Here is a 57,671-nt window from a genome sequence, read left to right on the forward strand (position 1 = left end):
CGTTGCAGTAGCGCTGGGTCATCGCCATGCTTGCCAGCAGTCCGTCGACCCGCCCTTCGATATGCACCGATTTCAGGGCGATGCGCCTTCCGCCTGTGCTGACCATACAGGCTTCCTGGACCATATCCGATCCTCCCGGGCTGTTCATGGGTTGCTATTCATTGTGGGTGGTATTCCCCGTTTCATCCGGCATGTTGTCAACCACTCTCATAATTTCTTTGATGAACAGCCGTAGTCGCTCAGGACTTATCCCCGCTTCCTCGGGGGCAATCTGCAGCTCGATCCCCGGTGCGATGTGGATGTGACTGCGAACCTCCACATCTCCCGGCTGGCGTTGCCGCGGCGGAACGGGCGCCTCCGCGCCCGCCAGCACCTCGCGGATACACTCCAGGGATACCCCGGCCGTGGACAGCTCCCGGATCCTGAGCAACTGGCCCAGATGCTCCCTGCTGTACTTGGCCGCCCTGGCTTCCCCTATGGGCCGGGAAACCAGGCCAAGCTGGATGTAGTAGCGAACCGTGCGTTTGCTGAAACCGGTCAGCCGGCACAGCTCGTCCAAAGAAAGCATCCTTGATGTCATGTGCATACCTTTTTAACACTAAAACTGTCAAGATAAAGTGTCATGTATTTTTCTGGAAACCGGACTTGACCATGTCAGTTACGTCATTCTGACAGCAAGGCCAATCACTCTGCCAATGCAGTGTGCCCCATGAAAACACAAGATACCATCAGCGCCGCGGGTATGCTCCCACAAGTTTTTGCCAGCAGCGCCCGGCATCCTGGCGACATGGGCTCCGCTCCGGTATGGCACAGTAGCGCCTGCGCGATTATTGATCGCGCAGAGCAGCCACCGATGGCGACCGGCAGAGCCGGGTTTGGGGCCTGGGAGACCCGATCCTGCCCGGGCTGTGGGAGGCTGGCTGGCACCGGAAAAGTCTAAGCATTTGGCCCGAAATTGTGCTACAATGCGCCCCGGCCCGAATCTCCTTGGTTTTAATGGATTTTTTTGCGAATCCACCCTGTTTCGTCCCCTCAGCGACGCACAGCATGAGCCGGGTGCTTGACAAATTGTGTGAACCGCTTGCAGCAGCCTGCAGGCAGGTTCATCTCCAGGCAGAGATACAGGTCTGAAGAAGCCAGGACCGCATTGCATGCAGTGATCATAAAGGGGGGCGAGATCTGCCATCCGTGCAGGGTACGGGCCGCACATGCAGCGCCGCTTTTGGAGTTGAACGAATGGAGAAGCCCTTGTCCATATCCCTGGCATGCAGCGCGCTGGGCCGCAGGATCGCGCTGGCCCTTCTACCGCCGCTCGTGGCCAGGCTCATGCGGCTCTGGTTCGGCACCTGCAGGCTGGAGGTCCGCGATGCGCAGGAATTTTACGGGCGCCTGGAACGCGGCGACCAGATGATTGCCAGCTTCTGGCATTACAGCTTTTTCTATCTCTTCTACTATCTGCGGGGCCGGCACGCGGCAACCATGGTGAGCGCCAGCACGGACGGCGAATACATTGCCCGGCTGGCCCTGTGCTTCGGTCATCAGCCGGTGCGCGGCTCCTCACACCGCCGGGGTTTTCGTGCGCTGCGGGAAATGCTGGCAGCGCTGGCCCGGGGCCTGAATGCAGGCATTGTGGCCGACGGCTCGCAGGGGCCGGCGAGGCGGGCGCAGGCCGGCTGCATCCTCATGGCCTCGCACTCCGGCTGTCCCATTTTTCCGGTGGCCTGGGCTGCCAGCAGGGCCATCATTTTCCACAGTTGGGACAGAACGGTCCTGCCCCTGCCCTTTTCCCGCATCGTGCTCTACCACGGCCCGCCCATCCCTGTGCCGCCGGACCTCTCCGCTGCGGAGACAGAGGCCTGGCGACAACACCTGGAAGACGAACTGAACCGTCTCTACCATGCGGCCTGGCAGGCGCTGGGCAAGGGGCCGCATGACGGGAACCGGGCCCGTCGGCGCCATGCGGTGGCAGGCGGCAGGCAGCACAATCAACCGAGCGGGCAACAAACGCTTCATATATGAACACGCAAAGCACTCGTGCACTCGTCATCGCCGGTCTGAGCGGCGGCTCGGGCAAATCCGTGGCCTCGGTAGGGCTGCTGGCCGCCTTGAAGGCACGCGGCCTTCAGGTGCAGCCTTTCAAGAAAGGGCCGGACTACATCGACGCCGGCTGGCTGGCGCAGGCGGCAGGCCGGCCCTGCTACAATCTGGACGCGTATCTGGCCGGGCCGGAGCAGGTGCAGGCCACCTTTTACGGGCACCTGGCCGGCGCCGATCTGGCGCTTGTCGAGGGCAACCGGGGGCTTTTCGACGGCGTGGACGCGGCGGGCAGCTCCTCCACGGCCGAACTGGCCATCCTCCTGCACCTGCCGGTGCTCCTGATGATGAACTGCACCAAGGCGACCCGCACCATGGCGGCGCTGGCCCTGGGCTGCCGGAACTTCGAGTCACGGCTCAAGCTCGCGGGCGTGCTGCTGAATCAGGTGGCGAACGCCCGGCAGGAAAAGGTCATCCGCGAGGCCCTGGCAGGTATCGACATGCCGGTTCTGGGGGTCATTCCCAAGCTGGGCCGGGACATCTTTCCCATGCGGCATCTGGGCGTGACTCCGCATCAGGAGTACGCAGGCGCGGAGCAGGCGGTGAGTCATCTGGGCGGGCTCGCGGCCCGTCATTTCGACCTCGATGCGATTCTGGCGCTCACACAGCCCACGGCCCCGGCGGCCGCAGCCGCGGCCGCTGTACCCGGGGCAGCGGCCGGACTGAAAATCGGCGTGCTCAGGGATGCGGCCTTCCAGTTCTACTACGAGGAGAATCTGGAAGCGCTCAGGGCCGGCGGGGCGGAGCTGGCGGCCATCAATGCGCTCACAGCCCCCGCACTGCCCAGCGGCCTGCATGCGCTGTACATCGGCGGCGGTTTCCCGGAAACCAGCGCCCAGGCGCTCGCGGAAAACACGGCCTTTCTCGCCTCGCTCCGGGCCGCGATAGATGCGGGGCTGCCCGTCTATGCGGAATGCGGCGGGCTGATCTATCTGGGCAGATCGCTCTTGCTGGACGGCAGGGAATATCCGCTGGCGGGCGTGTTTCCGGCCAGCTTTGCCCTCAGCAAAAAACCGCAGGCCCACGGCTATTCAAGGCTCCGGGTCGAGGGCCAAAACGCCTTTTACAGGCCAGGCCAGCTCATCCGCGGCCACGAATTCCGTTACTCCACGGTACAGGACTGGAGCGGCCGGAGTGCCGCACTCGGCATGCGGGTGGAGCGGGGCACCGGCTTTTATGCAGGCCGGGACGGGCTGGTTTACAAAAACGTTCTGGCCCTCTACACCCACGTTCTGGCGAGCGCCACCCCGGAATGGGCCGCAGGCATGCTGGCTGCCGCAGCCCGATATGCGGCAGAAAAGACAGACAGGTGAATCATGGACACAGGGAATCTGCTGGCCTCTGCCGGCGAGATGCAGGCGCTGGACAGAAAGACCATCGAGGAAATCGGCATTCCAGGCGCGGTGCTGATGGAGAACGCGGGCCGGGCCACGGTGGCGGCCATGGAACGGCACTTCGGGCCGGCGGCCGGCAAGCGGGTGATCATCTTTGCCGGGCCGGGCAACAACGGCGGCGACGGACTGGTGATGGCCCGCTGTCTTGCCGACCGGGGCGCCTTGCCCTCTGTACTGCTGGTGGGCGATCCCGCCAGACTGCCGCCGGACGCGGCCCGGAACTGGGCCATCCTGGAGCGGCTGCAGGTGGCGCGCAGGGTGATCGATCCGAACGCTGCATGGCCAACAGACTGGCAGGAGGCATCCAGCCGCCCCCTGCACAGCGTGGTGGACGCGCTCTTCGGCATTGGCCTGACGAGGCCGCTCAGCGGCTGCTATCTCGCAGCGCTGCACGCCATGCGGGACCTGGCCCGGGCCAGCGCCTGCCCCATTGTGGCGGCGGACATGCCCTCCGGCCTGCACAGCGACACCGGCGCCATTCTGGGCGAGGCCGTCCAGGCGGATCTGACCGTCACCTATGGTCTGGCCAAGCCCGGGCATCTGCACAACGGCGGCCCCCGGATCGGCATCCTCGAGGTGGCGGACATCGGCATCCCGTCGCAGGCGGCAGCGGCAGCCAACCTGGCGGGCCGCCTGCTCGACGGCCGGGTGCTGGCCCGCTTGCCGCCTCGGGCCCGGACCAGCCACAAGGGCAGTCATGGCCACGTGCTGGTGCTGGCCGGTTCCACCGGCAAGAGCGGAGCCGCGATTCTGGCCGCCAAAGGCGCGCTGGCAAGCGGAGCCGGGCTGGTGAGCTGCGCCCTGCCGGCCGCTCTGCTCCCCATTTTCGCCACGGCCGTGGCCGAGGCCATGAGCGAGCCACTGGCCGCCTCCGACCATCTGGCCCATGCGGATCTCGCCGCTGTCGCCAGACTCTGTGCCGGCAAGGCGGCGCTGCTCATCGGCCCGGGCCTGGGCCGGCATCCGGAAACCGCAGGGCTGGTCACGGCCCTCTACCGGGAACGACCCGAGCCCATGGTCGTGGACGCGGACGCGCTCAATATCCTGGCTGCCGACAGAGAGGCGCTCGCCGCTCCCGGCGGCCCGCGCATCCTCTGCCCGCATCCCGGAGAAATGGCCCGCCTGCTGGACTTGCCCGTGCCGGAACTGCAGCGAGACCGGCTCGCCTCGGCACAGAGGCTCTGCAGCCTCTGCGGTCCGCATCAGCCCATTGTGGCCCTGCTCAAGGGCGCGGGCACGGTGGTGGCGGCGAACAAGGCGGCGGGCGGGCTTTGGGCCGTCAACAGCAGCGGCAATCCGGGCATGGCCAGCGGCGGCATGGGCGACGTGCTGGCCGGCGTCATTGCCGGGCTCCTGGCCCAGCATCATGAGCCATGGCTGGCCGCCTGCGCGGGCGTGTGGCTGCACGGGGCAGCAGCCGACCTCCTGGCAAAAGAACGGCCCTTCGGCTACACTGCGGGCGAAGTGGCCGCAGCCCTGCCCCGTTTGTTCGCGGACAGGCGCAAAAAAAGGCAAAGCCCTGACTCTGGGGAGGAGCAGATATGCTGACAGCGAAAGACCTGATGAACAGGGAAGTCATCACCGTGCAGGCGGATCAGAATGTACGCGAGCTGGCCGAACTCTTTCTGCGCAAAAACTTCAGTGGTGCGCCGGTTGTGGATGGGGCGGGCAAACTGATCGGGATCGTCACCCGAAACGATCTGATCTTTACCCGCAAGCGGGTGCAACTGCCCAGAAGCATCGCCATCCTGGATGCCTTTTTCTTTCTGGACAGTCCGGACAAGATGCGGCATGAGATGCAGAAGATCGCAGGTTCGCGGGTGGGCGACATCTGCACCGGAAACCCGGTGACCGTCTCTCCCGAGGCAACCATGGAGGAAGTGGCCACCATCATGGCGGAAAGGCGCGTCCACACCCTGCCCGTGGTGGCTGAGGGTCAGATCGTGGGGGTCATCGGCAAGACCGATATCATTCGGGCAATGGTGCAGCAGGTCTGAAGGGCCTGGCGGCGTTCCGCCCGCCGCCCTGGTCGCCGTACAGACGCCAGCAGTTGCGGCCCATTTTCTTGGCCTCGTACATGGCCTGGTCGGCATGACGCAGCAGCTCGTCTGCGGTGGCGGCATTGTCCGGATATGCGGCAATGCCGATGCTCGCACCGATGGAACAGCAGAGCCCGTGCACATCCACCGGCTGGTTCAGCAGCTCGATGGCCCGCTCGGCCACCATGATGGCGCCGTGGAGCGAGGACGCGCTTTCCAGAAGGATCACAAATTCATCCCCGCCCAGACGGCACACCGAGTCTGCGGTGCGGACAGCGCTTTTCAGCCGTTTGCCCACCTGAATCAGCACTTCATCGCCCACGGCATGGCCATGGAGGTCGTTCACGGGCTTGAAGCGGTCCAGATCGATAAAGAGCAGAAAAAGCGGCCGCTCCTGCCGCCGGGCCAGACAAATGGCCTGGGGCAGGCGCGCCAGCAGATGGTTGCGGTTGGGCAGATTGGTCAGGGCGTCGTGATTGGCCATGTGGCGGATGAGCTGCTCCGCCTTCTGGCGTTCGGTGATATCCTGGAACACCGCCACGCCGCCGGTGAGGCGGCCGTCCAGAATGAGCGGTGCGGAGCGCAGCTCGGCCAGAAAGGTGCTGCCGTCCCGGCGCTCCATACGCGCCTCGTTGAAATGGGCCGGCGCATCCTCCTGGTCTGAATCCAGAAAGGGAAAGCAGTTTTCCTCAAAGGACTCGCTGCCTGCCAGGGCAATATGGAAAATCTCCCGGCAGTGCCGGCCCAGCAGCTCGTCCGTTGTGTAGCCGAGCAGATGCCGGCCCGCCTGGTTCATGTAGGCGATCAGGCCATGGCAGTCGACGCCGCAGATGCCGCTGTCCACCGTATCCAGGATCATTTCGTATTTCTGCGTGAGCAGACCCAGGGCACGGCAGGTCTGCTGCGCCCTGAGCAGAGTACGGATCCGCTGGAGCAGCACCGGCAGATGCGGCGGTTTGCGGACATAATCCGCCACCCCGGCCTCGTGGAGCTGGTGCGCCTCCACATCCTGGTACCTTTCGATCATGACCAGAAGCGGCGGCGGCTCGGCCATCTGCCGATTGATGGTCAGGCACAGCTCCCGCCCGCTCATGCCGGACAGATGCAGGTCCAGAAGCACCATGTCCACCGCCTGCCGCTGCAGGAGGGCAAGGGCGGAAGCGCCGTCCTCCGCCGCCATGATCAGGAAGCCCTCACCTTCCAGAAACCCGCGTAACACGGTATGCAGGCTTCGCTCCCCGCTGACCACAAGGATCAGCGGCCGGGGTGGATCGGACTGGGGACAGGACATGCTGCGGCTCATTCAGTGATGGAAAAATATGGCTACTGCCATTGTATGCAAAAGGGACTGTATTTCAAGCTGATGGCAGCCGGAACACGAAAAAGCCGGGAGCAGGAGCCCCCGGCTTTTCTCTCTGGATGACAGAGCTGAACAGGCCCTGGTACACGTTCTGGTTCGCAGAAAATCGCAGGGAGCGCCCACAAGCCGGAATCCTGGCGGCGGGATGGGACCGCTTTTCCCAGCCAGAGGCGGCTATTCCTCCCCCGGCCCAAGCGCGGCCTTGCGGCTCAGGCGGATGCGGCCGTGGTTGTCAATGTCGACCACCTTGACCCTGACCTTGTCCCCTTCACGCACCACGTCGGTCACCTTCTTGACCCGCTCGTGCTTCAGCTCGGAGATGTGCACCATGCCGTCGGTTCCAGGCAGGATCTCCACGAAGGCGCCGAAGTCCTTGATGGTGCGCACCGTTCCCTCATACACGCGCCCGATCTCCGGCATGGCGGTCATCTCCTCGATGCGCTGCACCAGCGCATTGGCGGACTCGGTGTTGTTACTGAAAATCTTGACCGTGCCATCATCCTCCACATCGATCTTGGAGTCGAACTCGGTGGTCATCTCGCGGATCACCTTGCCCCCGGGGCCGATGATGTCGCGAATCTTGTCCGGATGAATGTGCATGGTGAGGAAACGCGGCGCATGCCGGGAAATGCTCTCCCGCGGCGCGGCAATGGCCTCTGCCATCCTGCCCAGAATGTGCAGCCGGCCGTCCCTGGCCTGATTCAGGGCACGTCCCATGACAGCGCGGTCGACGCCGTCGATCTTGATGTCCATCTGCAGGCCGGTGATGCCCACGCTGGTGCCCACGACCTTGAAGTCCATGTCGCCCAGGTGGTCTTCATCGCCCAGGATGTCGGTGAGCACCACCACCTGCTCGCCTTCCTTGATCAAGCCCATGGCCACGCCTGCGACCGGCGCCTTGATGGGCACGCCCGCATCCATGAGCGCCAGACTGGAGCCGCAGACCGTGGCCATGGACGAGGAACCGTTGGACTCCAGGATTTCGGAAACCACGCGGAGGGTATAGGGAAAGCTGTCGCCGTCCGGCAGCACCGGCTCCACACCGCGCCGGGCCAAGGTGCCATGCCCGATGTCGCGGCGGCTGGGCCCCCGCAGGGGGCGAACCTCGCCCACGCAGAAGGGCGGAAAATTGTAGTGGAGCATGAAACGGCGGAAAACATCGCCGCTCAGGCCTTCCACATGCTGCTCGTCCCGCTCGCTGCCAAGCGTGCTGATGACCAAAGCCTGGGTTTCGCCGCGGGTGAACAGCGCCGAGCCATGGGCCCGGGGCAGTACGCCGACCTCACAGGTAATGGGCCGTACTTCGGTAAAGGAGCGATTGTCCAGACGGCGGCCCTGCTCCAGGATCTGGGCACGCATCCGGCCCTTCAGAAAGGCATCCAGCAGTCCGCCGATCTGCGCCTGCGCCTCCTCGCCCTCCGAGGCGAGCTGCGCCTGCACGTCCTGGCAAAGCGCGCTGTAGGCATCGGCCCGCTCGAGTTTGCCCGGCGTGTTCAACACGGTTTCGATGCCCGGCTGGGCCGCGGCCTCCACTTTGGCCTTCAGCGCCTCGTCAAGCACCGGTGCGCTGACCGGCCGTTTGCTTTTGCCAAGCTGCTGCTGCCACTGCATCTGCACGTCGATCAGCGGTTGAATGCCTGCGTGGGCGAAAAAGATGGCCTCCAGCACTTCGGCCTCGCTGGCCTCCAGCGCCTTGCCTTCCACCATGACCACCGCGTTCTTCGTGCCCGCCACCACCAGGTTGATGCTCGCCTTTTCCTGCTGCGCCCGGGTCGGATTCAGCAGATACTGGCCGTCGATCAGGGCCACGCGCGCGGCGCCCACCGGGCCGGCGAAGGGGATGTCGGAGAGGCAGAGCGCCATGGACGCGCCGTTCATGGCCAGGAGGTCCGGCTCGATCTGGGGATCAGCGGAAAAGACCGTGGCAATGACCTGGGTCTCCGAAGCGTAGCCTTTGGGAAAAAGGGGCCGGAGCGGCCGGTCAATCAGGCGGCAGGTCAGAATCTCCCGCTCGCTCGGACGGCCGATTTCCCGGCGAAAATAGCTGCCCGGAATGCGGCCGGCAGCGTACATCTTTTCCTGATACTCGATGGTCAGGGGCAGAAAGCCCAGGTCCTTGCCGGTCTTTTCCGCCACCACGGTCACCAGAACCATGGTTTCACCACAGGAAACCACCACCGAGCCATTGGCCTGCCTGGCCATCTTGCCGGTTTCGAAGGAGATGCTCTGATCGCCGATCTGTGCTGATACTGTCTGTTTCATGCTGTTCTTGTCCTCCTGACGCTGGGCCCTGCCAGCGCCCTGTTGCCCGATGGCCGCCGGGCGCCTGCCGGCCTCATACGCCAAGCCACAAAGAAAGAAGGAAGCAGCAGGCATCCGCCTTTCTTCGTGTCTTTGCAGCAGTGCCGGCTGCGCCTGCGCCATCAAAAAAGAGGCGGAAGAGTTTTACCCCTCCTCCGCCTGTTGCTGCGCCTGCGAAGGCCCTACTTGCGGATGCCGAGTGCCTGAATGAGGTCGCGATACTTGGTGATGTCTTTTTTCTGCAAATACTTCAACAAATTACGACGCTGACCAACCAGCTTCAGCAAACCGCGGCGGGAATGGTGATCCTTGATATGCGTCTGAAAATGCTCGGTCAGGTACTTGATCCGGCTCGTGATCAGGGCAATCTGCACCTCGCAGGAACCGGTATCGGTCGCATGGGTCTTGAACTGCTCGATAATCTCTTTTTTCTGCTCTGTTGTCTGCACCATGGCAGTATCTCCTGTTGTCCTTCTGCTGCCAGCGAAGCTTTTCCGCCCCGGCCGCGCTGGAGTCTGGATACATGGCCCTGTTGGTCCCGCTTCTGGGGAAGGAAACGGCAGGGCCGGAAAATTTATGCAGTCTGTATAACCGGTTTCAGGGAATTCCGGCAAGCTGAAATCGGCTGTCCGCCCTGTGCCGCTCCGCCCGGAGCACGGCTTCCGCCACCGGCATTCTCGCGGCCATGAGCAGCGCCCTGCCCTGTTCGCCGGCATCGCCAAGGAGCAGCCGGCCATCGACCGCCTCTCCGACCCCAAAGGGGCCGCTCTGCGTACGGCGGAGTGCGGAGAGATGGGCGCCGCAGCCCAGGGCCGTGCCGATATCCCCCGCCAACACGCGGATATAGGTGCCCCGGCTGCAGGTGACTGCAATATCCAGCTCGTGGCGCCTGTCATCGTAGGCCAGCATTTCCAGGCGGTAAATCTGCACCGGACGGGCCGCCTTCTCGATGTAAATGCCCTGGCGCGCATAGCTGTAGAGCGGCCGGCCATGGTGTTTCAGGGCCGAAAAGGCGGGCGGAACCTGCATCTGCTCGCCCTGCATGCCGGCCAGACAGGAGCGAATGGCCGCCGTGTCCACCGCCACCGCCTGCCGGCTCAGCACCTGGCCTTCCGGGTCCTGGGTGCTGGTCTCAACCCCCAGTTGCAGTCTGGCCAGATAGCGCTTCGTGCCTGCCATAAAGGTTTCGATATGCCGGGTCGCCGTGCGGCCCGCACAGAGCAGCAGCAGGCCGCTGGCAAAGGGATCCAGGGTGCCCGCATGACCGACTTTTCTGATATTCAGAAGCCAGCGGAGCCGCCGTACCACGGCAAAGGAACTCAGTCCGGCCGGCTTGTCCACCAGATAAACGCCGACCGGCTCCGCCGTACCGGCCTCCACCTCACTCATTCCGCCTCATGGGCCCTGATGCCCTCGATGATGAGGGGCAGAATCCGGCCATGCACCTCATCCAAACTCGCATCGCGAAACGTGCAGCCGCTCGCGTTTTTGTGCCCGCCGCCGCCAAAGTGCGCCGCAATCCTCGACACGTCGCACTGGCCCTTGGCCCGCAGGCTCACGGAGATATGGCCTGGTTCGGTTTCCTTCAGAAACACGGCCACCCGGACCGAACGAATGGCCCGGGGATAGTTGACGAAGTGTTCCACATCCTCCAGCGTGGTGAAGGTGCGGTCGCGCATGGCCCGGGTCACCCGGATCACGGCGATGCGCTCCCGGTGGTACAGCTTCAGGGTGGCCAGAACGTCGTGCAGCAGGCGCAGGCGGCCTGGGGTGAAGTTGTTGTAGAGCTGGTTCGCCATGTTTGCCGGGTCTGCGCCGGCGCGCACCAGCGCCGCAGCCACTTCGAAGGTGTGGCTGCTCGTACTGGCATAATGAAAGGAGCCGGTGTCCGTGCTGATGGCCGCGTACAGGCATTGGGCCGCCTCGGGTGAAATGTCCAGGCCCAGTTCCTGCGCCAGTTCGAAAATCATCTCTCCGGTGGCGGCGCTGTCCGGCGAGATCCAGTTGACGTCGCCAAAACCTGGGTTGCTGTGGTGGTGATCCACCACCAGAACCGGATGCCAGGCCAGCAGTTCGTTCTCATACCTGCCCACCCGGCTCCTGTCACCGCAATCCAGGGTGATGACCGCACCCTCCTCGCCCGCTGCCCGCAGAAAGCCCTGCACCACCCCGATATCGCTCACCACCCGGCCCGAGCCCGGCAGAAAACGGTAAATCACCGGAACCGGCTCTTCGAAAAAGCAAAGCGCCTCCCTGCCCAGATGATCCAGCATGTCGGCCAGGCCCAACACGGAGCCCACCGCATCGCCGTCCGGATTGTAGTGGGCGCAGAGGACAAAACGCTTCTTCTCCCGGATCACATGGGCAATGGCTTCGAGGGACATCCGTCTACTCCCGCGTCCTGCGTTCACGTTCGAGTGCGCTCAGGAGCAGCTCCACCCGTTCGGCTTCTTCAGCCACATCATCATAGGCAAGCAGAATTTCCGGCGTATGGCGCAGATTCAGCACGCTGGCCAGATGGCTGCGGAAAAAACCGCGGGCCTTCTTCGCGCCCGCCATCACGCGCTCCCGCTCCTCCGGCCTTTCAGCCCGGACAAAGAGCTTCGCGGTCTTGAGGTCCGCACTGACCTCGACCCGGCTCAGGACGGCGCCCGCAAGCCTGGGATCGGAGACGCTACGGCGCAACAGCAGATTCAGCTCATTCTTGACAGCCTCGGCCACCCGCCTGGGCCGCTTGCTTTCCGGCCGGGCCAGCTCCGGCAGTTTGAAATCGAAGTCCATAGCCCAAGCTACAGTGTAGCCTCCACCTCATCCATGACAAAGGCCTCGAGCTGATCGCCCACCTTGATATCGTTAAAGCGCTCCACCCCGATGCCGCACTCGAAGCCGGTCAGCACTTCCTTGGCGTCGTCCTTGAAGCGCTTCAGGGAGGCGATTTTACCGGTATAGATCACCACACCCTCCCGCAGCACCCGCACTTTCGCGTTCCGCTGCATTTTGCCGGAAAGCACCGTACAGCCCGCGATCAGACCCACCTTCGGCACCTGGAAGGTCTGGCGCACATCGGCCGTGCCGATGACCCGCTCCTCGAAGGTCGGCTCCAGCATGCCCTTCATGGCCTTTTCGATATCTTCCAGCGCATGATAGATGACATCATAGGCGCGCACATCCACGCCTTCCTGCCCGGCCAGTTCCTTGACCTTGACAGAGGGGCGGACGTTGAAGCCGATGACAATGGCATTGGAGGCGGAAGCCAGATGGATGTCGTTTTCCGTAATGGAGCCCGTGCCCTCATGCAGCACATGCACACGGATGGTGTCGGTGGACAGATTCTCCGCTGCCTGGCCAAAGGCTTCCAGCGTGCCCTGCACGTCGGCCCGCAGGATGACCTTCAGTTCCTTCATGTCCTGCTCGGCCATCTTCTCGAAGAGGTTGTCCAGAGATACCTTGGAGGCGCTCGCCAGCTCGGTTTCCCGGGCCTTGAGCTGGCGGGCCGAGGCCACGGCCTTGGCCATCTTCTCGTCCGTCACCACCATGAAGGGATCGCCTGCGGAGGGCACACCGGAGAGCCCCTGAATCTCCACCGGAATGGCCGGGCCCGCGGCTTTGACCCGCTCGCCGCGCTCGTTCGAGAGCAGGCGCACCCGGCCGCTGAACATGCCGGCCACGAAGTTGTCCCCGGGCCGAAGCGTGCCTTCCTGCACGAGCACCGTGGCCACCGGGCCCCGCCCCTTGTGCAGTTGGGCCTCGATGACCACGCCCCTGGCCTTGCGGCTGGGATCGGCCTTCAGCTCCAGGATATCGGCCTGAATCTGGATGGACTCCAGCAGTTCGGGAATGCCGAGTCCCTTTTTGGCCGAGGTTTCGCAGTAGATTGTCTGTCCGCCCCAGTCTTCGGGGATCAGGCCGTAGTCGCTCAGCTCACGGCGCACCCGCTCCGCATCGGCGCCGGGCTTGTCGATTTTATTGACCGCCACCACAATGGGCACCTCCGCAGCCTTGGCATGGGCAATGGCCTCCTTGGTCTGCTCCATGACGCCGTCGTCCGCCGCCACGACCAGGACCACGATATCCGTGACCTGGGCGCCGCGGGAACGCATCTCGGTGAAGGCCGCATGGCCCGGCGTATCGACAAAGGTGATGCCGCCGCCCTGGGCATTCTGCACATGATAGGCGCCGATGTGCTGGGTGATGCCGCCGGCCTCGCCCAGGGCCACGTCCGTCTTTCGGATGGCGTCCAGGATGGAGGTCTTGCCGTGGTCGACATGGCCCATGACCGTGACCACAGGCGGCCGGGGCAGGGCCTCGCCGCCCTGCTCTTCCTCCATGGCCTCCAAAGCCTCGACTTCCAGCTCCGCGTGCATGGCCTGCTCGACCTCAAAACCGAAATCCGTGGCCACGAGGGCTGCCGTGTCCACGTCCAAAGCCTGATTCACGGTTGCCATCACACCCAGCTTCATCAACGCGGTGATGACTTCCGTGGCCTTGACGCTCATGTGTCTGGCCAGATCGGCCACGCTGATGCTGGCCACCACCTTGATGCGGCGCTTGATGGCCCTGGTTTCGGCAACCGGCTGCGGCAGCTCCCGGGCCTGACGCGGGTTCTTTTTCCTCCTGCCCCCGCGCTGACGCGTGTAGTCGCCCTCCGCATCGCCCAGAAAATCCTCGCGGCCGCCTTTGCCCTTCCGGCCGCTGCCCCGGGCCATCCGGCGATCGAGCGCCTCGTCCTCGGAGACAGCCACCACCCGGCGGTTGCCCTTGTCCTTTTTCTTGCCACCACGGGCAGCGCCGCGGCCCGCATCCTGGCCAACTGCGGCGTCATGCGCCGGGGCTGCCGGACGGTTGCCGGGCTTTGGTCTGGCGGGCCGCTGCTCGGAAGCGGAAGCCTCGCTGGGCACGGGAATTTCCATCCGGCCCACGATTCTGGCGAGCGGTTTCGGCCGTTCCGGCTCGGTGCCGGGCCCGGGGGTGGTTCTGACCTTCCTGACCCTGGGTCTTTTCTGCTGGGCCGGAGTCTGGTCCTTCGCTGCTGGGGGAGCAGCCGTGGCCGGCCGGGATTCGGCGCTTTCCCGGCTCCCGCTCTCCTGCACCGCTTCCGGCTCTTCGGCACTGGGGGCCGTGGTCCCGATCCCAGGCTCCGCTTCGGCCGGCACCGCCCGCTCCGGTTCCGGGGCTTCGGCCTGTTCCGGCACCGCCGGCGCCTGGCTTTCCGAAAGCCCCGCCGCTTCGGCCGGCAGGGACTCGCGATTTTCCTGCTCCTGGGCCAGGAGCCGGATCCGGGCGGCCTCGGCCTCTTCCTCCAGAGCCCGGGTCTCGGCCAGCTCCTGCTGGCGGGCCGCCTCTTCCTTGTCCGCCTTGGAACGCCGCCGCACAACAGTCCCGCCCCAGGGGCCGCTGCTCTCGGAGCGTCCCCTGACTTCGATCCGGCCCACCGATACAGAGGGGCTCACCGGTTCGCCACCCATTTTCCTGCGAATATCCGCAACCATGTCATCTTCCAGGGTGGAGCTGTGACTGGTCACCGCATAGCCCAGTTCAACCAGCCTGTCCGCCAGTTCCTTGCCCTTCATCCCGAATTCCCTTGCCAGATCGTAAACCCGAACTTTTGCCATATAAGCCTGCCCTCCCTGACTCTGCACCCCTTGCCCCGTCCCGCGCTCAGGCCCCGGTTGCGGCACTGCCGGACTGCTCCGCGTCCGGCCTGTCATTTTCGACCTCGGTCTGCCCGGCCAGGGCCTCTGCCCCCGAGGCCGCACTCCCTGCCGCTTCCGTCCCGGACAGTATCGGAGACGCCACCTCGCGGGCACGTTCCTGCACCACTCTGACAACCGCTTCGTCCGCCTTGAGCAGCCGGACCAGCTCGTTGGTATCGCTTTCGGCCAGCATGGCAGCGGTCAGAATGCCGCCGGCAAAGAGCCGGTCCGCCAGATTTTCATCAATGCCCTGCACCAGCAGCAGGCTGCGGTAGCCCGGATTTTCCAGATTGGTGTACCGCTGCTGACTCTTCACGTCAATGCGCCAGCCCAAAAGCCGGTAGGCCAGCCGCACGTTCTGGCCCTGCCGGCCGATGGCCAGGGAAAGCTGATCATCCGGCACCACCACCAGGAGCGTCTTGTGCTCGTCATCCACCTCCACCATGTTCACCTGGGCCGGGGCCAGGGCATTGCACACATACTTCACCGGATCCGGACTCCAGGGCACGATGTCGATGCGCTCGCCCTGCAGCTCCTGGACCACGTTCTGCACGCGGGAGCCCTTGAGGCCCACGCAGGCGCCCACCGGGTCCACATCCGACTCCAACGAGGACACGGCAATCTTGGCCCGAAAGCCCGGGTCGCGACTCACACCCATGATCTTGACCGTACCCTCCGCAATCTCCGGCACCTCCAGCTCGAAAAGTTTGACCAGAAATTCGTTGCAGGTCCGGCTCAGGATAAGCTGGGCGTCGCGGTAGCGGGAGCGGCCCTGCGCCTCCTCCTCCGCCAGCTCGCTGCGGCTCCGGCGCACCTGCTGCAGATAGGCGCGAATGCGGTCGCCCTGCTTGTAGGTACGCTGTTTCAGGATCTGGCCGTCCCGCGGCAGGAGCGCGTCGGTGCGGCCCAGGTTGACGATCATGTCGCCGCGTTCGAAGCGCTGGACAATGCCGTTCACCACCGTGCCCTCCCGGTCGCGGTACATCTCGTACACCACTTCCCGCTCGGCCTCGCGCATGCGGTGGATGATGACCTGCTTGGCCGACTGGGCGGCAATGCGGCCCAGTTCCGAGATATCGGTCAGCCGCTCGCCGATATCGTCATCCAGCCCGGCTTCCGGGTCACGTCGTCTCGCCTCTTCCAGGGAAATCTCCCGGGCCTCGTTGACCACCTTTTCCACCACCGTGCGGTACTGAAAGACCTCGACCTCGCCCAGCTCATCGTTGTACTGCACTTCGATATCGCGCTGCCCGCCGTACTTTTTCTTGACCGCCGAGCGTACCGCCTCTTCAATGGCATCAATCAACAGGTCCCGGTCTATGCCCTTGTCCCGACAAATCTGGTCAACAATCCTGCGTAAATTCTCCATGCCCGCCATATACATCACCCCTGCCCCAGCGCTCACCCGCGCCGGGCCGCATTCGCTCCTTCAATCCAGAGTCAGACGCGCCCTGGCAATCTGTTCCATGCGCAGCCCGAGTTTTTCCTTGTTGTCCATCAAAAGCGCTATCTCCCCGTTCTCAAGGCCCAAAAGCGTCCCGGTCAGGGTCTTGCCCTGTCCCTCGTCCCGGTGCAGCCTGAGACGCACCCGCCTGCCGGCAAAGCGGACGAAGTCCTCCGGCTTTCTGAGCGGCCGCTCCAGCCCCGGCGACGACACCTCCAGGGTGTAGGCATGCCTGATCAGCGCCTCCTCTTCCAGCCAGTCGTCCAGCCTGCGGCTCACAGCCGCGCAGTCGTCCACCGTGACGCCGCCTGCCCTGTCGATAAAGAATCTGAGCACCCAGCGCTGCCCTTCGAGACGGAACTGGGTCTCCACCAGCTCCATGCCCAGAGCCGCCACCAAAGGGCCGGCCTGGGCGGCAATCCTGCTTACAAGGGGATCGGACACATTTGCCTGCACAGCCTGACCCTGATCTTCGACTCCGGTTTCCATGCGCCTACAACGGGAAGTGGTGGGCGCAACAGCAAAAAAAAAGCGGGCAAAGCCCACTTTTCAGCAAACTGCAGAATGGATTGCAGAAACGGACAGGAACAGGCCCGTGTTTCTGTGGAGCGGGCGACGGGGGTCGAACCCGCGACCCCAAGCTTGGGAAGCTTGTGCTCTGCCAACTGAGCTACACCCGCACCCCATTCCTGAAAATTGGGGCAGCATACGGTATCGCTCGTGAAATGTCAAGCGGCAACACAGGGGAAAGCAGAGTTCCCCGGCCCTGCGGCAGGAGGCAGGGGTCCGTCCAAAGTGCGTAAGCTGCTTTACAGCAGCACCGCGCACGGTATAATCCCGGGCATGGAACTGATCACGACCCATACGCACACGGATTTTGACAGTCTGGCAGCCATGATTGCGGCCAAGCGCCTCTATCCGGAAGCCGCCCTGGTGCTCCCCGGCCCGCCCGGAGACAAGGTACGGCGCTATCTGAGCCGGGAATTCGACAACCTCTACCTGTTCAGCCAACCGGGCGACATCGACCTGCCCGCGGTGCAGCGGCTGGTACTGGTGGGGACCCGGCAGGCCGGACAGCTCGGTTCTCTGGCCGCCTGCCTGAGCAATCCAGGCCTTGAACTCCACGTGTACGACCACCATCCACCCCATGAGGGCGACATCCGGGCCCAGGTGGAGCACGTGGCGCCCTATGGCGCCACCAGCACCCTGATGGTCAGGCTGATCCGCGGGCAGCACCTGGTGCTCACGCCCTGGGAAGCGACCCTGATGGCGCTCGGCATCTACGACAGCACCGGTGCCTTTCTCGCGCCCGGCACCAACCGGGAGGATCTGCGCACCGCCTCCTGGCTCCTTGGGCAGGGTGCACACCTGGAGACGATCGCCCGCTATTTTTCCCGGGCCCTCACGGAGCGGCAGGCGGAACTGCTTGCCCAGTTGCAGAAGAACAGCGCCCCCTATGTCATCCATGGCATACGGGTAGTGATCACCTGGCTCGAATCCCGGGAGTACATCGACGACGCGCAGACCCTGCTGCAGCGGGTCATGAACATGGATGGCCTGGAAGTGCTCTTCGCCTTCATGACGATACGCGGCGCCCTGCACTTCCTCTGCCGCAGCAATCTGCCGGAGATCAACGCCGCTGCCATTGCCCGCTCCTTTGGCGGCAGCGGTCAGGCTGCCGAAGCCGTTGCCAGCATTCCGGACATGACCCGGGAAGAAGCCGAGGAAAAACTGCTGCGGCTGCTGCAGGGCAGCGTCAGGCCAAAGGATCGGGCCGGCGAACTGATGAGTACGCCGGTCATCGCGGTCACGGCCGGCGTGACGCTCAGCGAGGCCGCCGAGATGCTGACCCGCTACAATTTCACCGTGCTGCCGGTGGTGCAGTTGCCAGGCAGCCCGGATGGCAGCGTGCCGCCCACCGGCCTTTTGGGCATGATCTCACGGACGGTGGTGGAAAAGGCCATTTACCACGCCCTGGGCAAGGCGCCGGTCTCCGAATACATGACCACGGGCCTTGCCGCGCTGTCCGAAGACTCCGGTCTGGCGGACATCATCGACATCATGGTGGCCAACCGGCAACGGCTCATTCCGGTGCTGCGCGGGGAGGCGCTGACAGGCGTCATCACCCGCACCGACCTTCTGAGCCTCCTGGTGGACGACCCCGGCAATGTCTCGCCCGACCTGCTCCGGGCCGACCGGCATCCGTCGATCAGGCGCGGCAGAAATCTGAGCGATCTCATGGTGCGCCGGCTGTCCCGGGATGCCATCGTGCTGCTCCGCGAACTCGGCGAAACCGCGAAGACACAGGGCTGCCAGGCCTTCGTGGTGGGCGGTTTCGTGCGCGATCTGTTGCTGGGCCACAGCAACCTGGACATCGACATTGTGGTGGAGGGCAACGGCATTGCCTTTGCCGGTGCCTTCGCCAGGATCAAAGGCGGCATTGTCCGCCCGCACCTCAAGTTCAACACCGCCACCGTCGTGCTGCCGGATGGCCTGCGCATCGACGTGGCCACCGCCCGCCTGGAATACTACGAGCATCCGGTGGCCCTGCCCACAGTGGCGGTGGGCTCCATCAAGCGCGACCTGCACCGCCGCGACTTCACCATCAACGCCATGGCCATTGCCCTGAATCCGGAACGCTTCGGCACCCTGGCGGATTTCTACAATTCCCAGAACGACCTGATGGCGCATCGCATTCAGGTGCTGCACAACCTGAGCTTTGTGGAAGACCCGACCCGGATTTACCGGGCCATCCGCTTTGAAAGCCGGCTGGGCTTCCATATCACCCGCAACTCCGAACGCCTGATCCGCAACGCCATCCGGCTGGGGCTGCCGCGGCAGATCGAGGGCCTGCGCTGCCTGCACGAGCTGCGCCTCATTCTGAGCGAGGACAATCCCATTCCGGCGCTCAGGCGCATGGAGGATTTCCAGCTCTTTCCCTTCCTCTGGCCAGGTCTGGCGCAGCCCTTCAAAATCGGCCGCCGCGTGCTCCATGTCCTGGGCATGGCCCGGGAGGCCATTGCCTGGTTCCGCCTGCTCCAGGACAACACGCCGCTGGAACAGTGGCTGGTCTATATGCTGACCCTGAGCTGCGGCCGCACCACGGCTGAACTGGACAGCCTGTGCCAGAGGCTGGACATGCCGGAAAGACAGCGTCTGAGCCTCCTGTGCCAGAAGGAAAAGGCCGAAGCTCTGGAGCAGGAGCTGTTCAGACATCCGGAAATGCCGCCGAGCGCCAGCTACTGGCCCCTCAGGGCGCTGAGCGAGGAGGCCCTGCTGTACCTGCGGGCCATTGCGCGCAAACGAGCCATCATCAACCGGATCGCCCACTTCGTCACCCGCCTGCGCGGCATGAAACCCCTGGTGGACGGCGCTGGTCTGAAAGCCCTGGGCTACCGGCCCGGGCCACAGTTCAGCGTCATGCACAAGAGTCTCCTGACGCACCAGTTCGACGGCGAAATCCGCACGCGGGACGAAGCCGAAAGCTTTCTGGCGCGCGAGTATCCGCTGCCCGGCCGCAAATGAAAATCCGCCCATCTCATCCCAACCGCATCAGGACCCGTTATGCACCTTGACCCGGAATTTCTGCTGAGACTGCTCATTTCCGCCCCGCCACTGCTCCTGGCCCTGAGCCTGCACGAGCTGGCCCACGGCTATGTGGCCCTGCAACTGGGCGATCCCACCGCCAAACAGGCCGGCCGCCTGACCATGAATCCACTGAAACACCTGGATATTCTGGGCGTTCTGGCCTTTATCTTTTTCAATGTCGGCTGGGCCAAACCGGTGCCGGTCGATCCGCGCTACTTCAGGAATCCGCAAAAAGACATGCTGGCCGTAGCGCTGGCCGGCCCGGCCGCCAACGTGGCCCTGGCCATTGCCAGCGCCATCCTCCTGCGCCTGCTGACGGCCCTGGACCCCGGACAGCCGGGCTATGCGCTGACCATTCTGCTGCTCCTCCTGAAAAGCAGCGTCTGGATCAACGTGATGCTCGCAATCTTCAATCTGTTGCCGATCCCGCCCCTGGACGGCTCCCGCATTCTGATGGGAGTCTTGCCCCCCAGCGCGGCATACAGGTTCGCCGGACTGGAACCCTACGGCATTATTCTGGTGCTGGTCCTGTTCTACCTGGGCATCATCGGCAAAATCATTATGCCCATCATCCAGACTCTCGCGAAACTCCTCCAGGGTTGAAGACCAGGCAGGGCAGATTCTCATTGCCAAGGCACCACCCAGGGTGAGCAAAGGTGAAAGGGACAGGGCGGGATTCTGGGGGGAGTTGGCAGCGCCAAATCCGACTACTGTGCCCGGACTGCTGATCACCAGGCCCGCGCAAGACCAAAGATGCCGCGCCACGACCGCTTGCATGAGCCGCTTTGATCTGGTCACCGGGGTCGACGAGAAGCTCCGTAGCGACTGGTCTCCTGTGCAAATTGCAGGGCGTATTCGCCTGGACTATCCAGAGGGATCAAACCATGCGCATCAAAGGGAGAGCATCTACCGCTGGATCTACGCTGCCGCACAGCCTGGAGATACAAGCCATCGCCATTTGCGCCGCGCCTACCGCCGCCGCAGGCGGCAAAGCAGGTACGACCGGGGAGAGGCCGGTTGCCCGGGCGTATCAATATGGCCCGGCGGCCGCAGCCTGTTGCCGGCAAAACCCGCTGGGGAGTGGAGGCGGATTTGGTCTGTGCTGCAGGAGGCCAGGCAGCGCTGCCCAGTTGCAAGGAGCGCACAAATCGGTTTTGGTGCTGACCAGGCTTGAGAACAAGACGGCCGCTGCTTCGGGCGAGGCGCTTGTGCCGCGTTTGTGCGAGCTGCCACCAGAGCTGCGGCAAACTCTGACGCTTGATAACGGTTCGGAAAAGGCCGGGTTCAGGGAGCTGGAGCGGACAGGCCTCACGCGCCTCCTTGTGCAGGCCACATTCGCCCTGGCAGCGCGGCAGCAACGAGAACGAAGGTGGCCTCTTGCGACCGTACTGCCCAAGGGGCATCAGCTTGCGCAAGATCACGGAAGACTGCTCAGGAACATAGCAAAACGGCTGAATGAGCGGCCTCGAAAATGGTCCACCTACCAGACTTCAGTTGAAGTTTTTAACCCTGCCCTCACCGGTGCACTTGCAATTTGAATGCATCGGCCTGCCCACGGGACATCTACTGCAGTTTTTTCGCCACCAAAAACCGAGACCCGCCATACGGAAAATTGACACCCTGGCGGATAAGAATCAATTCACATGCCATAATGCGACTCAAAAAGGTGTCCCAAGTTTTGGGCAAAGTCAGCTCGCAAGTCGACTCTGCCTTTTTACAGACATGTCCTTTCAGGCGGGAGAGCAGCAAGGCAGGCAACAGCAGGCTAACAAACGAGGTAGAACGGAGCACTTGGAAGCCCGCTCCTTCCACCTTGGCCCGCAAATCCGCAGCAGCATAGCGTCGCACATGACAGGCAGCCTCATCCACCGCGCTCCACAAGAACATATGCTGCGGCACAGTGATAAGCAGCCCTCCTCCTGGTCTGAGTGCCTGAAAAATCTGCCCAAGCACTCGTTCGTCCTCTTCGATGTGCTCCAGGACATCAAAAATACCTATGACGTCAAACTCATCGACAAAGGGAATATCGCGTGCATCCATCTGCATCAGTTCGGCGGCAGGCAAACGCCGGGCGGCAAAACGCAGCCCTTTCGTAAACACCTCGCTGCCCACCAGCCGTATCCCCGGATTGGCGGCCCCAATACCAGACAATACAAATCCCGTGCCACAGCCGACCTCAAAAAAAGATTGGGCTTGGGGAAAATAGGTTCGCAAGGCCCAAAGGATAAGCTGGTTGCGGCTGCGAAACCAAAAGCTGCCCTGCTCAAGCCCCGCCAGCTCCTCAAAGGCCTCCGCATAGAAACCAGCTCCCCCCTGCGCTAATTCCGGGGCAAAGGCAGGGCGGCCGTCGAGCATCTTAGCCTGCCAGCCACAGGAGGGACAGCGCCAATGGCAGGAGGTAAAGCATGCCGCGCATTGCAAACACCGTTTCATTGTCTTTAAAATTTAAAAATTTAAGAAAATTGCTATCGAAAAACGTAAAATTTAAAGGTCAAGAAAAGAAACCCTGCCACCGTTATAATAGAAAAGGCTTGAACTAATTGATGTGAATATTTCATAACATCAACAAAAAGAAAAAGAATCAAGAAGTTCAATATATATCCAAAAAAATGCGCTACAACATATCTTATTCCTATATAAGTAATACTTCCAACACAAGAGAAAATGAATCTTTTTGCACAAAAGAATCCTACAAATACTCCTAACCCATAAAGCATTGTCATTGTTAATTTTGGAGTTAATCCAAAACTTATCAACAACAAATAAAGAATATATCCGCCAATATTATTTATTATGCCCAATATTCCATATCGGGCCAACTGTTTAAACCATACCCTCTACATATTTTATGCTACCTTTATAGAAGTTATCTAGCATAATTAAATATCCATTGCGCTTTCAAAAGAGAATCTGTCCATATAATTTTATTCGAATATTCAGGATATTCATTCTCAAATAAATTCTTTAAAGAATTATGCATAGATCCATTTCTCTGGACTATCAAAGCTCCAGCATATCCAGCTCTCATGGCTCCCAACCCATCACGCCATACACTATCTCCAATCATCAATAAATCATCTGGATTTAGAGATAACCTATCTGCGACATCCAAAAAACCTCTGGCGGCAGGTTTAGGAGATGATATCTCTTCTGTAAGAATAATTGATTTGAATTTAAAATATTTTGGCAATCGTTCTATTTTTTGCCACTGTGAATTTGCAGGGTTATCGGTTATTAAAGCGGTCGGTATGCCAAGGTCTAGAAGTTTCTGAAAAAAAACTTCTGCATCTTGATGCAAAAAAAGGTTATCTGGATGAGCATTATGCCACATGGAAATTAAAATTTCTGAAAGATTACTTGGTAACCCAGCTCTATAAAGAGCAATATCGATCAGTTTGTTCCATGGACCTTCATCAATAAGGCGTAATGCTTCTTCTTGAAAGAGTTTTACGGATGCATTATCAATATTTTTTTTAATTTTTTCTAACGTAATTTTAAGTTTTTCGTGCATCCATCTTTTTTGACATATTAATATTTCATCAAGATCAAAAACAATTCCCTTGATTTGTTGATTAAATTTAGGAATAAAGCTTTCATGCAAAGTACGAACAACGTATCCAGAACGTGCCGGCTTAAAATTTCGGTTGCCATGAAGAAGAAAATCTACCAAATTTACCCCTGCAGCCAAAGCACACACTGATGATGTCCCGGGTCGCGGATTTATATCACTCAACCAAATGGAGCTATCTAATTCTTCAAGAAACTGCACATTGAATAATCCATACCAACCATTTTTTATAAGCCAATTCGCCGTTGCAGCCACTAATTGTTCCAGCTCAGGATGATTATCAATTTCACTCACCACGGCAAATCCTCCCGTCGTCCGAAGCCGGCGTCGGCAAACTACAGGAGAACAATCGCCTTTTTCTCCTAAAGCAAAATCAACAGACCATTCCGTAAAACACGACAATTCACGTTGCCACAAATATTCTCTCTCCTTTTCCTTTTGTACATTTTCACAATATTGCTGCCTATGGGCAAGCCGTAACAATCCTGTCCCTCCCCAACCTCGAATTGGTTTGCCCAACAGAGGATAAGAAAAGTCATGTTGCATAGGATCTTCTGGAGGTAAAATTGGCAATCCGGCCGACTGTGCCGCAAGCGTAGTTTGTAATTTATCGCTCAATAGGTCAACAAGGCTTGGCTTGCTAGAAAACACTTTTATCCCCAAAGTCTCCAATTCTACCCGTAGTCTGGATAAAATGGGCAGATCGTACATGGTAGTTGGGAAGAGAGCTTTAACAGAGTATTTGTTAATTAGAGCAATTAAAGAATTTCGAAAATCTTCGGCATATTTTACCTCAGGCATTACATGAAAAATATCGGCTTCAAATCGATTTAAGCTTTCAGGAATACTATCAGCAATTATAACACACCATTTGAGCGCACGTAGACTTCTCAAAACAGAGAGCCCTTGAAAACCACCTCCACCTACAACAATAGCATTCTTCATTATTTATTTCTCTGGTATGCAAATCTCAACATAAAGGCAGTAAGCATATCGTGGGGATAAATCACCAGAATGGACAAGAACATTCCAAACCGTTTCTGAAAGATTTAATGAACTAATTTGCGATGTTGCAAAAGGTTTAAGCATCAATCCTTCTTCTTTTGTTATAATCAGTCCAGATTTTTCAAATATAGAGCGAAAAGTATCTCTATCAAAATAACGTTTATGGCCGAGTTTAATATCCCATTCATTTAATGTCTCTTTCTGGGAATGGGAGAAAATCCCTCGCCTTGAGGCGAAGACTTCAGTACATCTGTTTGTTTCGCTTCCTCCACAGATTTCTGTGAGTAAATTGGTTGGCCGCATAAAAGGGAAAACCTCACGCAAGCTGCTTGCAGAAAACCGACGTTTGTCCGGGCAATTTTGGGGCCGTCATCTGTGGGGTCGCGGATATTTTGCCGCCAGTTCAGGCAATGTCACAGACGATGTCATCATGCAATATATTGCAGAGGGTCAGATCTTTGCTTGACTCTTGCCAATGAAAAGCTCACCGGCTTCGCCCGGTGTGGCGGCTGATTGGCGTTTATTTTTTATTCAGAAAATCATCAGGCGAAATACCGGCCTGCTTGAGAATTGCACGAAGAGTGCCTTCCCAGCCCGTTGAAAAAGTCTTCAGGTAAGGCATAATGGTGCACAGGCGATCAAAGTTTGTCGAGGAGGCAGTATGAGTCCTGGCCGGAGGCAGGCAGAGCAGAAGAGCATGTGGCTGATCTATGATCAGCTGCCCCAGAGTCAGGGGCATGTCTTTTACGAGCGGCTGGTACTTTGACACCGAGACCGGGCTGCACTACAACTGGAACAGAAACTACGATCCGGAGACCGGAAGATACCTCTCACCAGATCCCATCGGCCTCGATGGTGGACTCAACCTCTATGCCTATGAGGAAAATGATCCGGTGAATTGGGTGGATCCATGGGGACTTTTTTCGGTATTTGATTTATGGCCAGGACATCCCGAATATGAAGGAAGTCCTTTAGGTTGTGAAAGATTTTGCAAAGACAGAGGAGAATACTACGACGTTTATATCCCTGCACCTAATGGGAAGGCGGGTGGTCTTTGTAAATGTAAAAATGTGAAGATCAATATGAAAATCCTGGCCATCATGATCCTTCTAATTCTGGCCCTAACCAGTACAACAAGAAAAAAAGTGTTTTACCTGAGAACCATGAAGAACTTTGGCAACAAAGTCAACGATGATTGGATGGAAATAGGTGGACAAAAATAGGTGAAGGGAAAAAAGCTGAATATTATAGATTTTTAAATGATGGTAATGGTAATTATCATTGGGGCGGCTCTACAAATGGTATGACAAAATCAGGAAATCCAAATAGGATCAAACTTCAAGATGTTCCAGAAAATATCCGATAATTTAATTATATGAGTGATTTCGTATGTATTGGCAATAAAAGTCAATTTGCCATTGAATATGTGATATGCGAGAAAACTCCTTATTTAATGGGAAGAATGTGTCTTTGGGTTAATGATTTATATATTGGAAACATAGAAGAAGATGTTATGCTCTTGACAGTAAAGCATTATTTTTACGTAAAAATGTCTCAGCCAGAGCATTTAAGGAGAAATGAATTCAAATTAATGAAACCTGAAGAAGTGTATAGGTACATCTATGATGTGGAATATGATCATACGCGATATTTATTAAATATATGCGAGTCTTTTGATGATTTTTCTACAGTAATCTATATTCTTGAGGGTAATGTAAATTTAATCTGGAAATTATATGAAGATGCATCGAACAAATACCCTGAATATCCGTTGGGCCTAAATTCTTCAAGTATTGATTTTGATCATTTTAGCAACGTTGTTAATCAATTTATATCTGACATTAATGTGCTAACATGAATTGCTTGTGAGGTCATGAAGCGGGGTCGGACCACTGCTGTCCCACTAAATTTGGAATAGCGATAACTGGTTGTTATTTAATGGTATTTTTTGTTTTTCCGGACAAAAAGTTTGTCTAAATCTCGCCGTTCAAACAGGTTGAGCTGAAGAAGCCGCAAAATCTGCAAGATAGACTGCCCCAGGCGGCTCTGAAATTTGGTGAACGCCACCAGAAGATACGCGCACAAGGCAATCCACAGTTGCGTCCGAACCGCGTTCATGCTGGTGCCCACGAAGCTCTTCACTTTCAGGTGTTGCTTGATCCACTTGAAAAAGAGTTCCACCTGCCACCGCTCCTTGTACAGCGCCGCCACTGTGGTAGCCGGAATCCCAGGCGCATTGGTCAAAAACTCGTATTCCTCGCCTGTAGACTCATCCAGAAAGCGCACCTTGCACAACGTGCCTTTCACGCCTTTGAGCTGGATTTTCCTGTCTTCCAGTACGCCAGGACTTTTGCGCCCTCGACGTTTCGCGCCAGGATGAATCACTGCCCCGTGCTTCAGCCGCGTCACGAAACGACCGCCTTCCTCCGTCAGTTCCTGGTACCACTGGTAGTCCGTGTAGCCGCGATCAAAGACCACCCATGAGCCTCGGGGCAGACTCAGTTTTCGGGCCATGTTGATCTCATGAACCTTCCCTGTCGTCATGTCCACAAAATCGGGAAGCTAGCCGTCCGCGGAGACACCCACCTGCATTTTCACCGCGCCTTTGCCGGTGCGGCAGCTGGCCCGGGAGAACAGCGACAGCGGCAGTTCAATCACCGTGGCGTCAAGCAGATAGACCTTACTGCCGTCCTTGAAGTGGAACTTTTGCTTGGGTGGAGCGAACGCCTGACAACGGGCCAAAAGCGCCTGAAACACTTTCTCAAAGAGCTCCGGGGGAGTGCTTTCGTTGGCCCGTGCCAGGCTGGAACGGCTGAATGAGTCCAGGCCCAGGTGGTAGAGTTTGTGGAGTTGTGGCGAGAAAGTAGCCATTATGCCGCGCAAGCTGTCGCGCCCGGTGAGTTGCCCTGTCATCATGACCACAAACTGTGTCCAAACGGGAACTGCCCGGCGATGCACTTTGGGCAACACCGCTCGACGGACTTGCTCAAACTCATGTCTCGGAAAAACTCTAAGCACTTGGCTCAAAATCGTGTTACAATGCTCCATGGCTTGGATCTCCTTGGTTTTAATGAACTTTTTGTAAACCCATTATAACACACCAGGGATTCCAAGCCTTCATTTTCTCTAGAAATCATTGATATTTTGCGGGACAGCAGTGACAATCAAGGCACAATCTGGTTCCTCGCTGTTTCATGTGGGTAGGGCAAAAGAGAGTCCCGCACCCAGGAGGTAGATCATGGCGATCAAATTCTTCGTGGACCGGTAGCCACGCGCCCGAGACCTGGCCGCCTGGATCAGGCTGTTCGTGCCTTCCAGAATGCCGTTGCTGATCCTTGAAGTGAACCAGCGCAAGATGCCGTCCCAGTGCCGTTTGATGGTCGCCGCTGCCTGTTTCATGGGTTCCAGCCGGCAGTGCGTCGCCCAGAAGTACCACCTCTTCAGGAAGGTCTCCGCCTGGCCGGGGGCCTGCTGGAACAAGTCCTGAAATGTCGTTTTCAGTTGCCAGGCCCGGGCCGTTTTCAGATTCAGCCCGGACATGGTGAGTGCCGCCAGACACTCCTGTTGCGAGGCAGGTAATTTGTCACGGTTTTTCAGCCACACATACCGGCTCTTCGCCAGCTCGGGCCGAGTCTTCGCCTCCTCGCGCCGCACCTGGTCCACCGCGTCGCCCGGCACCTTCATGATGTGGAACCGGTCAAAGGTGATGTGCGCCCCGGGGCAGTTCGCCTCCACGCCGGAAATGAACGCGGGCGACATGTTGCAACACACCTCGTTTACCTTTGCGGGATCGCGCCGTGGGCCGCAAGCTCTTCCTTGAAGCGCTGGATTGTGGCGGCATCCCGGCCCTCGGTGGCGAACAGCACCTTGTGGCTTCGCAGGCGGGCGAACACGGTGACGTAGTTGTGGCCGCGTTTGCTGGCTGTCTCGTCCACGCCAAAGGAAGCGACGTCGGCGCAGGAGATGCTCGTTCTGGCCTCCTCCACATGGTGATTCACCACGCGCCAGAGCCGGGTGTCATGCTCGCCCACATGCTTTGCCAGGCTTCGTGTTGGCATGGCCTTGGCGAGGCTCATGACCAGGGCCTCAAACAGCAGGGTGAAGCCGCTGCCTGGACGCGCCCAGGGCACGGATACCTGCTTGACGCCGCAATGGTCGCATTTGACTCGGGGCAGCTTCGCGGTCAGCCAGGCTTCGTGCTGGAAGAAGTTCAGGTGCCGCCAGCTCTTTTCCGTGGTGTCGTATGCCTTGAGGTCTGCCTGGCCGCATTGCGGACAGACAAAGACGCTGCCCCGGGGAAAGGCCAAACGAATATCCAGGCGCTTTTGCTCTGCGGCAAACTCGCAGGACTCCACCTGCCACGGCGGAGTCAAACCAAGGGCCATTTGGAAAAGGTCGGTGTCACGCATGGATGAAAACCTCAAGAAGGGAAACAAGGAAAAAACACCTTGCCCACATGAAACAGCGAGGAACCACACTACCAGACTCCCGCTGAGGTTTTTAATCACGCCCTCACCGGTGCATTTGCAATTTGAATGCACCCAATTGCAAGTTGCAATTTACCAATAAATCGTTTCTGATTGCGTTCAGAATTGTGAAGCCGGCAATCTAATAACAGTATGGAGAGCCAGAATGAGCACATTTGATAGCACGAAAATATCCCTCGACACACTTCTTCAGGATATTTGTACTGGTAAAATACAGCTACCGGATTTTCAGCGTGGTTGGGTTTGGGATGATGACCACATACGTGACCTTCTGGCCAGTGTCGCACGGTCTTTCCCTATTGGCGCTGTAATGTTGCTTGAAACCGGTGGTGATGTTAAATTACAGACGCGGCCATTGGAAGGATTGGAAACGGCCGCAGCCAAAGATGTCGCACCGGAAAAGCTAATCCTTGATGGTCAGCAGCGCCTGACAACCTTAAACCAAACTTTGGCACTACCTACCCCCGTGCAGACACGCACAAGCAAGGGAAAGAAGATCCGGCTGTATTATTATTTTGATATAAATTTGGCCGTCGAATCGCCCTATGATCTAGATTCGGCAATCATCGCCGTTGATGAAAACCGTCAATTGTATAGCAACTTTGGCCGCGTGGTCTTGGATTTGTCAACACGCGAACAGGAGTGTAAGCAATTGTATTTTCCTTGTACGCAATTGATGAATTCAGACGAATGGGAAAAATGCCTGCATAGTGTGGCCCCTAAACACTGGGACACTTACATGAAATTTCGCAGCCAGATCCCGGAATCGTTCCGCAAATACCATCTTCCGGTAATTCAATTACATAAAAACACTTCTAAGGAAGCCGTTTGCCTAGTGTTTGAAAAAGTAAATACCGGTGGTGTGCAGCTCACCGTATTCGAGTTGATTACGGCAAGCTATGCTGCAGAGGGATTCAATTTGCGTGACGACTGGTTTGGCTCAGAATTGCGAAAAGTCGATTCCAGAAAAAAACGAATTGCAGAAAATCCACTATTGACTGGCGTGGAACCTACCGAATTTTTGCAAGCAATTACCCTTGTATATACGTGGCAGCGCAAACAGACAGATATTGAATCCGGAAAAAACGGCAATGCAGTACGTCCTGTCAGTGCCAAGCGCGCCGACGTATTGGAACTTCCGCTTTCTGCTTGGAAAGATTGGGCAGATAAGCTGGAGCAAGGTTTCAAATTAGCCGCAAAGTTTCTGAAAAAAGAGTCCTTTTACAACCGCAAAGAGCTGCCGTACAGCACTCAGATTGTGCCATTGGCTGCCATTTTGACGTATCTGGGGGAAAAATGGCTGGAGCCGAAAATCTATGGCAAGTTGGCTCAGTGGTTTTGGTGTGGTGTGCTTGGTGAGCTTTATGGTGGTGCAGTAGAAACGCGGATTGCAAATGACTATGAAGAGTTGATCCAATGGTTTGAAAATGACAAATCGCTACCGCGTACCGTGTTAGATGCCAACTTCCAGCCGGACCGTTTTGATACCTTACGTTCGCGTCTAAGTGCTGCCTACAAGGGAATCAATGTGCTGGTATTGCGGGAAGGCGCGCAGGATTGGCTCTGGAAAGCAGGAATAAAAGAACTGGATCTCGACGAAGTTGCCCTTGATATTCATCATATCTTCCCACGAACTTGGTGCGAAGAGCAGGGAATAAAAAAAGAATCCTACGACTCGATTCTGAACAAAACGCCGCTGTCATACAAGGCTAATCGTAAAATTGGTGGGAATGCACCTTCCGTTTATATCCCGCGCCTTCAAGCTGAAAAGAATGTGCAACTTACTGCCGAAGAGATGAGCGAGATATTGGGCAGCCATGCGCTCGACCCGAATCTACTTAGAGCGGATGATTACAGCGCGTTTATTAATGATCGTCGAAAGAGATTGAGCAAGCTTGTTTCAAGCGCCATGGGAAAGCCAATCGGTACAATTCCAGAAGGCGGCGAATATATTCTGAATGGTGAGGAGACTTAACAGTCCGTTGAAGAATCCGCAATAACACACACATTTTGAGTAAAAAATTTCGTAAGGCAGATGAGCGACTCACTGATTCTGCGTCACTTAAAATTTGCAATTCCCGAAACCTGAAATATTTTTTCAACGGGATGCTATGGGAAGAAAATTGTTCGATAAGCTGGGCTTTGGTGTTCTTGATGTGTTGCGTGGCATCTCCATCAGCATCTCCTCACTGTCCGGGAGCCAATTGCACGTTTCCTGGGATCTTCATTCCCGACTCCTTGTTCAGTTCATGCTTTCCCCATTCTGATGTCCGGAATATGCTATCCCGGCAACTGCAGGTTTTCCGCCACATCATTCCTCTGAGCGGCGTCCGTTCTGAAGCTTGCGAAAGATGGTACTGCGATTGATATGGAAAAGGCCGGCCACCTTTTGCACAGACCCATGCACTTCAATGGCCTTGCGGAGAAAATCCCGCTCCATTTCCGCCATGATGTCCTTCAGGGGACGATGACCGGTCAGGATTTCCTCGGAATAGTAGCGTCCATCACCCGTATGACCGCCTGTGATGTTGGCCGGCAGGTCCTGAGGGGCCACAAGCGGGCCATTGTGGGTGATGACCAGACTGTGCACCATGTTCTGCAGCTCCCGTACATTGCCGGGCCAGGGATAGGTTGCCATCATGTCGAGTGTGACGCCCATGAAGGCCAGCGCCTTGTGGTATTTGCCCATGTACTGTTTCAGGAAATACTCGGCCAGGGGGGGGATGTCCTCGGGCCGTTCCCTAAGCGGAGGGATGCGCACCGTGGCCACGTTGAGCCGATAGTACAGGTCGCGACGAAAGGCGCCGGCCTCTACGCATTCGGCCAGGTTGCGATTGGTGGCCGCGATGACACGCACGTTCACCTTGCGGGGCGACGAGGCGCCCACCCGCATGATTTCCCCGTCCTGCAGAACCCGCAGAAGACGGGTCTGCATGGGCAGGGACAGCTCTCCCACTTCATCCAGAAAGATGGTGCCGCCATCAGCGATTTCAAAATAGCCCGCCTTGCCCCTGCTGGAAGCGCCGGTAAAGGCGCCGGGATTGTAGCCGAACAGCTCGGATTCGGTCAGCGATTCAGAAATGCCGCCGCAGTCCACCTTGAGCATGACCTTGCCTTTGCGCAGGCTCAGACTGTGGGTCAGGCGGGCGAACACGTCCTTGCCCGAACCGGTTTCCCCAAGAATCAGCACAGTGGCGTCGGTGGCGGCGAAACGCTCCAGGAGCGCCATGATTCTGCTCATGGACTGACTGGCGAAAACCAGCGCGTCGGGTTCGTGTTCCTGGGCCATGTGGGCCAGTTGATCATTGATCTGCTCAATGAGCTGGCGCTGCCCGTCCAGCCGTTCCTGGAGATCGGTCAAACTGGTGACGTCCCGGGCAAAGGTGAGCACCAGGCAAATGGCGCCCGTCTGATCAAAGACCGGAAAGCCCGACAGCACCAGTTTCTTTCCGTCACTGAGTTGCTGCACACGGGTGGTGGGTTTGCCGGTCCGAACGATTTCCGGGTTGAGGATGTGATCAAAAATACCTTCCTGGACCAGGGAACGCACGTTCTTGCCCACCACACGCTCCTGCTTCAGGCCGGTCAGTTGCTCGTACATCCGGTTGATGTAGAGGGTCATGCCGGAAACGTCGGAAATGAACAGCCCATCGGGCAGGGTGTCGAGGATGCGCTCGACATATCGGGCGAGAATTTCGTTGGAGCGTCCCATGGCGACATGAAGAAGATAGGATATATCTTACAGGGCTTGCGCCAAAAGCTGCCACCAAATGGCTGGGCGGGTCTTCTGCTGCCGATTCATTATATCGATTGGGCGCGACGGTGGCAATGCCGTCCTTTGGCTCCCCGTTTTTGCGTGCTCCGTCAAAAATGTCGGCGATCCCGGCAATCAGGCTTCAGATCCGCAAGGCTTTGAAACTTCATGCGGGATTGCGTACGCGCGCTCCCAGAACCTCCTTCGCAACGCCCAGGAGCCGGGAGAACAGGACCTCGTCCAGTTTGGTCGCGCCCATGGGCGGGGTACGTCCCAGAAATTCGTACTTCTGGGTACCCAGCCGGTGGTAGGGCAGCATCTCATACTCCACCTGTCCGTAGGGTTTGATGAACTCGGCGATGGCCCGGATGCTTGCCTCGTTGTCGTTGAAGCCGGGAATGACCGGCGTTCGGGCGAGCACCGGCAGTTCGGGGAATTCCGTGACCAGAATCCGGAAATTCTCCAGGATGGTCTCGTTGGAGTGGCCGGTCTGTTCCTTGTGTACGGCGCTGTCCATGTGCTTGAGGTCAAAGAGCACGTAGTTGAGGTATGGCGCTGCGGCACGCAGGGTTGCAGCCGGCACCATGGCGCAGGTTTCCACTGCGGTCTTGAGACGGTGGGCGCGCGCCTGCCGCAGCAGTGCCACGGCAAAGTCGGCGTGGAGGAGCGGCTCGCCTCCGGAGATGGTCATGCCGCCACCCGAGCGCGAGTAGAAGATGGCGTCCTTTTGCACCGCCGAGAGCACATCCGCGACAGAGCGTGTGCTCCCGTAAACCAGAAGCGCCTGCGCCGGGCAGGCCGCCACGCAGGGCATGGCAGCGCAATCGGCACAGTACTTACGGTCAAGCACCGGCTTGTCATCATCGCCGCGGCGAATGGCATGGCTGGGACAGGCGTCAATGCAGTGGCCGCATTTGTCCACCTCAAGGCAGCGACCCCGATTGTAGGCCAGTTCCGGAACCACCAGTTGGGATTCCGGATTGCTGCACCAGCGGCAACGCAGGGAGCATCCCTTGGAAAAGACGATGGTTCTGATCCCCGGGCCGTCATGCACCGAATATTTCTGGATGTTGAAGACCGTCCCAGTCTGTGCAAGATCCTGATCCTTATCGACACCTGACATGGCAATTTCCCTTTATGCGTTTAAAAAAAACGGGGAGGCTTCCGAAAAGCCTCCCCGGCATCAAGCCCGGACTTACATGGTTCCGTGTTCGGTACGGGCGATGAGGTCATTCTGCAGATCAGGAGACAGATCCACAAAATAGGCGCTGTATCCGGCAATGCGGACGATCAGATTGCGGTACTTCTGGGGATCTTTCTGTGCGGCCAGGAGAGTTTCCCGGTTCAGCACGTTGAACTGCACGTGCCAGAGTTTCAGGTCGCAGAAAGTCCGGATGAAGGAAACCAGCTTCTCGGTGCCCTGTTCACCTTCAAGACACTTGGGGGTGAATTTGATGTTCAGCATACGGGCGGCGCGGTCGCGCATACCCATATTCTTGGTGGTGTAGTTCGAGAGCAGGATGGCCGTGGGCCCGTTGACGTCAGCGCCATGGGAGGCGGAGGAACCGTCGGAGAGCGGGAAGCCGTCGGTGCGGCCGTTGGGCGTGGCGGAAACCACTTTGCCAAAGGGCACGTGGGAGGTAAAGGGCACGTAGCGCACGTCGTTGTGCATGCCCAGATCCCGCATGGAGTACTTGCCGCCGTATTCCACGGAAAGTTTGTCAACCTCGCGGCCGATAGCGTCTGCATATTCGTCGTTGTTGCCATAGCAGGGCGTGGAGCGCAGCAAGGCGCGCACATCTTCATAGCCTTCGAAGTCCGCGTCAATGGCCTGGATCAGTTTGTCCATGCTCAGCTTCTTCTCCTCAAAGACCAGCTTCTTCACCGCTGCCAGCGAATCCACCACCGTACCGAAACCAATATACTCGAAGTAGCCCAGGTTGATGCCTTCCGGAATCTGCTCCTGGTGCAGGTCGATGCAGTGCTTCATGCTCAGGTCGTGCATGGCTGAACCCATGGGCTGCGCAAAATGCTGTGCCCGCAGCTTGTTGATGATATACTGCTGGGTAAAGGCCGTCTTGACGAACAGCAGATGCTGCTGCACATAGGCGTTCCAGAATTCATCCCAGGTCTTGAAACTGCGGGGATCGCCGGTCTCAATGCCCAAAACCTGATCACCATACTTCTTCATCCGGCCGTTGCGCAGCACCATTTCCAGCGCAGCGGCAAAATTGATGTAGGCGCCGCCAGAGGTGTAGGTGTCGCGGTTGGGCATCCGGGCCTCGGTGCAACCGGACACGGCATAATCCAGCGCTTCCTCGAAGGTCGCGCCCTTGGAGACGTACAGCGGCACCACCTCCTCGTCGTTGATCAGCTTGGGGAAGCCGGATCCGAACTTGATGGTCTCAGCCACATCCCAGAGATAAGACTCGGGCGCGCGGGAATGGATGCGGGCCGCCAGATCCGGGTAGTGCAGCGGAAACTCCCGCTTGGACTTGAGGATAAGCGAGGTCAGCTCGTTGCTGGCGTCACGGCCGTCGGGAGTCTGGCCGCCAACGGTCACGGCCTCCCAGTGGGCATAGCCCTCGTTGAAGGCGCCGCCAGTGGGGGAAATGTACATGTCGATGAATTCGGCCATGCCCACCCACATGCATTCCAGAAGCTCCATGGCCTGGCTGTCGGTCAGGATCCCCGCCGCCCGGTCCTGCTGGTAGTAGGGATAAAAATACTGGTCCATGCGACCGTTGGAAATGGTGGTGCCTGTCTTCTGCTCCATACGGGAGAACATCTGGGTGAACCACTGGCTTTGGCAGGCCTCGTAGAAATTGCGGGCCGGCTCGCCCGGCACATGCTCGGCGTTTTCCGCCATGCGCAAAAGCTCTGCCTTGCGGACGGGGTCCGTCTCCACGGCAGCCTTTTGGCGGGCCGCCTCGGCGTGACGTTTCGCCCAGAGCACAATGGCGTCGCACACGATGACGATGGCTTCCAGAAAGGGGCGTTTCTCGCACCGGTCCTTCGGGCTCATCGGGTCAAGGGCGGCCAGCTTCTCCTCGGCCTCTTTTTTGATGCCGTTGAAGCCCCGCTTCAGAATTTTGCCATAGTCGTGCACCCACTGAATGGACGAACGGAAGGAAGCGGTCTCATTGACGATGAAGCGGGAGATCAGGCCCCGGGGATCATCGTAGGTCAGTTTGTGCACCTCCGGCGGCAGGGCCGCGTTCAGGGACTCGTGAAAGGTCTTGCCCTTCCAGTAGGGTGCGATCTCCTCGATGACGCGCTTGGCGTCCTCGGGGGTGATGGTCGCCGGAGAGGTCTTGCGGGTGGGCAGATCGCGCACGGCAATGTCCAGAAAATCGCCGTCCAGCTCGGGATACAGGATGCCATAACGGCCATCGCAGCCGGCCCGGCCCAACAGAAGCTGATCGTCCTGCACATACACCGTGATGTTGCGGGCGATGTGCATCAGCGCCTTGGCCCAGCGCAGCACCAGAGGCTGGCCTTCGGTCTCCTGCATGGACTGTGTGAAGTACAGGGCGCGTTCGATGTCGATACGCGGCTTTTGGCCTTCAAAACGGTCCAGCAGTTTGAAGACGCGGGAGTGGGTTTTGCGGAACTTGTCTTCCTTGCCCTCAATCTGGTCAAAGACGCGTTGTTCCTGGGGAGACTGACACTCGCAGGTCGGCACGGGATTGTACATGGCTCAACTCCTTGAAAAAAATGTGAGTAAAAAAAGCTGCTGCGCCCGATTGCTCATACCTCAATTGGCATTTTTATAGTAGCATAAGCCATGCCATATTCGCAGCCTCCGGCAATCTGTCCGAACCGGGATGTAACTCGCTGAAATATAGTTATCATGGGGAAGCGGTGCGCAAAATTGCCCGCAGCGCTGCCCACACAGACGTGAACTGTTGCGAATTTGCACCTCTTGAAAGTCAATATTACTCCAATTCCTTTTGATGGTGCAAAATTGCAGCGGATTGCCCGGGCATGCCCAGGCCCATTCATCAAAGTATATTATATTTCCCATTAATATTACTGCATAATTACCCGGCACTCCTGCGCATCCCTGCCCCGGGGAAAATGATGTGTTTTTGCGACGGTTATTGCACTACTCGGATAGGGCAAAGCCCCTGGCCAATTGATATAAGACTTTGAAAACAGAGCGAAAAACCAGGTAAATCAAGGCAATAATGGCTTTGAACGACCTTGGCCGCATGTTGCAGGATTGCGCCGAATGGGTGGCACGCATTGTGCTTTATAATGAAAAGCAGCCAGGGCCCGGGCTGTCTGGCAGGGCAGCAGTACATTAAACATTCATACACAACAAAGGAGTACAGCAAATGCTAGTAGGTGTTCCCAAAGAAATCAAGGCACAGGAGAACCGTGTTGGCATCACTCCCGCCGGAGTTTACGCTCTGGTTGGCGCTGGCCACAAGGTCGTTGTGGAGAAAGGCGCCGGTTTGGGCAGCATGATCACTGACGAAGAGTTCGTAGCCGCAGGGGCCAAGATGGTCGGCACCGCCAAGGAATGCTGGGATGCCGAGATGGTCGTGAAGGTGAAGGAACCCTTGCCGCCCGAGTACGACCTGTTCCATGAGGGGCTGATTCTGTTCACCTATCTGCACCTCGCCCCCGAGCCCGCCCTGACCAAGGCCCTGATCGACAAAAAGGTCGTGGGCATTGCCTACGAAACCGTCCAGTTTGACAATGGCGGCCTGCCCCTGCTGGCGCCAATGTCCGAAATCGCTGGCCGCATGTCCGTGCAGGTCGGTGCCCAGATGCTGACCAAGATCGAGGGTGGCATGGGCGTGCTGATGGGTGGAACCGCCGGCGTGCAGGCCGCCCACGTTGTCGTCATCGGCGCCGGCACGGTGGGTCTGTCCGCGGCCAAGGTGGCTATGGGCATGGGCGCCCGGGTGACCATTATCGACAACAATCTGTTCCGCCTGCGCCAGATCGACGACATCTACGGCGGCCGCATCCAGACCCTGGCCTCCAATGCCTTCAACATAGCCGCGGCGGTGAAGGATGCCGATCTGGTCGTCGGTTCCGTGCTGATTCCCGGCGCCCTGACGCCGAAGCTGGTGACCGAGGACATGGTGCAGGAGATGAAGGCCGGCGCTGCCATTGTGGACGTAGCCATCGATCAGGGCGGCTGCATCGAGCCTACAGCCAAGCATGGCGCCACCTATCACGATAAGCCTACCTTCAGGCATAAAATCAAGAAGGGCGAGCTGGTCTGCTACTCTGTGGGCAACATGCCAGGCGCTGTGGCCCGTACGGCCACCTTCACTCTGACCAACGCCACCATGCCGTACATGGTCGCCCTGGCAGACAAGGGCTGGACACAGGCCTGCAGGGATGACAAAGCCCTGGCCCGTGGCATCAACACCTGCGATGGCAAGGTGTACTTCAAGGCTGTGGCCGAAGCCCTGAACTATAAGCTTGAAAACGTCGCCGATCTGCTGAAGTGAGATGGGGCAGTGCCCCGCCTCGCGTGCAGACTGAGGGTGGCACAACATCATGGGGGAGCGGGCTCTGCACACTCCTCCCCCTACACAACCTTTTTACGAGAGGAGGACAAGACCATGTCTTTTAACAAGGAAGAGCTGATCACCTTGGACAAGACGCACGTCTGGCATCATCTGACCCAGCATAAGGGCTTCGAGCCAGCCATCTATGTCAAGGGCGAGGGCATGCGCGTCACGGATATTGGCGGCAAGACCTATCTCGATGCCGTTTCCGGCGGCGTGTGGACAGTGAACGTGGGTTATGGCCGCAAGGAAATCGTGGATGCGGTGGCCGCGCAGATGATGGATCTGTGCTACTTCGCCAACGGCATTGGCAACGTGCCCACCATCAAATTTTCCGAAAAGCTGATTGCCAAGATGCCCGGCCTGAGCCGTGTGTATCTTTCCAACTCCGGTTCCGAGGCCAACGAGAAGGCTTTCAAGATCGTTCGTCAGATTGGCCAGCTCAAGCACAAGGGCAAAAAGACCGGCATCATCTATCGTGACCGCGACTACCACGGCACGACCATCACCGCCTTGAGCGCCTGCGGGCAGTTCGAGCGTCGGGTGCAGTACGGCCCCTTTACCCCTGGCTTCCATGTCTTCCCGGACTGCGATGTGTATCGCTCCAAGTTTGGCCCCTGCGCCGACCTGGGCGTGAAGATGGCGAAGCAACTGGAAGAGGTCATCCTCAGTGTCGGCCCGGATGAAATCGGCGGCGTGATCGTGGAAACCATGACCGCAGGCGGAGGCATTCTGGTGCCGCCAGAGGGCTATTACGAAACCATGCGCGAAATCTGCGACAAGTATGGCATCCTGCTGATTTTCGACGAGGTGGTTTGTGGCCTGGGCCGTACCGGCAAGTGGTTCGGCTATCAGTACTGGAACGTGCAGCCCGATATCGTGACCATGGCCAAGGGCGTGGCCTCTGGCTATGCGGCGATTTCCTGCACAGTGACCACCGAAAAGGTGTTCCAGGACTTCCTGGCCGACCCGGCGGATCACGACGCCTATTTCCGCGACATCAGCACCTTTGGCGGTTGCACTGCAGGCCCGACAGCGGCGTTGGCCAACATGGAGATCATCGAGCGGGAGAAGCTGCTGGAAAACTGCGTGACCATGGGCGACTACCTGCTGGAAGGCCTCAAGGGGCTGATGGAGAAACACGCCATCATTGGCGACGTGCGGGGCCGTGGCCTGTTTGCGGGCATCGAGATTGTGAAGGATCGCGCCACCAAGGAACCCATCGCCGAGGCTGTGGCCAACGCCATGGTGGGCGCGGCCAAGGCCAATGGAGTGCTTATCGGCAAGACCTCCCGGTCCTTCCGCGAGCTTAACAATACCCTGACGCTGTGCCCGGCTCTGATCGCCACCAAGTCCGACATCGAAGAGATCGTCGGCGGCATCGACAAGGCCTTCGTCGACATCGAAAAGAAATTCGGCCTCTAAAGTAGTGAGCGGCCAGGCGGGCCGGGCTGCCAAAAGTCCGGTCCGCCTCAAACAGCCCGGAGTCCAGTCCAACCCACAACCTGCACACAGGAGGACATCACGTCATGCCTTTTTCTCATTTCACCGTCAAAAAGATCGTTCACGGCAACGGCTCCATCAAGGATGCCGCCAAGGAAGTCAAGAGCCTCAAGGGCTCCCGTGCCCTGATCGTTACCGATCCCGGTCTGGCCAAGCTGAACGTGCAGCAGCCTCTGGAAGAGGTTCTGACCGCGGGCAGCATTGCCTGGGAACTCTTCGCCAAGGCCGAGCTCGAGCCCAGCATGGATTCCATCCAGGCCTGCGCCGACGCGGCCAAGGACTTCAAGGCCGATGTGCTCATCGGCTTCGGCGGCGGCAGCGCCCTGGACACCACCAAGGCCGCCGCTGTGCTGCTCTCCAACGAGGGGCCGATTGACAAATATTTCGGTATGAACCTGGTGCCCAATCCGTCCCTGCCCAAGATACTGATTCCCACCACAGCGGGAACGGGCAGCGAAATGACCAACATCTCCGTTCTGGCCGACACCAAGAACGGCGGCAAGAAGGGCGTGGTTTCCGAGCACATGTACGCCGACGTGGTGCTGCTCGACGCGTCGCTCACCGTGGGCTTGCCCCCGCGTGTCACCGCGATGACCGGCGTTGACGCCTTCGTGCACGCCATGGAGTCCTTCTGCGGCATCGCGGCCACCCCCATCACCGACGCCCTCAACCTGGCCGCCATGAAAATGGTGGGCGCCAACATCCGGCAGGCCTACGCCAACGGTGGCAATCTGGCCGCCCGGGACGCCATGCTCTACGGCTCGGCCCTGGCCGGCATGGGCTTTGGCAACACGCAAAACGGCATCATTCATGCGGTGGGCACCACCTTGCCTGTGGAGTGCCACATCCCTCATGGCCTGGCGATAGCCATTTGTTCCCCCTTCTCCGTGGGCTTCAACTACATCGCCAATCCGGACAAGTACGCCACTGTGGCCGATATTCTGCGTGGCGAAGACCGCGTCGGCATGATGAGTGTGCTTGACCGCGCCGCCGATGTGGAGGCCGCTTTCCGCGATCTGCTGCGGGATCTCGACATCAAGACCGGCCTTGCCCACTACAAGGTGAAGAAAGAAGACCTGCCGGCCAGTGCCGACCGCGCCTTTGCCGCCAAGCGCCTGCTGGACAACAACCCCAGAAAGGCCAGTCGCGACCAGATTCTGGCCCTGTTGGAGGCGAATTTCGAGAACTGAGCCCAGATCCGGAGCACGGACGCTTTATCCGCTTCAGGAGCACGTAAAGCCGTCGAAAGCTTTGTCTTGCAGTGCGGCTGATTGTTACGATTATTCTTTCTTCTTTTGCAACAGTGGGGGAGCCTGGCATGGAACGTATATCGATCATACCATGGTTGCCCCCACTATCCAGCAAGCCGCTATCGGAGCCCCTGGAATTCAGGCGGGGCTTGTCAGCGGTCAGGTGTTCAAATGATGTGGAGGTGAACCTGAAAGGAAAATTTGAAGCATAACTGTTCTTTTTCGACCAATTCAATTGGACAACGAGGCCGAAATCACCTCTCCGCGCATTGCGGTACGCTGGTATTATTCGTTGTTTTGTGCATGAACGGGTGCATCTTTTTTGGAAGATCAACACATTTCCTCCAAGAATGAGCCATGAACCGGTAGTCATTGCCTCCAGGGAAGCCAGCCGATCCGCATGAACCATTACTGATCCGCATGAACCATTAATGAGATGGAGCAGAAATGGCGCTGAACACATTGAAGGAGGAATTATGAACTCACATTCGCCGGAACAAGCAGCAGACTGTGCCGTACTCGAAGAGGACCGTATCGTACTCAAGAAGTCCCTGTCGCCGTTTCAGGTCTGGACACTGGCTTTGGGTTGCATCCTCGGCTGGGGGTGCTTCGTATTGCCGGGCATTCGTTTTCTTCCCCAAGCCGGCCCCATAGCCGCGTGCATCGGCTTTATCCTCGGTGCCGGCCTGCTCGCTTTTATCGCCCTGAGTTATGGGAAAATGATCGAATACTATCCTGTGGCGGGCGGAGAATTCGCCTATGCCTACGCCGGATTCGGTCCGACAGCCGCATTCATCTGTGGGTGGGCCCTGGCACTCGGTTACACCTGTATCATCGCCTTGAATGCCACAGCCATTGCACTGCTCACCCGGTTCCTGCTGCCAGGCCTGTTCGAATGGGGATACATGTATACCATCGCGGGATGGGATGTGTACGCCGGAGAGCTGATGTTACTTTCCGGAGCCGTGTTGCTTTTTGGTTTCATCAATTACCGGGGCGTGAGCTTTGCAGGTGGCACACAGGCAATTCTGGCCCTGATTCTGGTGACCGGCGTAGTTGTTTTCTGCTGCGGCTCCTTTTTCGCACCTACAGCGCATCTGGACAATTTGCGCCCATTCTTCGCACAAAACGTATCGCCTCTGGGCGCCGTGGCCTCCATAGTGGCCATAGCCCCTTGGTTGTACGTGGGTTTTGATACCATCCCTCAGGCGGCGGAGGAATTCGACTTTCCGCCGAACAAGTCCACGTTCCTCATGGTGGCTGCCATTCTGCTTGGCGGAGGCATATACGCGCTGGTCACGCTGGGTGTGGGCGTTGTTCTCCCGTATCCCGAACTGCTGGCTGCAAATCATGTCTGGACCACAGGCTATGTCGCCAGGTTCACGTTGGGCTCCGTGGGGAGCATCATTCTCGCCCTGACCGTGTTGGCGGCCATCCTCACCGGCATCAATGGCTTTTATATCGCCACCAGTCGTCTGCTGTTCGGCATGGCCCGCGCCAAATTCCTGCCGGAATGCTTCAACAGGGTTCATCATAAACATCATTCCCCACATTGCACCGTCGTATTCACCATGATCGTGGCCCTCACCGCACCGTGGTTCGGTCGGGAAGCCTTGAACTGGGTGGTGGACATGTCGGCCATTGGCACGGTCATCGCCTACGGATTCACAGCCATGACCGCATACCGTTTCATGGCGGCACATCCGACACTGCCCGGGTCCGGCCGCGACAAAGTTTATGCCGTCATCGGCGTATGCACATCACTTCTGTGTCTGGGACTGCTGACCATTCCTGGTTCTCCGGCAGCCATTGCCATCGAATCCTGGTATGCCCTGCTGGTCTGGTGCGGCCTTGGTGCCATTTTCTACATGATCAGGCGTGCGGACCTGAAGTCCATGAAGACCGAAGAATTTTCTACCCTCATTTTGGGTAAGGCGGACATGCCGATCTTTTTCAAACGGAAATAGTTCTGTCCCTGAAAAAATTTCAGGCAGGCAGCGATGACAGCAGGGGTTACGCTGTCACCGCAGGTGACGTGGGGTTGACATGCCCTTGAGCCCCATGGCGAATTTACAGCGTATCAGGCCAGGGTCCATTACCTGGTTTTACGGTAGGCTTATCATGCATCATGATCGTCACCCTGTTCCTGATCCGCGCTCTCCACTTATCGGAAAGTAACAGGGTGCTGCTGCCCTGCTCACGGGAATCGCTGCGCCGATCGGTCAGAAAGGCCATCGGCGCCCCCGTCCCGTGACCGGAGCATACCGGTTTGTTTACACCGCCGCTGCGGAAGCAGGCAGATCGCCGCGCCACCATCTTCTACGCCCTGTTCATTGGTGTTCCATGCGCCGCGAACGCAAGTTCAGGTGATCATGTCCGCCTTGAAAAGATTTCCTGGCTGGCAAGATTGCCCCTGTTGGCGACCTTTCCGAAACCGGCGCTGTGGCTTCTCAGCCTGCTGCGAAGGTGAACCTGGAGTGAGAGTCCTGCCTCATGCCGAATCCTCGGCAGGCGGGCGCCCCGGATGATCGGCTTCAGCGGATGTTTTCGTAGTAAAACCGCAGGAGCTTGGCCAGGGAGGTGGCCAGCATGATGCCCACCGCCAGGGCCAGAGCGAGCCCCATGGTCTGCGCTGCCTTCCCGGCGAAGGCATGGAGGTCTCCCCGCAGCAGGGCGTTGACCGAATAGTACAGGCCGCCGCCGGGGATGAAGGGGATGACAGTGGGAATCAGCGGCACGGTGACCGGCGTTTTCAGAACGATGGCCCAGACCTCCGCATAGGCGGTGAGCAGCACCGCCGAAATGAAAAAACCGAGATAGGGATTGCCGGTCACCTGAACGAAGACCAGATAAAAGCCCCAGAAGAAGGCGCCGCCCACTGCCGGCACCAGAATGCGCTTTCCCCGCATGTTGTACAGCAGGGCAAAACCCAGAGAACCAAAAAAGGCAGCGAGGACCGCCATATATGCCTGAGTCACAATTGGCCTCCTGTGGCCAGAATCGCTGCTGCGAAACCGCCTGCTACGCACAGCGCAATCAGCATCGCCTCCATAAAATGCAGCAATCCTGTCATCATGTCGCCACTGATGAAATCGCGAAAGGAGTTGGTCAGGATGACGCCCGGAATCAGCAGCATGATGCTTCCGATCATGATGGCATCCAGATTCCGCCCCAAGCCTGTGCTGCAGACGGCGATGCAGGCCAGTCCCGCCAGAAAGGAGGTCAGGGTGTTGGAGAACATGGGCATGATCTGCGGCCGGTCCAGCAGAAAGACCAGAGCACGGATAATGGCACCCACCAGGCAGGCCGCGCACGCGTCGCGCAGGGAACCGCCGAAAAATACCGTAAAGGAGGCGCCGATCAAGGCGCCGACCAGACACTGCACTGGCCAGGAGTAGCGTTTCCCGGCGCGCGCAGCGTCAAATTTCTCCCGCACCGTCGCATAGTCGTACTGCTCCCGACAGATGCTTCTGGACAGGCTGTTGAGCGCATCCAGCCTGGTCATGTCGATGCCATAGCGCAACACGCGCCGCGACTGGCTCTCCCAGTGTCCGTCCGGCGTTTCGACCGTGGCCATGATCATCGAGGTCATCGAAAAAACATGCACCTGCTTCATGCCGTAGGCTTTACTGAGCCGCCGGATCGTATCCTCGACACGCCAGGCCTCTGCGCCGTTGATCAAAAGCTGCTCCCCGATATCGATGGCGCAGGCGAGCACCTGCTCCGGCGTGATATTCCGGGTCCTGTCTGTTCCCATATTGAGGTTTCCCCCATGCGCCTCTTTCGTTGCTGAAGCGGCATTTCTGTCAGCTTATGGATGCCTCCGGCTCCTTCATATAGCATTTGCAGGGGCGTGATGCAAACAGGAAGGCGGTGCTCTGCCCTGCTGGCAGGGCCGGCAGCCCGGCGGGCACGGCAGGCGTTTACGAGACAGAAGGCAGGTGATTGATGGCATCAAAAAGAGCGCCTCGTTCAAGACGGCCTCAAGGCCATGGGCTTTGGCGCCCGCACAGCCCAGACTCTGCCTGGGGACCGCGGCCGGGTGGACAGACCCGGCGTGGAGCTGGCGGACGCACCTCATCCTGCAAGGCCTTCCCGCTGCAGGCTGAGCCGCAAAAAAGGGCCATACGCCTGTTCGGGCTGGCGTAATGCTGCCCGAGCGTGTAGCTTATCGTGAAAATAAACGGAGTTGCCTATGGTTCGAGGCAGCGTGCAAGGCAGTGTCTCATCGGGCTGTTCAAGCCGGGGGAGAAGAAAGTCCCCAGGAGGACAGGACACCTCTGCGCATTCACTGAGAGTCAGGCATGAGGCACTGCAATTTATTCTTTCTACCTTTGGGAGGCATAACGATGCGTAACCTGTTTTTGCGGGGACTCTGCCTGGCGGCCGCCAGCTTTATTCTGGCCGGTTTCACCTATGAAGCCTATGCGGCCAAGCCCCTGACCCTGCGGCTTGGTCACCCCATGGCGCCAGGCAACAACGTGACCGTCGGCTACGAGAAGTTCAAAGAGCTGGTGGAACAGAAAAGCGGGAAAAAGATCCGCATCCAGATCTTCGGCAACTGCCAGTTGGGCAGCGACCGGGTGACCACCGAGGCCGCCCAGGCCGGCACGCTGGACATGTCTTCCAGCTCCACCCCGAATCTGGCCAGCTTTTCCAGGGCCTACATGGCCATTGACCTGCCCTACGTCACGGATCCCAAAAATCAGGAAAAGCTTTACAAGGCGCTGGATGAGGGCGAACTGGGCAAGGCGCTGGACAAAGTGGCGGAAGGCATTGGTCTGAAGACCATCATGTTCAGCGAATACGGCTACCGCAACTTCGTTTCCGCAAAAAAGCCCCTGAACGATGTGGCTGATCTGATGAATCTGAAGATCCGCACCACCGATTCGCCCGTGGAAGTGGCCGTGGCCACTGAATTGGGCATGAATCCCGCGCCCGTGGCCTGGGGCGAGACCTACACCGCCCTGCAGCAGGGCACGGTTGACGCCGAAGGCAACACCTTCTCACTTCTGAATGACGCCAAGCATACGGAAGTACTCAAGTATGCCATGGATTCACAGCACAACTACTCCATGCACATCCTTTTGATGAACAAGAAGAGGTGGGATGGTCTGTCCCCTGAGCAGCAGCAGATCATCACCGAGGCCGCCCGGGAAGCGCTGGTCTGGCAGCGCAAGGAAAGCGTGAAGCTGGAGGAAAAAGCCTGGCAGGCCTTCAGGGACAAGGGCATCCAAATTCACATGCTCAGTCCCAAACAGCGGGAAGAACTGAAGCAAAAGACCGAGGCTGTACGTCAGAAATTCGCCAGGGAAATCCCGGCCGAGCTGCTGTCGTTGATTGCGAACACACAGAAGTAGTTGGGGCTTTTTCCCTGACCACTTTGCCGGGCCGTATGTACAAGCAGTACCTGCACTGTTGAGAACATCTTTACTGTAGATTTTCAGAGAGATATGACCAGACAACATGCTGAGCGACACAACGAAACATGAGCCTTTGATTGTCAGAACAGCATTCACAGGTACGTAGAGATGACCACGCAATTTGGGAGAGATTTATGTTAGCGCTGATAGAAGAGATCAACAATACGGTGAATGCTGTCGTTTGGGGCGTTCCCTCTATGGCCTGCATTCTCGGAGTCGGGCTTTGGCTGACATGGCGGACCAGATTCCTGCAGTTCAGGAAATTCTTCTATGTCCTGGCGCATACCTTTGGCTCTATATTTGAAAGGAAAAAAGCCGGGGGCGGGGCACTGACCTCTTTCCAGTCCTTGTGTACAGCACTGGCGGCAACTGTCGGGACAGGGAATATTGCCGGCGTGGCCGGAGCAATCGCACTTGGCGGCCCGGGAGCTATCTTCTGGATGTGGGTCTCCGCCCTTCTCGGAATGTGCACGAAGTTCGCGGAGGTGACGCTGGCCGTGCATTTCAGAGAGCGCAATGATCACGGCGACTGGGTCGGCGGTCCGATGTACTATATCAAGAACGGATTGAGCACAAAATGGCGGTGGCTGGCGATCTGCTATTCACTGTTCGGTGTGCTGGCCGTGTTCGGCACGGGAAACGCCACGCAGGTCAACACGATCACCGCGGCAATAGATGCGGCCCTGCTCAACTTTCACGTTGTCAGCAGCGCCGGGATTCCCCGCGTCAATCTCACGATCGGGATCATCATCACGCTGCTGTTGGGGATCATTCTTTTCGGAGGAATCAAGCGAATCGGCAATGTCACGGCGCGGCTGGTGCCCTTCATGGCGCTGTTCTACATCATCCTGGGTCTGGCACTGGTCTTTGTGCACATTGAGACGGTACCCGCTGTTTTCGCGGCCATCTTCGAGGGCGCTTTCGCACCGAAGGCGGTCACGGGCGGAGTTGTCGGCAGTCTGCTCATCAGCATGCGAAGGGGCATCTCGCGGGGCATCTTTTCCAACGAAGCAGGCATCGGAACCGGTTCGATCGCCCATGCGTGCGCGGATGTCAGCCATCCGGTCCAACAGGGCATGTGGGGCATCTTCGAGGTGTTTGCGGATACCATCATTATCTGCACGCTGACAGCGCTTGTGATCCTCTGCAGCGGGATTCCGATCCACTACGGGGCGGCTGCCGGAGCGGAGCTCACCATACAGGGCTTCACAAGCACCTTTGGCGGCTGGATATCGGCGCTTCTGGCGGTGGCGCTGTGCTGCTTCGCTTTCTCGACGACCCTTGGCTGGGGACTGTACGGCCTGAGATGCATCGAGTACCTTTTCGGCAAGAAGATCATCAAACCGTTTATCGCCGTCTACTCTGCGGTTGCAATCATCGGGGCCACGGTTGATCTCGGGATCGTGTGGGGCGTGGCCGATACCTTCAACGGACTGATGGCCATCCCGAACCTCATTGCAGTGTTCCTGCTGTCCGGTACAGTGGTCAGGCTTGCGCGCGACTATTTCAGGAAATAGCCGGCCCCGGAAAAGGTACAGCGCCCTGAAGGAACAGAGGCAGGGATCAAGGTGAACGGCGGATTGGCTTGAAGTTTTTTTTTGGACGACCTGGGTGATCTGCGCAGCCACTCCTGATGGGCGCAGATCATCCTCAGTATCCGCCTGATCTCCAGGAAAGTGCAGGCAGGGCCGCGCCTCTCTGTGTGCCTGGAGCTCTGTTCCGCCCAGGTTGCCCAACAGAGCGATCACGACGAACCATGACCTGAAAACGACGAAACAGTTTTTTCAGGGCGCTTCCCGGCTCAGGCCCCTGAGGCTGCCCTGATCCTTTTCAAGCATTACAACCACCACGAGAAACCGACATGGAGATCCGCTCCCGGAAAACAGGCATTCTCCCCTGGCTAGACGAGCATTTTGAAGGCATTTTCATGATCAGCGGCCTGCTCAGCATCATCCTGTTTATCACCTGGCAGGTGATTTACCGCTACATCATCACAAAATTTGTGGCCCGTGCCGGCGCCGCCGTATGGACGGAGGAGATTTCCCGCTACATCTTCATCTGGATCTCCTATCTGGCACTCTCCGTGGCCATCAGAAAACGCTCGTCCATCCGGGTAGACATCATCTACGATCATCTGCCGAAGCGCGCGCAGCAGATCAGCTGGATCATCGTCGAGACCCTGTTTCTCTGTCTGACGGCCACCATTGCCTGGTTTGGCTGGGCCCAGATCGAACGCCTGCTCGATTTTCCGCAGTACACCACAGCCCTGAGGCTGCCCTATCTGGTGCCGTATCTCATTTTGCCTTTCGGCTTCGGGCTGATGTGTCTCAGGCTGTTGCAGTCCCTGTACAAACAGGTTCGGCTGTGCGGTCCGCTGGACACGATTAGCGGTCTTTGCATCACCGGACTGATCGTCTCCCCCTGTTTTTTGCTGGACTACATCGAGCCTCTGGTCGCTCTCTTCGGCTATTTTGTCCTCCTCTGCGTCATCGGCGTGCCCATTGCCATCTCGCTTGGGCTTTCCACGCTGGCTACCATTATCAGCGCCGAGACGCTGCCCATGGAGTACATGGCGCAGATCTCCTTTACCGCCATCGACAGCTTTCCCATCATGGCCATCCCCTTTTTTATTGCTGCAGGCGTGTTTATGGGGGCGGGCGGTTTGTCGCGGCGGCTGCTGACCCTGGCCGACGAACTCGTGGGCGGGCTGCACGGCGGCATAGGCCTGGCCACAGTCGTGACCTGCATGTTTTTCGGCGCGATCAGCGGTTCGGGTCCGGCAACGGTGGCGGCCATTGGCGCGTTGACCATCCCGGCCATGACCGAACGGGGCTACGACAAATACTTCGCCGCCGCGCTTGTCGCTGCCGCCGGCTGCGTGGGCGTGATGATCCCGCCCAGCAACCCCTTTGTGGTGTACGGCATTTCGGCCCAGGTTTCCATCGGCGACCTGTTTATGAGCGGGATTGTGCCCGGCATCATGACCGGACTCGTGCTCATGGGCTATTGCTACTTCTATGCCCGCAAACGCGGCTGGAGCGGCGCTGCCAGAAAGCGCACCGCGGCCACCCTGGGGCAGGCCGCCTGGGATGCCAAATGGGCGCTGATGGTGCCTGTCATTGTGCTGGGCGGCATCTATGGCGGCATCATGACGCCCACCGAGGCTGCGGCCATCGCGGCATTTTACGGCATGATCGTGGGGCTCTTTCTCTACCGCGAAATGGGGGTTCGGCGCTTCTGTGCGGCCTGCGTGGAATCCTGCGAAACCTCGTCCATTATTATCGTTCTCATGGCCATGGCCACCCTGTTCGGCAATATCATGACCATCGAGGACGTGCCGGGCACCATCGCCCGCGGCATCCTGGGCCTGACCACAAGCAAAATCATCGTGCTGCTGCTCATCAATGTGCTGTTGCTCATTGTGGGCACGTTCATGGAGGCCCTGGCCGCCATTGTCATTCTGACGCCCATCTTGTTGCCGGTTGTCACGGGGGTGGGAGTGACACCCCTGCATTTTGGTGTTATCATCGTGGTGAATCTGGCCATCGGCTTCATTACGCCGCCGGTGGGTGTCAACCTGTTTGTCGCAAGCGGTGTGGCCAGAGCCAGGCTGGAAAGGATTTCCGGCATGGCGCTGCCCATGATCGCCCTGATGCTCCTGGTTCTTTTGATCTGTACCTACCTCCCACAGGTGCCGCTGTGCATTGTGGGTCATCACTGAAACAAACCCATGTAAGGAGGGCCTATGAAAGTCATCGATTTCCGTTTCCGCCCCAATACGCCGGAGATTATTACCGGCATCAAGGAAAGCTCCATGTTCAAGGCTTCCTGTAAAGCCATTGGCTTTGACGCCCGCAAGCCGCAGCCGCTTGCCGATATCGTGGCGAGCCTGGACAGCCTTGGGGTCGAACTTGGCGTTATTACCGGCCGCGACTGTGAAACCACCTACGGCTTTCCGGCCAACAACAAGAGTGTGCTGGAATTCTGCCGTGCCTATCCCAAAAAGTTCGTAGGCTTCTGGGGCATAGACCCGCACAAGCAGATGGCGGCTTTGCGCGAGATAGAGCAGGTGGTCAAGGAATACGGCATGAAGGGTATTGCCATTGACCCCTATCTGGCGCACATTCCGGCCAGCGAAGCGCGCTTCTACCCGCTTTATGCCAAGTGCTGCGAGTTGGGGATTCCGGTCTTTATCACCATGGCCCCGCCGCCGCAGGTGCCGGGCGCGATTCTGGATTATGCCAATCCCTGCGATGTGGACCGGGTAGCCCGGGATTTCCCTGAACTCACGCTCATCATGAGCCACGGCGGCTACCCCTTTGTGCACGAGGCCATCTACGCCTGCCAGCGCAACGCCAACGTGTATATGGACATTTCGGAGTATGAGCGCTCACCCATGGTCGAGACCTACGTGAAGGCCATGAACGGCCCCATCCGCAAGAAGGTGGTGTTCGCCAGCGCTCATCCCTTTATCGAACTCTCCGATGCACTGGAGGCCTACAGGGACTTTCCCTTAAGCGACGGGGCGCTCGAGGATATCATGTACAACAATGCCCGACACATTCTGGGGCTGAAGGACTGAAACGTTCCTCCGGGACTTTTGAAGGCAAAGCAATGGCTCCGATGAATCGCCAGGGCGGACTGGCTGCATGTTGATTTCCATTCTGCTGGTCTGCCTGCTGGTGGGCGTGCTTGTCGGCGCGACCGGGATCGGCGGCATCCTTATGCCCCCCGCACTCATGCTGCTGGGGGGCGTTGAGGCCCACCAGGCCATGGGCACGGCGCTGGCCTCCTTTCTGCCGCTTGCACTCGTCGGCATCTATCGCTATGCCGTCCAGACCAAAGTCCTTTCCTGGCCCCAGGCCCTGCCCCTGTGCGCGGGAGGACTGGCCGGAACCGGCCCCGGCGCGCTTCTAGGCGCACAGGTGCAGAGCGATTATCTGGTGGCGCTTTTGGCGCTGCTGATCATCTTTTGCGGCGTCGGGGCCTTTCGGCCGCCTTCCGCGTCGGGGCACTACGCATTCTGGCATACTGGCCGGGGCATCTTTCTCATTGGCCTTGTCACCGGCGTGCTGGCCGGCCTCACGGGCGCGGGCGGCCCGGTTCTGACCATCCCCTTCATGATTGTGGTGGGCTTTGCCCCGCTTTCAGCGGTTGCGCTCAGCTTTGCCTATCAGGTGGCGACCAGTCTGTCCGGCACTGTGGGCAACGCGCTGGTCGGCAACATCCTGTGGGCTCTGCTTCTGAAGGTCTGTCTGGCAAATATCACGGGCACGCTGCTGGGGCTGCTCATTGCCAGGCATCTGCCCCAGTTGGTACTGCGCCGCTGTATCGGCGCACTGTGCTGCGCACTGGGCCTGTTTCTGATCCTGCGCACCATTTTGTAAAAAAGAAGAGACGCTGCGGCCAGTGCAAGCCTGGTCACAGCCCTCGGAGTGGACAGTGCTCGCAGTCGGGCTTTGTCTTTTTGCAGAACTGCTTGCCGAGCTGCACCAACAGGGCGTGGTATTCGCCGTATAGCTTGGTATCCGGCGGCAGGCTGTCCATGAACAGCTCCTGCATGCCCGCATAGTCGGCGTCTTCGTCAACGAGATTGTGGCGCAGCAGAATGCGGAAGGTGTAGGCGTCCACCACGAAGACCGGCTTTTCCGCAGCGTACAGAGTGATCGCATCGGCGGTTTCCGGGCCAATACCCCTGACCTGAAGCAGCCGTTCTCTGAGCGGCCCGACCGGCAGGGCAAGGAAGTCCTCCAGACTCCCGTATTCCTCAGCCACCATGTGCAGCAGATTCTGCAGGCGCTGGGCCTTGATCCGGTAATAGCCGGCCGGCCGGATATATTCGGCCAGCAGATCGGGAGGCAGGGCCAGCATGGCGGAGAATGCAAGCAGGCCCGCCTCCTTGAGATTGGCGATGGCCCGCTCCACATTCTTCCAGTTGGTATTTTGGGTCAGAATCGCGCCCACCACCACCTCGAAGGCGCTGTTGCCGGGCCACCAGCCCTGGGGGCCGAAGTGCGCGTACAGGCGGTCGAAGATGGCGCGCAACTGTTCCGCCTGCCTGGGCATCAGTACAGCGGGGCGGAATATTCGTCGCCCATGCAGATGCCGATATCGCGGGCGGTCTGCACCTTGTCGTTCGCCAGATCCACCTTCTTGCGCTTTCTGATGGCCTCGGCGATGGGTACGGCGGTCATGTTGGGCGGCACCCAGGCGACCATGTGATCATAGACCTGCTGCTCGGCCAGCCGCACCGCCGCGGTGCCGAAGCGCAGGGCCAGGAGTCGGTCGAAATTGGTGGGTGAGCCGCCGCGCTGCAGATGGCCCAGGACCAGCGAGCGGGTGTCCTTGCCCAGCCGCTGCCGGATTTCCTTGGCCACCCATTCGCCCACGCCGCCCAGCACCATTTCGGAGCGGCCCATCTCGCCCTTGCCCTTGTTGATGACCTCCTGGCCTTCGGCACGCGCCCCCTCTGCCACCACCACGATGGAGTAGTGCTTTTCGTGCAGCTCGTTTTCCGCGATCTTGTTGCACACCGCCTCCATGTCAAAGGGGATTTCCGGGATGAGGATGACGTCCGCGCCGCCGGCAATGCCCGAGTACAGGGCGATCCAGCCCGAATCCCGGCCCATGACCTCGACCACCATCACCCGGTCGTGGGACTTGGCTGTGGAGTGCAGTTTGTCGATGGCATCGGTGGCCGTGGACACGGCAGTGTCAAAGCCAAAGGTGCGGTCCGTGGCTTCGAGATCGTTGTCGATGGTTTTGGGCACGCCGATGACCGGCATGCCTTTCTGCGCGAAACGGTGGGCGATTTCCAGGCTGCCGTCGCCGCCGACCGCGATGTGGCAGGAGAAACCCATGCGCAGGAAGCCGCGCATGATCTTGTCGGAGATGTCCATGATCTGGATTTCGCCAGCCAGGTTTTCCACCGGCTTGGCAAAGGGATTGCCCTTGTTGGTGGTGCCCAGAATGGTGCCGCCCTGGCTGAGGATGCCCTCGACATCGTCCGGAGTCAGACGGATGAGTTCGTCCTTTTCCAGAAAGCCGCCATAACCGTACTTGCTGCCGTAGACTTCCCAGCCCTTTCTGGTGGCGGCATTGACAACCGCAAAGATAACCGCATTCAGCCCGGGCGCGTCTCCGCCGCCGGTGGAGATAACCAGCCTTTCGCTCATAGTGCACTCACACGTGAAAAGAAAATGGGGCGCACGAACCTTGGCGCCACCTGTTGTTTGCCGCTGGCCTTCCCGCTTTGCGGCTCCTTTGCTGTTGCCTGGATTGTAGGGGGAAGGCAGGGGCTTGACAATCTCTTTTTTTCTTTTGCCTCTCCGAGGGCGGGAGCTGCGTCCGCCTGTTGACGTCCCGCGTTTTGTTTCTTATTGTGAGCCCACTCTTTACCCTGCCGGCTTTTTTTGTCTTTGGCCGGCCTATCATGAACATGGAGGCTCATATGTTTGCAGTGACCGAGTCGGCGGCCAGCAATCTGACCGCGTATCTGACTCAGAACAGAATCACGTCCCCGATTCGGGTGGCGTTAATGCAGGGCGGCTGAAGCGGCCCCTCTTTGGGATTGGCTCTGGATGAGCCAAAGGACAATGACAAGGTTTTTGAGGAAGGTACGCTGAAGTTTGTGGTGGACGAGCAGCTCATCGCTCAGGTCGGGGCCATCAAGGTGGATTTCATCGAAGCGGGCTATCAGTCCGGCTTTTCCATTTCCACAGAAAAACCTCTGCCGGGTGCGGGCGGCGGCTGCAGTTCCGGGAGCTGCGGCGGTTCCTGCGGTTGACCGGGCTTGCCGCCTTCCAGACCTTGCCTGTCCATGGTGCGGGGCACGCCTTTGCCCTGTGTGACTATTTGCGACTTTGCAGGGAGATACGACCATGTTTGAAGTGACTGAGACGGCGGCAAGTGTTCTCAAGGACTATTTTACCCAGAACAAGATCGAACCCGTTTCTCCAGTGCGGGTGACCGTGATGTCGGGCGGCTGCAGCGGCGCGGCGCTCGGTCTGACGCTGGATCAGCCGGGCGAGCTGGATCAGGTTTTTGAGGAGGGCGACCTCAAGTTCGTGATCGCCCAGGACCTGCTCGAGGAAGTTGGGGCCATCAAGGTGGATTTTGTCGATGCCGGCTATCGCTCGGGTTTTGCCATTACCAGTGAAAAGCCTGTGCCAGGCGCGGGCGGCGGCTGCAGCAGTTGCGGCGGTTCCTGCGGCATGTAGGGCTGCATGCGGTCAGCGGCGTTCGTTCACGACGTTCATGCACAGGTTTTGACGATGCGCCGGCGCTGGTCATTCTGCCCAGCGCCGGTTTTGTCTTTACCCCCTGAGCGTTGCAGCGTGCAGCGCGCTCAAGCTCTTGTATGTGCTCTTTCCGGATGAATCATGGACCCGAAAAACCTGCCTCGGCCTGAAGCCTGCTGTACGAACGGATACCTGCCCGGGTCAAGGGGCGGGGCATGCTGACCCGGCTTGGCTGATGTACCCCATTACTCTCAATCTGCGGGGCCGGCGCTGCCTGGTTGTGGGCGGGGGCGCCGTGGCGGAGCGCAAGGTGCAAGGCCTTTTGGCGGCGGAGGCCAAAGTTTCTCTGGTGAGCCCCGACCTGTCGCCGGCCCTTCGGGAGCTGGCGCAGGCGGGTCGCATCGGCTGGCAGCAGCGGGCCTTTGTGCCTGAGGATGCGGCCGGAGCCTTTCTGATCTTCGCCGCCACAAATCGCCCCCTGGTGCAGCAGGCGGTACTCCGGGCGGCGCAGGAAGCGGGGGCGCTGGTCAATGTGGTCGATATGCCCGAGGCCTGCGATTTTCAGGTGCCGGCCGTCCTGCGGCGGGACGGCCTGCTGCTCAGTGTCGCCACCTCGGGCGCGAGCCCGGCACTGGCGGCCGTTCTGCGGGCCCGGCTGGAGCGGGAAATCGGCCCCGAATATGCGGTGCTGGCCCGGCTCCTGGCTGCGCTGCGGACACCGCTCCTGAAACTTCCGCTGTCAGGCCCGGCAAAAAAGATGCTGTTTCAAAAAATGCTGGACAGCGATATACTCCAGTGGCTCCGGGATGGCCGGAAGCAACGGGCTGCAGCCCATGTCGAGGCAGTCTTCGGCCATCTGCTCCCGGTCGGGCGGATACTCGACGCTCTTCCCGACGCGCCCTGGACGGATACGAATCCATGAATTCGGCACTCTTTCTGCTCTTTCTGGCCAGTCTGGCCCTGTACCTGCTGGCTGCGGCCGCCTCTCTGGTTTTCTTCTTCGGCGGGAAATCCGAAATACGGCAAAAGGCACGCCAGTTCTTCATCGCAGCCTTTATCGTACAGGCACTCACCTTTGTGGCGCGCTTCTGCGCCTTCGATTACGCGCCTCTCACCACGCCCCACGAAACCCTGTCCTTCTTTGCCTGGGGAGTGGCCTGCTGCTACCTGAGCAGCATCTGGCGCTTTCCCGTGAAAAACCTGGGCGCCTTTGTGAGCCTGCTGGTGCTGGCGCTCATGCTGGTCGCGGCCTTTGCCGCCAAAACGCCCACAGTTCCAACGCCTGCCCTGCAATCGGGCTGGCTGCCGGTGCACGCCTCGCTCTCGCTGTTGTCCTACAGTTGTTTTGCGCTGGCCGGCCTGGGCGGGCTGATGTACCTCCTGCAGGAGCGCACCATCAAACGCAAGCATTTTGGCCTCATGTACAGCCGCCTGCCTTCGCTGGAAGTGCTCGACAGGCTGAACCACCACTGCCTGACCGTGGGTTTTCCGCTCCTGACCCTCGGCATGGTGACCGGCTCCCTCTGGGCCAAACAGGTGCATGGGGCCTACTGGATCTGGAACCCGACCGAAGTCTGGTCCCTGGTCTCGTGGCTGCTCTATGCCGGACTGTGCCACCAGCGCTTTACCGTTGGCTGGCGCGGCCGCCGGGCGGCCTGGCTCAGTATTGCGGCGCTGGTCTTCGCCGTCTTCACCTTCTGGGGCGTGTCCGCATTATTCGCCGGTTATCATGGCCAATTCTGAAACCATTGTGCTGATCGGCGTCAATCACAAAACGGCGCCTCTGGAATTGCGCGAACAACTGGCCTTTCAAGAGGGCTATGATCCGCCGCTGGCCGCGCTGTCCAGGCTTCAGCTCCTGAAGGAATTCTACCTGCTTTCCACCTGCAATCGGGTGGAGATGGCCTTTGTCTGCGACGACATGCTCCAGGCGCGCACCGGGCTTTTGGCCGCACTCTTTGCGCCAAAGGTCAGCGAGGCGGAGCTGGCGCCGCATCTTTATCAGTACGAGGGGGCGGCCGCAGTGGAGCACCTGTTCCGGGTCGCGGCCAGTCTGGATTCCATGGTGGTGGGCGAGGCGCAGATTCTGGGGCAGATCAAGGCCGCCTACCGCGCGGCGGCCAGGGCAGGAGGCACGCGTCTGGTGCTGAACAGGCTGTTGCACAAGACCTTTTCCGTGGCCAAGCGTGTGCGCACCGAAACCCGAATCGGCGCCAGTGCGGTGTCCATCAGCTATGCGGCGGTGGAATTGGGCCGCAAGATCTTTGGCGACCTCACCGGCAAGAAGGCGCTGCTGATCGGCGCGGGTGAAATGGCGGAGCTGGCGGCCGAGCATCTCCTGAGCCACGGCGTGGCCTCGGTCACGGTGGCGAACCGCACGCTGGAGCGGGCGGTGGCGCTGGCCCGGCGTTTCAACGGCAGGGCCGTGGGGCTGGCCGAGGTGCCGGAGCAGCTTGCGCTGGTCGATGTCATCATCGGTTCCACCGGCGCGCCGGATCTGCTGCTGTATAAGGAAGACGTGCGCAAGGTCATGCGGGGCCGCCGCAACCGGCCCCTGTTTTTTATCGATATCGCTGTGCCGCGCGACCTGGATCCGGCCATCAATGAGCTCGACAATGTCTATCTCTACGACATTGACGACCTGCAGGACGTGGTGAAGCTGAACCAGGAGGAGCGGAGACGGGAGGCGGTCAAGGCAGAGCGCATCATTGCCGAGGAGGTGCTGAAGTTCGGCCACTGGCTGGAGAATCTGGCCTCCACGCCCACGATCCTGCAGTTGCAGGCCCAGGTGGAGGCCATGGTGCAGCTGGAGGTGGAAAAGACCGCGGGCCGCCTGAACTTGCGAGACGAGGCGGAGCGGGCTGCGTTCAGGCGCATGGGTCAGGCCATTGCCGGCCGCCTGCTCGCCAATCCCCTGCAGTACCTGAAAATGGACAGCAAACGGACCAGTCTGCAGGACCGCATTCATATCGTGCGGAGCATCTTCGCGCTGGA

Annotated in this window: 44 protein-coding genes, 1 tRNA gene and 4 pseudogenes (2 of these 49 only partly in view); 24 read left to right on the plus strand and 25 right to left on the minus strand. The window is 59.0% G+C overall.

Translation table 11 applies throughout. The features are described 5' to 3' along the window. Positions 1-148: pseudogene (locus CAY53_RS14140) on the minus strand (hypothetical protein) (its annotated part extends 32 nt beyond the left edge of the window); the annotation flags it as partial. A gap of 6 nt (positions 149-154) precedes the next feature. Next, positions 155-580 carry a MerR family transcriptional regulator gene (locus tag CAY53_RS09620; protein WP_219842661.1) on the minus strand — a complete coding sequence of 142 codons (426 nt, stop codon included), beginning with the start codon at positions 578-580 and terminating at the stop codon, positions 155-157. A gap of 668 nt (positions 581-1,248) precedes the next feature. Between CAY53_RS09620 and CAY53_RS09625 the strand changes: the two genes are divergently transcribed. Genes CAY53_RS09625 through CAY53_RS09640 form a run of 4 tightly spaced genes read left to right on the plus strand, consistent with a single transcriptional unit; the run spans position 1,249 to position 5,485 of the window. Further along, positions 1,249-2,019: a lysophospholipid acyltransferase family protein gene (locus tag CAY53_RS09625; RefSeq protein WP_181040261.1), complete on the plus strand. Its 771-nt coding sequence runs from the start codon at positions 1,249-1,251 to the stop codon at positions 2,017-2,019. Next, positions 2,016-3,407, plus strand: coding sequence for a cobyrinic acid a,c-diamide synthase CobB (locus CAY53_RS09630; RefSeq protein ID WP_104936925.1), 1,392 nt, complete (start codon positions 2,016-2,018; stop codon positions 3,405-3,407). Before CAY53_RS09625 ends, CAY53_RS09630 begins: the two co-directional genes overlap by 4 nt. Positions 3,408-3,410: 3 nt before the next feature. After that, positions 3,411-5,036 (plus strand): NAD(P)H-hydrate dehydratase, encoded by a 1,626-nt coding sequence (locus CAY53_RS09635; protein ID WP_104936926.1) that lies wholly within the window; start codon positions 3,411-3,413, stop codon positions 5,034-5,036. After that, positions 5,030-5,485 (plus strand): CBS domain-containing protein, encoded by a 456-nt coding sequence (locus CAY53_RS09640; protein WP_104936927.1) that lies wholly within the window; start codon positions 5,030-5,032, stop codon positions 5,483-5,485. Before CAY53_RS09635 ends, CAY53_RS09640 begins: the two co-directional genes overlap by 7 nt. Here the strand turns inward: CAY53_RS09640 and CAY53_RS09645 are convergent. The 10 genes from CAY53_RS09645 to CAY53_RS09690 all read right to left on the minus strand — a co-directional run bounded on the left by CAY53_RS09645 (position 5,457) and on the right by CAY53_RS09690 (position 17,005). Then, complete coding sequence (locus CAY53_RS09645; protein ID WP_181040262.1) at positions 5,457-6,818, minus strand: GGDEF domain-containing response regulator; 1,362 nt, start codon at positions 6,816-6,818, stop codon at positions 5,457-5,459. The two genes, CAY53_RS09640 and CAY53_RS09645, sit on opposite strands and share 29 nt — an antisense overlap. 243 nt (positions 6,819-7,061) lie before the next feature. After that, positions 7,062-9,149 (minus strand): polyribonucleotide nucleotidyltransferase, encoded by a 2,088-nt coding sequence (pnp, locus tag CAY53_RS09650; RefSeq protein ID WP_104937531.1) that lies wholly within the window; start codon positions 9,147-9,149, stop codon positions 7,062-7,064. Positions 9,150-9,370: 221 nt separating this feature from the next. Beyond that, positions 9,371-9,640, minus strand: a complete 270-nt coding sequence (gene rpsO / locus CAY53_RS09655; RefSeq protein WP_017866803.1) for a 30S ribosomal protein S15 — start codon at positions 9,638-9,640, stop codon at positions 9,371-9,373. A gap of 145 nt (positions 9,641-9,785) precedes the next feature. Beyond that, positions 9,786-10,577 carry a tRNA pseudouridine(55) synthase TruB gene (gene truB, locus CAY53_RS09660; RefSeq protein WP_104936929.1) on the minus strand — a complete coding sequence of 264 codons (792 nt, stop codon included), beginning with the start codon at positions 10,575-10,577 and terminating at the stop codon, positions 9,786-9,788. Continuing rightward, the gene (locus tag CAY53_RS09665) at positions 10,574-11,572 is read right to left on the minus strand and encodes a DHH family phosphoesterase (protein ID WP_104936930.1); all 999 of its coding nucleotides are present in this window, start codon (positions 11,570-11,572) and stop codon (positions 10,574-10,576) included. Before CAY53_RS09665 ends, truB begins: the two co-directional genes overlap by 4 nt. Positions 11,573-11,576: 4 nt before the next feature. Then, positions 11,577-11,969: a 30S ribosome-binding factor RbfA gene (gene rbfA / locus CAY53_RS09670; protein ID WP_104936931.1), complete on the minus strand. Its 393-nt coding sequence runs from the start codon at positions 11,967-11,969 to the stop codon at positions 11,577-11,579. Positions 11,970-11,977: 8 nt separating this feature from the next. Further along, complete coding sequence (gene infB, locus CAY53_RS09675; protein ID WP_104936932.1) at positions 11,978-14,800, minus strand: translation initiation factor IF-2; 2,823 nt, start codon at positions 14,798-14,800, stop codon at positions 11,978-11,980. A 46-nt stretch (positions 14,801-14,846) separates the two neighbouring features. Continuing rightward, positions 14,847-16,259 carry a transcription termination factor NusA gene (gene nusA, locus CAY53_RS09680; protein ID WP_104937532.1) on the minus strand — a complete coding sequence of 471 codons (1,413 nt, stop codon included), beginning with the start codon at positions 16,257-16,259 and terminating at the stop codon, positions 14,847-14,849. Positions 16,260-16,310: 51 nt separating this feature from the next. Then, entirely contained in the window at positions 16,311-16,769 is a 459-nt protein-coding gene (locus CAY53_RS09685; RefSeq protein ID WP_245874798.1) for a ribosome maturation factor RimP, read from the minus strand. Between the two features lie 160 nt (positions 16,770-16,929). Beyond that, positions 16,930-17,005: transfer RNA gene (locus CAY53_RS09690), tRNA-Gly, on the minus strand. Between the two features lie 115 nt (positions 17,006-17,120). On the opposite strand from CAY53_RS09690, the gene CAY53_RS09695 reads away from it, so the two are divergent. Continuing rightward, on the plus strand, positions 17,121-19,850 hold the full coding sequence (locus CAY53_RS09695; protein WP_245874799.1) for a CBS domain-containing protein: 2,730 nt from the start codon (positions 17,121-17,123) through the stop codon (positions 19,848-19,850). 39 nt (positions 19,851-19,889) lie between these two features. Then, complete coding sequence (locus CAY53_RS09700) at positions 19,890-20,516, plus strand: site-2 protease family protein (protein WP_104936934.1); 627 nt, start codon at positions 19,890-19,892, stop codon at positions 20,514-20,516. Positions 20,517-21,476: 960 nt separating this feature from the next. On the opposite strand, the gene CAY53_RS09710 is transcribed toward CAY53_RS09700, so the two are convergent. From CAY53_RS09710 to CAY53_RS13565, 4 genes are all read right to left on the minus strand, one after another. Then, positions 21,477-22,268: a class I SAM-dependent methyltransferase gene (locus CAY53_RS09710; protein ID WP_104936936.1), complete on the minus strand. Its 792-nt coding sequence runs from the start codon at positions 22,266-22,268 to the stop codon at positions 21,477-21,479. A gap of 110 nt (positions 22,269-22,378) precedes the next feature. Next, positions 22,379-22,732, minus strand: coding sequence for a GtrA family protein (locus tag CAY53_RS13970; protein ID WP_104936937.1), 354 nt, complete (start codon positions 22,730-22,732; stop codon positions 22,379-22,381). A gap of 47 nt (positions 22,733-22,779) precedes the next feature. Continuing rightward, positions 22,780-24,426 carry an HAD hydrolase-like protein gene (locus tag CAY53_RS09720; protein ID WP_104936938.1) on the minus strand — a complete coding sequence of 549 codons (1,647 nt, stop codon included), beginning with the start codon at positions 24,424-24,426 and terminating at the stop codon, positions 22,780-22,782. Positions 24,427-24,429: 3 nt separating this feature from the next. Beyond that, positions 24,430-24,810, minus strand: a complete 381-nt coding sequence (locus CAY53_RS13565; protein WP_181040263.1) for a hypothetical protein — start codon at positions 24,808-24,810, stop codon at positions 24,430-24,432. On the opposite strand from CAY53_RS13565, the pseudogene tnpA reads away from it, so the two are divergent. The 3 genes and pseudogenes from tnpA to CAY53_RS12755 all read left to right on the plus strand — a co-directional run. Beyond that, positions 24,719-24,952, plus strand: a pseudogene (gene tnpA, locus CAY53_RS13975) (IS200/IS605 family transposase); the annotation flags it as partial. The gene CAY53_RS13565 and the pseudogene tnpA overlap by 92 nt on opposite strands. A gap of 271 nt (positions 24,953-25,223) precedes the next feature. Next, the gene (locus CAY53_RS09730) at positions 25,224-25,709 is read left to right on the plus strand and encodes an RHS repeat-associated core domain-containing protein (protein ID WP_245874800.1); all 486 of its coding nucleotides are present in this window, start codon (positions 25,224-25,226) and stop codon (positions 25,707-25,709) included. A 152-nt stretch (positions 25,710-25,861) separates the two neighbouring features. Further along, positions 25,862-26,344 carry an Imm42 family immunity protein gene (locus CAY53_RS12755; protein ID WP_146106487.1) on the plus strand — a complete coding sequence of 161 codons (483 nt, stop codon included), beginning with the start codon at positions 25,862-25,864 and terminating at the stop codon, positions 26,342-26,344. A 45-nt stretch (positions 26,345-26,389) separates the two neighbouring features. Here CAY53_RS12755 and CAY53_RS09735 read toward each other — a convergent pair. Next, positions 26,390-27,534: pseudogene (locus tag CAY53_RS09735) on the minus strand (IS4 family transposase). 144 nt (positions 27,535-27,678) lie between these two features. Next, positions 27,679-28,895, minus strand: a pseudogene (locus tag CAY53_RS09740) (ISL3 family transposase). A gap of 223 nt (positions 28,896-29,118) precedes the next feature. On the opposite strand from CAY53_RS09740, the gene CAY53_RS09745 reads away from it, so the two are divergent. After that, positions 29,119-30,948 (plus strand): GmrSD restriction endonuclease domain-containing protein, encoded by a 1,830-nt coding sequence (locus CAY53_RS09745; RefSeq protein ID WP_104936940.1) that lies wholly within the window; start codon positions 29,119-29,121, stop codon positions 30,946-30,948. A gap of 336 nt (positions 30,949-31,284) precedes the next feature. Here the strand turns inward: CAY53_RS09745 and CAY53_RS09750 are convergent, their stop codons facing one another. The 3 genes from CAY53_RS09750 to hpsG form a co-directional block, all read right to left on the minus strand. Next, positions 31,285-32,685 carry a sigma-54 interaction domain-containing protein gene (locus CAY53_RS09750; protein WP_104936941.1) on the minus strand — a complete coding sequence of 467 codons (1,401 nt, stop codon included), beginning with the start codon at positions 32,683-32,685 and terminating at the stop codon, positions 31,285-31,287. A gap of 208 nt (positions 32,686-32,893) precedes the next feature. Next, positions 32,894-33,850 carry a (2S)-3-sulfopropanediol dehydratase activating enzyme gene (hpsH, locus tag CAY53_RS09755; protein ID WP_104936942.1) on the minus strand — a complete coding sequence of 319 codons (957 nt, stop codon included), beginning with the start codon at positions 33,848-33,850 and terminating at the stop codon, positions 32,894-32,896. Between the two features lie 72 nt (positions 33,851-33,922). Beyond that, positions 33,923-36,424: a (2S)-3-sulfopropanediol dehydratase gene (gene hpsG / locus CAY53_RS09760; RefSeq protein ID WP_104936943.1), complete on the minus strand. Its 2,502-nt coding sequence runs from the start codon at positions 36,422-36,424 to the stop codon at positions 33,923-33,925. Between the two features lie 643 nt (positions 36,425-37,067). Between hpsG and ald the strand changes: the two genes are divergently transcribed. The 4 genes from ald (at position 37,068) to CAY53_RS09780 (ending at position 42,981) form a co-directional block, all read left to right on the plus strand. Further along, the gene (ald, locus tag CAY53_RS09765; protein WP_104936944.1) at positions 37,068-38,201 is read left to right on the plus strand and encodes an alanine dehydrogenase; all 1,134 of its coding nucleotides are present in this window, start codon (positions 37,068-37,070) and stop codon (positions 38,199-38,201) included. A 114-nt stretch (positions 38,202-38,315) separates the two neighbouring features. Beyond that, positions 38,316-39,686, plus strand: a complete 1,371-nt coding sequence (gene tpa, locus CAY53_RS09770) for a taurine--pyruvate aminotransferase (RefSeq protein WP_022656487.1) — start codon at positions 38,316-38,318, stop codon at positions 39,684-39,686. 104 nt (positions 39,687-39,790) lie between these two features. Then, on the plus strand, positions 39,791-40,954 hold the full coding sequence (sarD, locus tag CAY53_RS09775; protein WP_022656488.1) for a sulfoacetaldehyde reductase: 1,164 nt from the start codon (positions 39,791-39,793) through the stop codon (positions 40,952-40,954). Between the two features lie 491 nt (positions 40,955-41,445). Further along, on the plus strand, positions 41,446-42,981 hold the full coding sequence (locus CAY53_RS09780) for an APC family permease (protein WP_219842663.1): 1,536 nt from the start codon (positions 41,446-41,448) through the stop codon (positions 42,979-42,981). A 567-nt stretch (positions 42,982-43,548) separates the two neighbouring features. On the opposite strand, the gene CAY53_RS09790 is transcribed toward CAY53_RS09780, so the two are convergent. Together CAY53_RS09790 and CAY53_RS09795 are read right to left on the minus strand one after the other, a co-directional pair. Beyond that, positions 43,549-43,992 (minus strand): threonine/serine exporter family protein, encoded by a 444-nt coding sequence (locus tag CAY53_RS09790; RefSeq protein ID WP_022656490.1) that lies wholly within the window; start codon positions 43,990-43,992, stop codon positions 43,549-43,551. Continuing rightward, positions 43,989-44,771, minus strand: coding sequence for a threonine/serine exporter family protein (locus CAY53_RS09795; RefSeq protein WP_219842664.1), 783 nt, complete (start codon positions 44,769-44,771; stop codon positions 43,989-43,991). The genes CAY53_RS09790 and CAY53_RS09795 overlap by 4 nt, the downstream gene beginning before the upstream one ends. A 592-nt stretch (positions 44,772-45,363) precedes the next feature. Between CAY53_RS09795 and CAY53_RS09800 the strand changes: the two genes are divergently transcribed. The 5 genes from CAY53_RS09800 to CAY53_RS09820 all read left to right on the plus strand — a co-directional run bounded on the left by CAY53_RS09800 (position 45,364) and on the right by CAY53_RS09820 (position 51,824). Continuing rightward, positions 45,364-46,374, plus strand: coding sequence for a TRAP transporter substrate-binding protein (locus CAY53_RS09800; RefSeq protein WP_104936946.1), 1,011 nt, complete (start codon positions 45,364-45,366; stop codon positions 46,372-46,374). Between the two features lie 197 nt (positions 46,375-46,571). Next, positions 46,572-47,954: an alanine/glycine:cation symporter family protein gene (locus CAY53_RS09805; protein ID WP_104936947.1), complete on the plus strand. Its 1,383-nt coding sequence runs from the start codon at positions 46,572-46,574 to the stop codon at positions 47,952-47,954. Between the two features lie 344 nt (positions 47,955-48,298). Further along, the gene (locus tag CAY53_RS09810) at positions 48,299-50,158 is read left to right on the plus strand and encodes a TRAP transporter large permease (protein WP_104936948.1); all 1,860 of its coding nucleotides are present in this window, start codon (positions 48,299-48,301) and stop codon (positions 50,156-50,158) included. 24 nt (positions 50,159-50,182) lie between these two features. Next, entirely contained in the window at positions 50,183-51,019 is an 837-nt protein-coding gene (locus CAY53_RS09815; RefSeq protein WP_104936949.1) for an amidohydrolase family protein, read from the plus strand. 67 nt (positions 51,020-51,086) lie between these two features. Continuing rightward, positions 51,087-51,824: a sulfite exporter TauE/SafE family protein gene (locus CAY53_RS09820; protein WP_104936950.1), complete on the plus strand. Its 738-nt coding sequence runs from the start codon at positions 51,087-51,089 to the stop codon at positions 51,822-51,824. A gap of 34 nt (positions 51,825-51,858) precedes the next feature. Here CAY53_RS09820 and CAY53_RS09825 read toward each other — a convergent pair whose 3' ends face one another. Continuing rightward, positions 51,859-52,503, minus strand: coding sequence for an endonuclease III domain-containing protein (locus tag CAY53_RS09825; RefSeq protein ID WP_104936951.1), 645 nt, complete (start codon positions 52,501-52,503; stop codon positions 51,859-51,861). Next, on the minus strand, positions 52,503-53,612 hold the full coding sequence (locus CAY53_RS09830; protein ID WP_104936952.1) for a 6-phosphofructokinase: 1,110 nt from the start codon (positions 53,610-53,612) through the stop codon (positions 52,503-52,505). The genes CAY53_RS09825 and CAY53_RS09830 overlap by 1 nt, the downstream gene beginning before the upstream one ends. 275 nt (positions 53,613-53,887) lie before the next feature. Here CAY53_RS09830 and CAY53_RS12975 point away from each other — a divergent pair, with 275 nt between their 5' ends. The 5 genes from CAY53_RS12975 to hemA form a co-directional block, all read left to right on the plus strand. Further along, positions 53,888-54,223 (plus strand): IscA/HesB family protein, encoded by a 336-nt coding sequence (locus CAY53_RS12975; protein ID WP_181040264.1) that lies wholly within the window; start codon positions 53,888-53,890, stop codon positions 54,221-54,223. A 94-nt stretch (positions 54,224-54,317) separates the two neighbouring features. Further along, positions 54,318-54,656 (plus strand): IscA/HesB family protein, encoded by a 339-nt coding sequence (locus CAY53_RS12980; protein ID WP_017866482.1) that lies wholly within the window; start codon positions 54,318-54,320, stop codon positions 54,654-54,656. Between the two features lie 256 nt (positions 54,657-54,912). Then, positions 54,913-55,599 (plus strand): precorrin-2 dehydrogenase/sirohydrochlorin ferrochelatase family protein, encoded by a 687-nt coding sequence (locus CAY53_RS09850; RefSeq protein WP_104936954.1) that lies wholly within the window; start codon positions 54,913-54,915, stop codon positions 55,597-55,599. After that, the gene (locus tag CAY53_RS09855; protein ID WP_104936955.1) at positions 55,596-56,420 is read left to right on the plus strand and encodes a cytochrome C assembly family protein; all 825 of its coding nucleotides are present in this window, start codon (positions 55,596-55,598) and stop codon (positions 56,418-56,420) included. Before CAY53_RS09850 ends, CAY53_RS09855 begins: the two co-directional genes overlap by 4 nt. Then, positions 56,407-57,671: the 5' portion of a glutamyl-tRNA reductase gene (hemA, locus tag CAY53_RS09860; protein ID WP_104936956.1), read on the plus strand. Its footprint extends 40 nt past the window's final position; 1,265 of the gene's 1,305 nt are visible here — the first part of the coding sequence; it begins with the start codon at positions 56,407-56,409; its stop codon lies beyond the right edge, outside the window. Before CAY53_RS09855 ends, hemA begins: the two co-directional genes overlap by 14 nt.

This window comes from Desulfobulbus oralis (assembly GCF_002952055.1).
GTDB lineage: Bacteria > Desulfobacterota > Desulfobulbia > Desulfobulbales > Desulfobulbaceae > Desulfobulbus > Desulfobulbus oralis.

Coding starts and splice junctions, on each gene's coding strand:
- rbfA (WP_104936931.1), bottom strand. CDS start 11,969: ATGGACTTCGATTTCAAACTGCCGGAGCTGGCCCGGCCGGAAAGCAAG.
- CAY53_RS09810 (WP_104936948.1), top strand. CDS start 48,299: ATGGAGATCCGCTCCCGGAAAACAGGCATTCTCCCCTGGCTAGACGAG.
- CAY53_RS09720 (WP_104936938.1), bottom strand. CDS start 24,426: ATGAAGAATGCTATTGTTGTAGGTGGAGGTGGTTTTCAAGGGCTCTCT.
- CAY53_RS09830 (WP_104936952.1), bottom strand. CDS start 53,612: ATGAGCGAAAGGCTGGTTATCTCCACCGGCGGCGGAGACGCGCCCGGG.
- CAY53_RS09825 (WP_104936951.1), bottom strand. CDS start 52,503: ATGCCCAGGCAGGCGGAACAGTTGCGCGCCATCTTCGACCGCCTGTAC.
- CAY53_RS09750 (WP_104936941.1), bottom strand. CDS start 32,685: ATGGGACGCTCCAACGAAATTCTCGCCCGATATGTCGAGCGCATCCTC.
- hpsH (WP_104936942.1), bottom strand. CDS start 33,850: ATGTCAGGTGTCGATAAGGATCAGGATCTTGCACAGACTGGGACGGTC.
- CAY53_RS09665 (WP_104936930.1), bottom strand. CDS start 11,572: ATGTCCCTCGAAGCCATTGCCCATGTGATCCGGGAGAAGAAGCGTTTT.
- CAY53_RS09640 (WP_104936927.1), top strand. CDS start 5,030: ATGCTGACAGCGAAAGACCTGATGAACAGGGAAGTCATCACCGTGCAG.
- CAY53_RS09815 (WP_104936949.1), top strand. CDS start 50,183: ATGAAAGTCATCGATTTCCGTTTCCGCCCCAATACGCCGGAGATTATT.
- CAY53_RS09820 (WP_104936950.1), top strand. CDS start 51,087: ATGTTGATTTCCATTCTGCTGGTCTGCCTGCTGGTGGGCGTGCTTGTC.
- pnp (WP_104937531.1), bottom strand. CDS start 9,149: ATGAAACAGACAGTATCAGCACAGATCGGCGATCAGAGCATCTCCTTC.
- rpsO (WP_017866803.1), bottom strand. CDS start 9,640: ATGGTGCAGACAACAGAGCAGAAAAAAGAGATTATCGAGCAGTTCAAG.
- hpsG (WP_104936943.1), bottom strand. CDS start 36,424: ATGTACAATCCCGTGCCGACCTGCGAGTGTCAGTCTCCCCAGGAACAA.
- CAY53_RS09635 (WP_104936926.1), top strand. CDS start 3,411: ATGGACACAGGGAATCTGCTGGCCTCTGCCGGCGAGATGCAGGCGCTG.
- CAY53_RS09710 (WP_104936936.1), bottom strand. CDS start 22,268: ATGCTCGACGGCCGCCCTGCCTTTGCCCCGGAATTAGCGCAGGGGGGA.
- CAY53_RS09850 (WP_104936954.1), top strand. CDS start 54,913: ATGTACCCCATTACTCTCAATCTGCGGGGCCGGCGCTGCCTGGTTGTG.
- CAY53_RS09780 (WP_219842663.1), top strand. CDS start 41,446: ATGAGATGGAGCAGAAATGGCGCTGAACACATTGAAGGAGGAATTATG.
- truB (WP_104936929.1), bottom strand. CDS start 10,577: ATGAGTGAGGTGGAGGCCGGTACGGCGGAGCCGGTCGGCGTTTATCTG.
- CAY53_RS12755 (WP_146106487.1), top strand. CDS start 25,862: ATGAGTGATTTCGTATGTATTGGCAATAAAAGTCAATTTGCCATTGAA.
- CAY53_RS09745 (WP_104936940.1), top strand. CDS start 29,119: ATGAGCACATTTGATAGCACGAAAATATCCCTCGACACACTTCTTCAG.
- ald (WP_104936944.1), top strand. CDS start 37,068: ATGCTAGTAGGTGTTCCCAAAGAAATCAAGGCACAGGAGAACCGTGTT.
- tpa (WP_022656487.1), top strand. CDS start 38,316: ATGTCTTTTAACAAGGAAGAGCTGATCACCTTGGACAAGACGCACGTC.
- CAY53_RS09700 (WP_104936934.1), top strand. CDS start 19,890: ATGCACCTTGACCCGGAATTTCTGCTGAGACTGCTCATTTCCGCCCCG.
- infB (WP_104936932.1), bottom strand. CDS start 14,800: ATGGCAAAAGTTCGGGTTTACGATCTGGCAAGGGAATTCGGGATGAAG.
- CAY53_RS09855 (WP_104936955.1), top strand. CDS start 55,596: ATGAATTCGGCACTCTTTCTGCTCTTTCTGGCCAGTCTGGCCCTGTAC.
- nusA (WP_104937532.1), bottom strand. CDS start 16,259: ATGGCGGGCATGGAGAATTTACGCAGGATTGTTGACCAGATTTGTCGG.
- CAY53_RS09800 (WP_104936946.1), top strand. CDS start 45,364: ATGCGTAACCTGTTTTTGCGGGGACTCTGCCTGGCGGCCGCCAGCTTT.
- CAY53_RS09630 (WP_104936925.1), top strand. CDS start 2,016: ATGAACACGCAAAGCACTCGTGCACTCGTCATCGCCGGTCTGAGCGGC.
- CAY53_RS09645 (WP_181040262.1), bottom strand. CDS start 6,818: ATGTCCTGTCCCCAGTCCGATCCACCCCGGCCGCTGATCCTTGTGGTC.
- CAY53_RS12980 (WP_017866482.1), top strand. CDS start 54,318: ATGTTTGAAGTGACTGAGACGGCGGCAAGTGTTCTCAAGGACTATTTT.
- sarD (WP_022656488.1), top strand. CDS start 39,791: ATGCCTTTTTCTCATTTCACCGTCAAAAAGATCGTTCACGGCAACGGC.
- CAY53_RS09730 (WP_245874800.1), top strand. CDS start 25,224: ATGTCTTTTACGAGCGGCTGGTACTTTGACACCGAGACCGGGCTGCAC.
- CAY53_RS09805 (WP_104936947.1), top strand. CDS start 46,572: ATGTTAGCGCTGATAGAAGAGATCAACAATACGGTGAATGCTGTCGTT.
- CAY53_RS09620 (WP_219842661.1), bottom strand. CDS start 580: ATGACATCAAGGATGCTTTCTTTGGACGAGCTGTGCCGGCTGACCGGT.
- CAY53_RS09795 (WP_219842664.1), bottom strand. CDS start 44,771: ATGGGAACAGACAGGACCCGGAATATCACGCCGGAGCAGGTGCTCGCC.